Here is a 55,891-nt window from a genome sequence, read left to right on the forward strand (position 1 = left end):
GCCGTCGATCGGGCTATAGAAGGCGCTCGATCCCGGCGTCGGCGAGACATGATCGGCATCGAGATAGGTGTGAAGGGTCAGCCGGCCGGCCCGGGCGAGAGGATTGGATCTCTGCACCACGCAGGCAATGTCGCAATGCAGGAGTGTCGTCGATTTTAGGCTTTGCTGCGGTGCCGGCCAGTTGCCGATCACAAGGTCCACCCGGCCCGCGCCCAGTTCATCGATCAGGTCCATTTTTTCGGAAGGAGCGAAGAAATCGACCGAGATGCCGGGTGCCTTCTGGCGGATGCTGGCGGCGAGCGGCGGGATGAGAAAGGCGCCGAAGCAATTCACGGCGGCGACGCGCATGCGGCTCTGGACCGTGCCAGGATCGAACTGGCCGGTCCGGTTCAGCGTGTTCTTCAGTCCTTCCAGCATGAGGCCGACCGAAACCATCACCTCTTCTCCCCGTTCCGTCAGAACGAGTTTCTGGCCGCTGCGCACCAGCAGCGGATCAGCGAAGACCTCACGCGCTTTCTTCAACGATGCGCTGACACTCGGCTGGGTGAGGCCAAGCAGAACGGCAACCTTGGAAACGTTCCTCTCGGTGAGCAGGAGATAGGTTGTGTGGAGCAGTCGGACGTCGATCGACGGGTTGATATTCGCATACACGGCCGGTTCCTCTCGCAAGTGGATTGCGGGACGCGATGCAAGCGATGTGCCACCCAAAGAACTTGCGTTGCTCGGGATGGTGTGCCCCCCGATTTCATCGGACATTTCAGCTATTGAGTAATAATGCGCCTGGTATCCGCGCGACGTCTAACTGTCGAACGGGGGTATCACGTTGTTTGAGTTAAGGCGCGGAAGGCTACCGCTCCAGTTCTCAGGCGAATTGATGCGCTACCGTATTCCACTCAGCCATGGCCTTGCGACGATGGGTGCGGATTTGTGAATCGGATCGGTTTGCGCGGGGCGGGATGAAGAGGTTACGGACTGCGGAGAAGATTGACAGAAATTGCTGTAAGGGCCTGATGGATCGAAACCCTTGCCGCGTTCGCTCCCGTTTTCGAAACGCAGATGAGAATTTGATTCTGTTGCAAACCCATTCATTAGGATCGGCGTGGCATTGACCTCCGGTAATGTTCCGGAGATTGGCAATGTTTTAAAGGTCGTTATTTCGAGAGTCTGTGATCTTGCTGTGCGTGCGTTGGTATCTGACTTATGGCCTGAGCCTGCGCGACCTGAAGCCGGCTTCGTATTCGAGAGGTGGTTTTGCACCATCAGGCGATCGAGCATGGCGCGCCGAGAGGCTTCGATCTCGGCACTTTTGTCATGCTGAAGACTGTATCCGCAATCACTCAATACCGAACCAGCTATATATACGTGCGACGTTACCCGCCCGTGCCGCCGTTGAGAATGTCCATATATGCGCGATAAACGAACACCCGTCCGCGACGTCGCCCGGTCGCTTCCTCAACGATGCCGAGTTTCCGCAATTGGTCTAGTGCTGCGTTCACAGTCGGCATGGTGAGACCGCTTCGTTTCACCGCAGACGTCGCGGTCAGGTAAGGGCTCGTGCGCATGACGTCATGGATTTGGAGGACCGATCCGGTGCGTTCCGATTCCCGCACAATGCGTTCTCGGTCGTCGTCGAGGCAGCGCCCACGGCTCGTAAGCCTATTACGGCGAAGTCTGTCGACAGAGTATCCATTGTCGCCTTGGCTTCCTGCAGTGGCGAGCGTGCGCTCACCGCTGTCACTGCCTCAGGCAGATTTCCGCATGAAATGAAGTCCGGTGAGAGAGTCGGTAAATCCCCACTTCTCATAGAAGGGGACCATTTCTTCGAGGCAGTAGAGTTCCCGATGCTTGATGTTCACCAGTGCGGGATCGTTCATCACCGTCTCCATCAGCAACCCGCCCAAACCGGTATTGCGCCAGCTGTTTTTGACGATGATGTCGAAGATCATCGCCTTATAGACGCCGTCCGTCATCGCACGTGCGAATGCAACGAGCTCGTCGCTTGCCGGATCAATGAAGGCGAATACCGGCCCGCCTGACGCCAGGACTGTCACGACATCGGTCTTGGTCCGTCCCTTGGTCCACCATTCCGCCCTGAAACAGCTCCACCAACTGGTCGACCTGCGATGCGCTCAGTGAGCGATGAAACTGCAGCCGGTTCTTGTCACGCGTTACGTCGTTCATCTGTGCCTCTGGAGAAGTGCGCGCTGTTCAGTTGGCGGCAAGGGTTTTCAGTTCGAGGAGCTTGTCTTGTGAAAGAGGGATGCCGAAGAGATTGGCATTGCGGCGGTTCTCGTAACGCCGTGCCCCGGGCAAGCGCTCCTGGCCGGCGCCGATAAGACGATCGCAGAGCAGACCAACACGCTTGGCGAAATCATTGTGGCCGCCGCGCTGCGGGTCGATGACAATCAACAACTGTCCGGCCTTGGGAGTCTGGGCGCCGACACATTCGCCGAAGTCGTTCTCGAACGACAATTGTCCGCCGGTCAGAGCGCCTGCCATCAACTCAACCATGAGGGCAATGGAAGATCCTTTGTAGCTGCCAAAGGTGTTGAGCGCTCCGCCGGCCAGAATTGCATGAGGGTCTGTCGACGGACTGCCATTGCTATCGATCCCTGTACCCGCCGGCAGGGTCTTGTTTGTAAGCGCATGAAGTCTGACCTCGCCGTTGGCCATCACGCTGGTAGCCTGGTCCACCACAAGTGGATCGGCATCGGCAACTGGCGTTGCGAATGCAATCGGGTTGGTGCCATAGACCGGGCTTCGGCCTCCGTGAGGAACCACATTCGCCAGACCGTTCACGAAGTGATGGCCATCATGCCCTCTCGCGCGAAAGGCTCGACATCGGGCCAGAGAGCACTGAAGTGATGGGAATTGCGCGTCGCTACGACGGCGATCCCCGTAGAGTTGACGGCCTCGTCGATCGCCTCAGCCGCGAGGGCGAGTGCCGGCAGGGCAAATCCATTTCGGGCATCGATACGAATGAAGGAGGGGCTGACGATGGCGATTTCGGGCTCGGCTTTGCCGTCGACCCAGCCGGTGTTCAGGGATGCCAGGTAACCGGGGATGCGAAAAATACCATGGCTTATGGCGCCGTCCCGTTCGCAGCCAGCGCAGTTCCCTGCGAGAATTTCGGCGGTGAACTCCGAACTCCCATTTTTCAGAAAAATCTTCCTGAGCAGCGATTGCAATGTTTCGAATTCGACGCGTACGTCCGGGTGTTCACTTGTCATGGCTCTGGCTACCAATTGGAGGAATAGTATTTGGGCCGATGGAGCGTCGTCGGCTTTGTGGTTGTGGTTCCGAGAGGAATTTTCGTAGGCAGTTTTCCAGAAGCCGGGAGATGTTGTTGTCATAGTTGTTGTGGGAAAGACTGCCGCAAAAGGTGATTGAGCCGACTGAGAACAGGCCTCCACCATTGGCGTCGAGGCCGTAGACGATGTTGGAGCGCATGCCGCCATAGGGCCGCGGGCCGCCATCGAAGACGCCAGGTGTAAGCAGCTCTTCATAGGTGGTTTCAAAAGAGGGTCCGTGCCCTTCGGAGACAGCGACAACGGTCACGAAATCTGGCGTTCCCAGATCCGGGCACGCTTGGTCGATCTCGAAGCCGGCTGCCCCGCCTCCCGACAGACCCGCCTGGGCGGTAGAAAATAGATTCCATGCGATGGATTCCGGGAATTATCGCCGCCATGACAATGCAGGCGTGATCACGATCGAGATAAAGAGGATGTCATTCCTCCTCATCGATGAGAGGCAAGGATTGCAACCGCGCCTCATATCGCGGTTGTTCAAAGACATATCCCTCACAAGCGGGAGCGGCCGCTTGCAGGGTCTTCTTCTTGACCGCAATCCCAATCAGGTCGCCTCGCATGTAACATTGAAGAGATTGCACACTCGCTCGCAAGGCCAGCGCAATGGGAGGATTGCGCTCCTGCAGGTGCCCTGCGCAGCGCATTGTCGGCACTTGCCGACAGCCGCGGCGATAGCTGGGCCGGTGACTTGAATAATGTCATCACAACCATCATCTGAATCCGGATTTAAACCTGTCGAACTGACAGCCTCTCGCTTATTTTGCGGCCGCTGCCGGTCCTCAACGTGACGCATCCTGCGTCTGAGGAGTTTTTCATGGGCTTCATTGATCGCGACATCCAGCCGTCTTCAGACACCGGATTGCTGGATGCCTATTCCGTATCGGTGTCTTCCTCAGTCGATCTTGTCGGTCCCGCAGTCAGCCGAATCGAAAGAATCGGTGACCGTGCAGGTCATGGATCAGGCTTTGCAATTTCGCCAGATGGTCTTGTCGTCACCAACAACCATGTCGTGGGTGACACCAAGAACATCCTGATCACAACGCCGGAAGGAGCAGTCATCGAGGGCAGGGTGCTCGGGCGCGACGCTGACACGGACCTCGCTTTGATCCGCGCGAACGACTGGTCAGGTGTCTGGGCGAAATTGGGAGACTCAAAAAGTCTAAAGCGGGGTCATATCGCCATAGCAATCGGCAATCCTCTGGGCTTTGAATGGACGGTTACGGCAGGAATCATATCTGCGCTGGGCCGGTCAATGCGCGCTGCCAGTGGTCGTTTGATGGAGGACATCATCCAAACTGACGCGGCGCTCAATCCCGGTAATTCCGGCGGCCCTCTGGTATCGTCTGCGGGTGAGGTGATCGGCGTTAACACGGCCGTGATCCAGGGCGCGCAAAGCATCGCATTCGCAGTGGCGTCGAATACAGCAAAGCATGTAGTCTCTGAGCTTCTGCGTTTCGGTCATGTTCGCAGAGCCTATATTGGCATTGCCGCGGACACCGTCGAGCTCCATCGAAGGATAGCCTTGGAAGCGGGCATGGCACAGACTACGGCGGTCCGACTTCGCCGCGTGGAACCGGGAAGCCCCGCCGAGAAGGCGGGGCTGCAAGAGGGCGACTATCTCCTGTCGATCGACCACCTTCCGGTTTCCGGCATTGATGACGTCGTGAGATTGATGGATGGAGAGAGGATCGATACCGACAGTGATTTCCTGATCTTCTCGGTCGCAGGACGGATAGAAAGCCGTACGGTCAGACCGCAGCGCCGGCATGAATAGCGCGCAAGGCGGCGAGTTCTGGCCAAGTGAAGCGGAGTTCGATCTTCGCGATCTCCCGTGCTGGGCTGATCACGGCCGGCCGCAACTTGGCGAAATGAATCGTCATGGCAGCAGTTGCGGCTCTGTCGATACCGGAGCAGTGGAGAAAGCAGTAATCGCTCGATTACACGGCCGGGTGGACGCGGTCGAGGATATCGAAGGCCGGCGCCAAATGTTGGCGGTCGACCTGGCCAACCGTGAGAGGCACTCGAGTTGGAAGGACTTCCCGGCCAAGCTGAAGCAGCGCCATCTGCACGGCTGGAATTCGTCGTCTCGGACGGTCATGCCGGATTGAAGAATATGGTCCCGCAGCTTGCTCTGTGCTCGCTCGTCTACCCAGGCGGGCCATGAATTGAAGCGCAACAATTTTTTGCGCCAGCGCAGTCTCCGATTGTTGTTGATTTGGACCAGCAAATGGTCTAGATAGTTCCGCGATGTTGGACCTGTTAATGGTCCGGAATGGGAGGCGGGCGATGCAGGTATCGGTGACAGATGCGAAGGGGCAGTTGACGGAACTGGTTCGTCGCGCGGAGGCGGGAGATGAGATCATCTTAACGCGCCATGGTCACGCGGCCGTGCGCCTAGTGCCCGTCAGGGCCGCGCAGGACCCGAAATCTCGCCGAGCGCTACTCGAATCGGTGCGGTCCGCGGCGGCCGAAAAGGTGACGCCCGGACCGGATGCTGCGCGCAGCCAGGATTTCCTCTACGGTGCTGATGGACTTCCAGAATGATCGCCGTAGATACGTCGGCGCTGATGGCGATCGTGCTCGGTGAGTTAGAAGCGGATGCCTGTGTTCGAGCGCTTGAAGCCGAAGACGATCTTATAATCTCTGCAGGTACGGTGGCCGAGGCCTTGATCGTTTCCGCCAGGCGAAATGTCGGTGAGGAAATGGCGCGGATGATTCACGGGCTTGGCTTCGAAATCGTGAATGTGACCCCCGCGTCAGCGCGGCGCGTAGCAAGCGCTTACGAACACTGGGGAAAGGGTGTCCATCCGGCAGCGCTGAATTTTGGAGATTGCTTCGCCTATGAGGTGGCGAAGGAACATGCTTGCCGCCTGCTCTATGTCGGCGACGATTTTTCGAAGACCGACATTGAAAGAGTTCTGTGAAGGAAGAAACGACAGAAGAAGCAAGCAAGGTGCCGGAGGGATGGGTGATAACGACGGCAGCAAGTCCACTTGCACACCATCGTCGCGGACATTACGACCCAAGCTATCCGCCAGAAGTCTCCGAGGAGCTTCGCTTCAGCAGAAAGACTTGCTCGCCCTTTAGCAATACCAGCTCGGACGCCGGTTGATCATCGAAGCCTTCCTCGATTGCGGCCGTTTCGTCGTGGGTCAGGTTACCGCCAGCCGCAACGACTTTTCCTGATGAGTGCGCCGCAATTGCGGACGCGAAAGAGGTTCACTCAGTAAAGTGCCTGTTTCAGCTCAAGCGCCTTGAATTAACAGATCGGCGATTTCGCCTGAAAGAGTGCTTCCACTCCAGATCAATCGTAGCGTTCGCCGCGGCCGATCTGCTCCTTTGCCGCGTCGCGAACGGTGCCCGCTGCCGGATCAGGATCCTTTTCGTTGGCTTCCTTTAGAAAATGCGCGGCTTCGAACATCGCCACCGTAATCTCGTCAGTTCCCCATCCGGCTTCGTTGGCGGCGTCAATGACTTCTTCAAGCGCCTTGCGAGCGGCGGACTTGGCCTCTTCGAAGCGCAGCGACGGTTCCTCGGTTCGTGGTCGTGGGAAGTGCATGGGCTTTTCCTCTCTTTTGAAAACTGAAGAACGCGCGAGCGATCATAAAGATGCGTAAAGCGCCCGGTATAACGCGCGCCCTTTCGAACCCATGGACAAAGCGTCTTCCACCATCAGGACATATGGATGACGGCGGCCTTGGAGACATTATAGTGCCCTGGCTTAGACCCCGGTTGGCTTCGGCCATGGCGAGTTCAATGGTCGTGCGGTTGACGTGCTTGAAATAGCTCTCTCCGGTCGCCTCGAACCATTCGGACATATCGACCTTGAGCGCGCGGCCCAGCTGGTTTGCCTGCTCAACGCCCTTGCGGCGGTCGGTGAATTTCTTTTCCACCGGAAGGATCTCAATCGTCTTGATGCGCGCACCCAACGACAGCTCCGTTCGATTCTGATGGAATTCGAGCGGAAGCAGCAATGGCTGAAGGACAAGTATCCTTGCCCCGTATGCCAAGGCGAAGGTCTTCAGACCACCAGCCTCCATGATTCCGGGGGCAGTTCAATGAGAGAACATCATGAGCAAGCAGCCGACCAACAACCGGCAACTGGACTTGCGTTCCTGCAAAAGGTCGCCGCAGCAGGTGGGTTGGGTGAAGGCATCGGCCAAACTCTCGGACTGGCCATTGATGCCGTTGACGACGGACATGTCGCGCTAAGTGAGACGCCAGGGCCAGAGCACGCCAATCCCATGGGCTCCGTCCATGGCGGCTACCTAGCCACACTGTTGGATGGAGCGATGGCGTTGGCACTGCAAACGCGTCTCGACATGGGGACGCGCTACGCAACCACGGACCTTAACGTGTCATACCTGAAAGGCGTGGCGCCCAGCAGCGGCACAGTGCGTTGCGTTGGCAAGGTGATCCATCGCGGTCGGATGCTGGCGCTTGCGGAAGCACGTATTACAAGCGACGACGGCACGCTTTATGCGCACGCTACGGCGACCTTTGCATTTGTCGATCGACAAGCGTGACCTAACGCCCGGTTCAGAAGAATTTCAGTTTGAACGGGGTCGCGGCAGCACCCATCGCGGCGGCCTCCGGCTTGATCTCTGAAACAATCAACTTCGGACTGGCGCGCCAGACGCCATAGCCGGCTCCCAAACAGCTGCGTCCGGGCCATCATCATCTCCGCCAAGGCTGGCGGGATCTGCCCGCCGAATACGATCGCTTGAGGGTCGTACACAGCCCAGATCGCATTGATCAGACGGTTATAGGCTGGTGTCACTTCATCCAACCATTCCTGAACGCCCGGCCATTTCGGATCGAAGTGTTTTCGCAGATAGGTGATTGACGGCACGTCCACGCCACGGGGCCGCAAGCCGGGACGTAACAGGGATTTCATGAACGATCCAGCGATCATTGCCCGACGGCGACGAGCGCTCTCTGACCTCGATGCGGCGGAATGACTGGCTGCTCCAACTGTCAAAGCTAAAGCCAATGGGTGCCCTCCACCCGCCCCCTCCCTTCCCTTGCAACCCGGCCAAGCCGGTCCGGTCGGAGCTTGCCTCAGCGCAAGTGGAACATGCCGAGTGTCGCATTTCTAAACGGCTGAAGACGCCCAAAATGACATTTCTACTTTGCGCCGGAGCGGACATTCCAACCTTGCCGCCACATTGTCGCCCTAAATGCCATGGGCGCTCCCCGGCTTGAGTCTAACTTCGATGACAGGGACCACGACCTGGGGTCGGCGCACCGGCAGCGCGAATGTCAGTTCATCCTCACCGACGGGAAACTGGGTGTTCGCCCATAGCGTATTGGCGGACGGGCGCAGCCAGGTGACCTCGCTGGCATCATGAAGGAACTGCGCATATTCGACTTTCCCCGCCAGCGCATCGAAATGCAGGTGGCGGTAGGGCCAGTTGAAGAAGTGGATGTAGAGTCGATCGCCATTCTGGGTCAGGCGGCAGTCGGCCGGAGCGGCGAAATCCGACTGGGTGCAGCCGACGATGCTGTGCTCGTGCAGCGCCATCCACTCCTCATAAGCGGCGAGGGCCGCAATCGCGCGGTCGTCGAGCGTGCCGCGCGCCGTCGGCCCGACGTTCATCAGCAGATTGCCGCCCATGGCAACGGTACCGACCAGCATCTGAACCAATTGTTCCGTGCTTTTCCAGGTGTCCTCGTCGCGGTGATAGCCCCAGGAACCGCTGAGCGTGTGGCACGCTTCCCAGACGACGCGCTTACCATCGCGGAGCGGCCGGGCGCGCGGCGTATATTGCTCCGGCGTCACGATGTCGGGCTGCAAGCCGGCAAGGTCGAGCCGGTTGTTGATGATAATGTCGGGGGCAAGCTCGCGCACGAGGCGCACGAGTTTCTCGCTTTCCCAATCCTGGTGGCCCTTTCCAACCAGTTCTCCGAGCTTCCACTGCGGATAGCTGAAATCGAACCACATGATGTCGATCTGCCCGAACTCAGTCAGCAGTTCGCGGACCTGTTCGCGCATGAAGGCGGCATAGCGGTGCATATCCCTGCCTTCGTTGATTTTCAGCGCATCGGGATGATTGCGCTGCGGGTGGCGCGGATCGACCGTGAAGTCGGGATGATGCCAGTCGATCAGCGAATAGTAGAATCCGATCCTCAGGCCCTCTGCGCGGAAGGCGTCGACGAACGGACCCAGGAGATCTCGTCCATAAGGCGTGTTGGTCACCTTGAAGTCGGTCGCCTTGGTATCCCAGAGGCAGAAGCCTTCATGGTGCTTGGTGGTCAGCACGACATATTTCATGCCGGCCGCCTTTGCGCGTCTGGCCCATTCTCTGGGGTCGTAGAGATCGGGATCGAAGTGATCGAAATATTTCTGGTAGTCGGCGTCGTTCAGTTCTTCGCGGCTCTTGACCCATTCATGGCGTGCCGGCAGTGCGTAAAGCCCCCAATGCACGAACATGCCGAACCGGTCGTGGACGAACCAGGCCTTCTTCTCCTCGGGCAGGGCCAGTGACTGCAGATTGCTGATATCCATCGGATATTCCTCCTGTTGATCGGGAGTTCAGGTCGTTTCGCGGATGATGAGCTCGGGCACGATGACGATGCCGTGCTGACGGTTTCTGGTGGCGATGCGGCTGAGCAGCAGACGCACGGCTTCCTCCCCCATTTCGCGTTTTTGCACCCGCAGGGTGGTGAGCGCCGGAGACAGCAGTTCCGCAGTCGGAATATCGTCGAAACCGATCAGGGCGATTTGCCCGGGGATCGAAACGCCGGCGGCCCGGCAGGCCTTCATGGCGCCGATTGCGTTAAGGTCGTTGTAGCAGACAAGGGCATCGATGCCTGGCGTCTCCGCCAGCAATTGCGCGGCCGCCGTTTGCCCGCCTGCTGCCGTAGGGTCGCAATAAACGATGCCTTGTGCCTTGAGCCCGTGGGCCGACAGCGTCTTGCGAAATCCGACAAGACGGCTCTTGCCGCCAAACGAACTGCGCGGGCCGGCGATGATTGCGATCCTGCGGCGCCCGCGCTCGAACAGATGGTCGATGGCGCGTGACGCTCCCGTCTCGTAGTCGGTGACAATCGTGCCGGCGACCTCGTTGGGCGCCTCGCGGTTGATGAGCACCACGGCGCGGTGAGGCGCAAGCGCCTTGTGAAGCGCGGCGTCAGGCAGCCGCGGGCTGCAGACGATGATCCCGTCGACCCGGTGCCGCAGCAGCGTTTCGATGAGTTCCTCCTCCCGCTTGCTGTTTTCGACGACATTGGACAGGAGCAGGTTGTAGCCGGCAGCGCTCGCGGCATCCTCGGCTCCTCTGATAACTTCGGGAAAGAACGGATTGGTGATGTCGGGAACGAGAAGGCCGATGGCCCTCGATCGATCGGACCGCAATCCGCGCGCAAAGGGATTGGGCCGATAATTGAGCTCGCTCGCCGCCAAAATAATCCGTTGGCTTGTCTCCGCACTGGCTCCGCCCCGATCATTGAGCACGCGCGATACCGTCATCGGCGACACCCCTGCGGCGCGGGCGACATCGGCAATGGTTATTTTGGATTCTGGCTCTTTAGGGCGGTTCAACTGGATGGTCTCATCAAAAGGGGCAGGAACTTACGATAACGATAACTAACATAATTTCCGGGAAAGCCAAGGCGGATATGGGCAGAGATAGGGCGCCGAGAATCTCTTTGACAAGATTGAACGGTAACGATAACGTTCGCAAAAGAGGAGAACACGTTAACGATAACCTAGAGCAGAATATCGGGAGGAAGGAATGCAACACAGAAACTTAAGACGGCAGGTTGTCTCGACCGTTGCCGCGGCGATCCTCATGGGTGCCGGCTTGGCCGGTGCCGCATTCGGTTTTGAGGAGTCGCCGGAACTAAAGGCGTTGGTCGATGCCGGCAGGCTGCCGCCGGTCGAGAAGCGGCTGCCCAAGGAGCCGCTGGTGCTCACTCCGCTTGAATCGGTCGGCAGCTATGGCGGCACTTGGCGCACGGCCACCTTTGGCGGTGGCGACAGCGAGATCGAGCGTTCGATCGGCTATACAAGACTGGTCCGCTGGAATCCGGAATGGACCGAGGTGATTTCCCGATATCGCCAAGAGCGTCGAGGTCAATGCAAATGCCACCGAATATACGTTCACCTTGCGGGAAGGCACGCGCTGGTCGGACGGCGAGCCGTTTACCGCAGACGATCTTGTGTGGTGGAACGAGAACGTGCTTCGCAACACCAAGATCACCCCTGCGGCACCCAACTGGCTGACTGCGGGCGGAGAGACCGTCAAGGTCGAAAAGCTCGCCGACGACAAGGTCGTGTTCAAGTTCGTCGCGCCGAACGGCCTGTTCCTGATGAACATGGCCACCGTGCGCGGCTCCGATATTCTGGCGGCCGCACCGGCGCATTACCTCAAACAATTCCACAAGGATTTCAATGCCGGCGGCATCGACGCCCTGGTGAAGGCAGCCGGCGCAACCGACTGGGTCCAGCTCTTCAACAACAAGATCGGGTTTCCCGGCCGCTGGCGCGATCTCGGCCGTCCAACGCTCGATGCCTGGGTGTTGACCGCGCCCTATAACGGCACCACTCAGGTCGTCGCGGAACGCAATCCATACTATGCCAAGGTGGATACCGCAGGAAACCAGCTGCCTTATTTCGATCGGATCACCATCGATGTGATGCAGGATACCCAGGCCATCATTCTGAAGGCGATCAGCGGCGAAATCGACATGCAGAACCGCTTCGTCGAGACGACGGACGCCCGTACGGTGATCGTGCAGAACCAGGAGAAAGGCGGTTACGGCCTGTTCATCGCCCGGCCGGCGTGGTCGAACGCCCTGCTGATCACACTCAACCAGACCCACAAGAATCCGGCCTTGCGCGCTGTCTTTTCCAACAAGGATTTCCGCATCGGCCTCAGCTACGCCATCAACCGCGAAGAGCTTAACCAGCTGATCTATGCCGGACAGGCCAAGCCTTATCAGGCAGCGCCGCGTGAAGGCACTGCGCTCTACGACGAGAAGATGGCGACGCAGTATCTGGAGTATAATGTCGATCTCGCCAATCAGTATCTCGACAAGGCCGGCCTTACCAAACATGACGCCGAAGGCTATCGCCTCGGCCAGGACGGCAAGCGGATTACTTTTGCGATCGACGCCTTGACCGGAAGCCCGATCCAGGTGGACGCCCTCGAGATGATCCAGCGCTACTGGCGGGCTGTCGGCATCGACATGCAGCCCCGCCCAGCTGAACGTTCGCTGATCTTCTCCCGCCTGCAGAACAATGAGAATGACGGCCTTGGATGGGTCGGCGGCGGTGGCTACGACTTCCTCGGCCTGCTCGATCCAAAATGGTATTTCCCGCACGAATACGAATCGAGCTTCGCGACAGCCTGGGGCCTCTATTACCAGAATCCTAAAGATCCGAACGCGCAAGAACCGAGCCCCGCTGCCAAGAAGCAGATGGATTTCTACCGGCAGGTGAAGGAAGCGCCGACGCTCGAAAAGCAGTTGGCCGCGATGAAGGAACTGCTGGCGATCACCCGTGACGAATTCTACGTCATCGGCACAAACCTGGAGCCGGACCGCGTCGGAATCGTCAAGACCAATATGCGCAATGTCCCGAAGGTCATTCCCAGCACATCGTTCTACATGACGCCGGGACCGGCAAAGCCCGAGACCTTCTACTACCAGCAATAACGGAACGCGACCGACAGGGATGGCGTCTACGGGCGCCACCCCACCGACACCAGCCCAGTCCCAATCATCCAATCCGATCGGCGATCGCCGATTGAAGGAGCTTGACCATGGCCGGCTTCATCATCAGACGCCTGCTTTATATGATCCCGATGATGTTTGCGATCTCTGTCGTGACTTTCATCATCATCCAGTTGCCGCCCGGCGACTTCCTGACCGCGATGACCGCGCGTCTTGCCTCCCAGAACGAAACGATCGATCCTAGCGTCATCGCCGGCCTGCGTGAGCGTTATGGCCTCGATCAACCCTGGGCGGTGCAATACTGGAAATGGATCAGCGGCATCCTGCTGCGCGGCGATTTCGGCCAGTCCCTCGATTGGAACAAGCCGGTCAGCGAGCTGATCTGGGCCCGCATGGGCATGACCATGGTAGTCTCGGTCACCACGCTCCTCTTCGTATGGGCGGTGGCCTTTCCGATCGGCATCTATTCGGCCGTGCGGCAATATTCGGTGGGAGATTACTTCGCCACTTTCTTTGGCTTTCTCGGCCTTGCCATCCCGAACTTCCTGCTGGCGCTGGTGCTGATGTATGTTTCGGCACAGTATTTCGGCCAAAGTACCGGCGGGCTGTTTTCGCCCGCCTATATCAACGCCGTCTGGAGCTGGGCCAAGCTCGGCGATCTCATCTCGCATATGTGGATACCAGTCGTCGTGCTGGGCACGGGTGCCACCGCGGCGCTGATCCGGATCATGCGCGCCAACCTGCTCGACGAACTCAACAAGCCCTATGTCGATATGGCCCGCGCCCGGGGCTTGAGCGAAATCCGGCTGCTGTTGAAATATCCGGTGCGGGTGGCGCTCAACCCGTTCGTGTCGACCGTCGGCTGGGTGCTGCCGCACCTCGTCTCCGGCTCGGTGGTGGTCTCAATCGTCCTCAGCCTACCGATCACCGGGCCACTGCTGCTCAACGCCCTCTTTGCCCAGGACATGTATCTGGCCGGCACGTTCATCCTGCTGATGAGCATGTTGACGCTGATCGGCACCCTGATTTCGGACCTGCTGCTCGCCTGGCTCGATCCACGCATTCGCAACGGCTGAAGGACGACACCAATGACCGATCAAGCCATCGCGCTATCACCTGAACTGATCCAGAATTCCGACGCGGTCGCCGGGCAGTGGAAGCTGATCTGGCGGCGCTTCTGTCGCCATCGCTTGGCGCTGGCGGCCGGCGTCGTCATCTTCCTAATTTACCTGGTCGCCATGTTTGCCGAGGTTCTCGCCCCGGTTTCGTCGCAGACCTACGATTCCCGCTATACCTATGCGCCGCCGCAGCGGATCAAGTTCGCCGGCTACGACGCGGCCGGGCAGTTTCATCCCCTCTACGTCAACGATTATTCGATGAAGGTTGACCCGATCGCGCTCAGCCGCAATTACGTGCCCGATCCGGCCGTCGTTATCCCCCTCGGCTTCTTCGTCAAGGGCGAACCCTACCGGCTCTGGGGGCTGTTCGATTTCGACCGGCACCTGATCGGCCCAATCGAGATGGGCAAACCATTCTACCTGTTCGGCGCCGACCGGCTCGGTCGCGACGTCTTCAGCCGGACGGTCCACGGCACGCGCGTTTCGATGTCCGTGGGGCTGATCGGGGTGGCAATCAGCCTCATCCTCGGCATCATCCTGGGCGGCATCTCGGGCCTCTACGGCGGCTGGGTGGACGATGTGATCCAGCGCTCCATCGAACTCATCAACTCTATCCCGACCATCCCGCTGTGGATGGGCCTTGCGGCTGCCGTTCCGATCAGCGCCGATCCGATCCTGGTCTATCTCTGGATCACGATCATCCTGTCACTGATCGGCTGGACCGACCTGGCGCGGGTGGTGCGCGGGCGCTTCCTGTCGCTCAAGACGGAAGACTTCGTGATTGCCGCCCGTCTCGATGGCTGTTCGCAGATGCGCATCATCTGGCGGCACATGGTTCCGTCCTTCATGAGCCACATCATCGCCTCGGTGACGCTTGCCATCCCGACGATGATCCTCGCGGAAACTGCGCTCTCCTTCCTCGGCATCGGCCTGCGCCCGCCGGTGGTGAGCTGGGGCGTGCTGCTTCAGGAGGCGCAGAACATTCTCGCCGTCTCGAGCGCACCCTGGCTGTTTCTTCCCGGTCTCGCGGTGATCGTCACGGTGCTCGCCCTCAACTTCCTCGGTGATGGATTACGCGATGCTGCAGATCCCTATGAATACTGATCCCAATTTTGCCGCAGCCGGCGGCCGGCACGGGGATCGCGACCCGCTGATCGAGGTCGTTGATCTCAGGACGCATTTCTTCGGTGGTGCGGGCACGATCAAGGCGGTCGACGGCGTCTCCTTTTCCATCCCGCGCGGCAAGACGGTCTGCGTCGTCGGCGAATCCGGTTCGGGCAAGAGCATCACCGGTCGCTCGATCCTCAACCAGGTTCCGCGGGGAGGGCGGGTCGTCTCGGGGGCAATCCGCTACCGGCCGGATCCCGCAGCACCGTCGATCGATCTGGCGGCGCTCGATCCCCGCGGTCATGACATGCGGGCGATCCGCGGTGCCCAGATCGGCCTGATCAGCCAGGAACCGATGGCCGCACTTTCCCCCGTTCATACAATCGGCAACCAGATGGTCGAAGTGATCCGCCTGCATCTGAAGATGGGAAAGAAGGAGGCGCGCGAACATGCCATCGAGACCTTGGCTCTGGTCGGCATACCGCGGCCGGCCGAGCGTATGGAAAGCTATGCCTTCGAGTTTTCCGGCGGCATGCGCCAGCGCGTCTGCATCGCCCTGGCGCTCGCCTGCCGCCCCAGACTGCTGATCGCCGACGAACCGACTACGGCGCTCGATGTGACCACCCAGGCCAATATCCTCGATCTCCTGGCTTCGCTGCAGGCCGAATTCGGGCTCTCGGTGCTGTTCGTGACCCATGATCTCGGTGTGGTGGCCGAAATCGCCGACGAGGTCGTCGTCATGTATGTCGGCCGGGTCGTGGAGGCAGGCAATGTCGACACGATCTTCCACGCACCTATTCATCCGTACACCAAGGCGCTGCTGCAATCGGTGCCGCGCATGCATGGGCAACCCACCGAACGGCTCGCGATCATCGATGGCATGGTGCCCTCGCGGTTCAACCGGCCCCCAGGCTGCAGCTTTCATCCCCGATGCAAAGAGGCGAGGGCCGGCCTGTGCGACCAGAGGGATCCGCAGCCCGTCGTCATCAGCGACGGGCATGTCGCCAGCTGTCTGCTTTACGAAGGAAGACAATGATGGCCGATCCCATGACACAACCAAGCCCGCTGCTCGAACTGAACGATCTCAGGATGCATTTCCCCATTCGCAAGGGCGCATTCCGGCGTGTGGTCGGACACGTGAAGGCGGTCGACGGCGTTTCGCTTCGTGTCGAGGATGGCGAAACACTCGGCATTGTCGGGGAATCCGGCTGCGGCAAGTCCACGCTTGCCCGCACGGTGCTGCGCATCTATCAGCCGACAAGCGGCGAAATCCGTTATCGCAATCGCAGCGGCGGCACTGTCGATCTCGCGGCGTTGTCGGGTTCTGCGCTCGACGAAATCCATCGCGACCTGCGAATCGTGTTTCAGGATCCGCAATCCTCGCTCAATCCGCGCCTTCCCGTCATCGACATCATCGGCGAGGTGCTGAGCGCCAACGGCATTGCCAAGGGCCGGGAGCTCGAGCACCGGGTCGCCGAGCTGATGCAGAGCGTCGGCCTGCGGCCCGAATATATGCACCGCTATCCGCATGCGTTCTCCGGCGGCGAACGCCAGCGCATCGGCATCGCCCGGGCGCTGGCCTCCAATCCGCGCCTGGTGATCGCCGATGAGGCCGTTTCGGCGCTCGACGTCAGTGTGCAGGCACAAACCATCAACCTCCTGCAGGATCTGCAGGAACAGTTCGGTCTGACCTATCTCTTCGTCGCCCACGATCTCTCGGTCGTCCGGCACATCTCGGACAATATCGCCGTCATGTATGTCGGCCGGGTCGTCGAAAAGGCTCCGGCGGAGCAGATCTTCTCACGCCCGCTTCACCCCTACACCGAAGCGTTGCTCTCGGCGGTGCCGATCGCCGATCCGAGGATGCGCCGCCACGGCCAGCGCATCCGGCTGGCGGGCGAGGTTGCTGACCCCGCCCATCCGCCTCCCGGCTGCGCATTTCATCCGCGCTGCCGCTACGCCACCGAGCTTTGCAAGCAGGAGGTGCCGGGCTTACGCACCGTCACGGCCGATGGTCATGCAGTGGCCTGTCATTACGCCGAATCCCTGACGCTTAATCCCTTTGCCGACCGTATCGTTCCGGAGTTCAATTGATGCCCGAATTCATTCCCCGCTCCGAGCAGCGTCCTATCGTGGATACCTCCTCCGCGACGCTCGATCTCATTTACTTCGATCTTGTCACGCTTCCGGCCAACGGCCGGGACACGCGGCGGCTGCCCGTGCACGAAAGCCTCTACGTCGTGCTGTCGGGTCAGGTGGATATCGAGGTGGATGACATCAGGTTCGAAGCGGTGGGCCGGCGAGCCGATATCTGGGGAGGCGATGCTGACTCGGTCTATGCGCCGGTCGGTGCCAACGTCCGGATATCGGCTCGTGGCGCGGCAGCGGAAGTCGCCATCGCCGGCGGCATCTGCGACACGCGCTACACCCCGTTTCGCGTCACGCCTGATGAGGTCGACGCGGTCAATGTCGGCTCGTCGGACACGCATAGCCAGCGGCGGATCGTCCACCTGCTCGGCCAACGACAGAACGGACGCTGCGGCAACCTCCTGGTGAGTGAACTCTATGCCGGCGAAGGGTGCTGGTCCGGTTATCCCCCCCATAAGCACGATACGGAAGACGGCGACGTCGAGACCCGGCACGAAGAACTATATCACTACCGCTTCCAGCCCGAGACCGGCTTCGGCAGCCAGCTCACTTATGACGAAGATGGGCCGGTCAAGATCCTCATGACCCGCAACGGCGACACCTTCCTGCTCGACCGGGGTTACCACCCGACCGTCACCTCCCCGGGGCACCGGGGGTATATCTTCACCATCCTTGTCGGCAAGCACCGCCGGGGGCTGATCCAGCGCTTCGATCCCGCCCATCAGCATCTGACCAAAACCATCCCCGGCATCGACGCGATGCGCGACAAGTTCAAATAACCCGGCTCCGGGCCTCGTGTGCCGGCATTGCGGCGCACCGCCAAACTTCCGCTTAAGGAGAGACGACCATGCGTGAACGTACGCGAATAAACGTTGATGCCAGTGAAGCGGTGCGCCCGTTCAACCGGTTCTGGCGCGGCACCGGCTTTTCGCCGGCCGAGCTGCTGCTCGAGCCCGAGATGCGCCAGATGCTTGCCTATATCGGCGGCCTTCCGAACGAAGGCATCAGGTTCCTGCGTGTGCACTATCTCTACAATCTGCTGAACTCGACCGGCGGGGCCGGCTATGACTGGTCGCTGCTGGACCGCGCGCTCGACGTGATGATTGAACACCGGCTGAAGCCGTTCTTCGAGCTGATGGGAAACCCGTCGGGTGTCTTCACCGATTACGAGGACATGGATCAGGTCAAGCGCTGGCGGGACCTGGTGACGGCAACGGTCGACCGCTATGGCGCGCGCTACGGCATGGACGAATTGCGCACATGGTATTTCGAAACGACGAATGAAGCCGACTCCGGCTGGTGGACCTATGGGGTCAAGGGCTACACCAACTACTACGACGCCTGCGTCGCCGGGCTCGATGCCATCGACCCGGCCCTGCCCATGGGCGGGCCCGGCACCGCCCGCACGCTCTCGCCGATCTTTCGCGCCCTCGTTGCCCATTGCGACAGCGGCACGAGCTGCCTGACCGGTGATGGTCCGCCGCGCATCGACTATATCTCGATCCACGAGAAGGGCGTCAACGGCAGCAAGGAGGACCTGACGCCGAAGACGGGCGCCATCGTCGACCGCACGCTGCTCGTCGTCGACTATCTCAAGGAGCATCATCCGCGCCTCGCCGGCCTGCCCATCGTCAACGATGAATGCGATCCGCAACTCGGCTGGAGTGATTATCACAGCTGGCACGGCAAGGCCTATTACGCCGGTATCATCGCCCGCATCGTCGAACAGCACGACCGGCGCATCATCGCGCCAAAAACGGCGAATTTCTCCTTCCTCAGCAATGACCACGCCTTTATCGGCGGCTGGGGCCAGCGCACGATCTTTGCCTATTTCGGTTCGCGCAATTTCACCAAGGCGCAGTGGGAGCACAAGACCGATCTGAACACGCTGGTCACGGATATCGATCGCGCGCCGCCCTTCGACATCATCAAGAAGCCCGGCCTCACATCCATGGAATTGCTGGCAATGCTTGGCGATACCGTTTGCAAGGTGACGGCCGAACCGCCGCTTGCTCCCGACGCGGATGGGCTGGCGATCCTGCCGACACGGCTGCCGGGCGGCGGCGCTTCCATCACCCTCATCCATAGCGTCGATGCCATCAACCGTTCGGGCCGGACCGCCGTTCGTCTCGAGGTTAACGGGCTGGTTCCCGGCCGCCACGCGCTTTGCCTGCTGCGCATCGACGAGGAATTCACCAATCCGATGGAGGTCTGGGAGGCGCAGCGCGACGAAAGCAATCCACGCGGGCTGTTCGAGCCGGTCGGCGCGCCGCCCGCACCGACGGAGGCGCAGTTTGCCGAGCTGCGCCGCGCGCAGGAGCCCGCCTTGCTGCACCCGATCAGTATAGTCGAGTGCGACGGAGGCCGGATCAGTGTCGACCTGGACGTGCCGTTGCCTTCGCTGACGCAAGTGCTCGTCGTTCCCGATATCGGCACGCCCCCCGAGACGCCCACCGGCCTTGCCGTCGAACGTTACCTCGGTCTCGGCGATCGCGAAGAACGAACGCATGCTGTTCTGGGCTGCCGGCGATACCCGCCCGGCCATTTTTTACGATGTGCTGATCAGTGCCGATGGCAAGACTTTTGAACAGGTCAGTTCAGCCCCGCTGATCTCGACGGCATTCCTGCACATGTCGCCGCCCGAGGGCGTGCGTTATGCGGTGCGTGCCCGCGATGCATTTGGCCGCAGCAGCCAGCTCTGTGTTTCCTCGTCATGAACAACGCCGTCTTGCCGGGGATCTGATCCATGGACATTGCCTATTTCACCAAGACCCTGGAGGGCTTGCCGCTTGAGAAGGCGGCCGAGATCACCGCGGGCTTGGGGTTCGACTGCGCCGATCTTCTCGTTCGCGATGGCCATACCGTTTCCCCTGACAGGCCGGAAGGGATCGCCAACGCTATAAAGCTGTTTACTGCGGCTGGCGTGCGCACCCCGATGGCGACCATCGATTCCACGCGGCCCGACGATGCCACATCGCGGCTTCTGGGCTGTTGCGGCGATGCCGGCATCGGGCAGATCCGGCTTGGCTTTTGGCGCTACGATCCGTCGCGGCGCTGGAAGAGCCAGATCGATGAGGCGCGGCGTGAGCTGGAGGGCTTCGAGCGCCTTGCCGAACGGTTCGGCGTCAAGCTGACTGTCCAGCTTCACGGCGGGACCCTGCACAGCTCCGGCGCCCTGGCGGTGCAATTGCTGGCCGGGCGGGATCCCATCAGGATCGGCGCCTATCCCGACCCGGCCAATCAGATCGTTCGGGAGGGGAGCGAGGACTGGCGCATGACCCTCGACATTCTCGATCCGTGGTTCTGCTGCATGGGCGTCAAGAACAGCGGTTGGTTTCCCGGCGCTTATGGGGCCAATGGCCAGCGTGCATGGCATTCGGATTGGTTCGGGCTCGACGAGGGCATGGTGCCCTGGAACGAAATTGTCCCGCATCTGGTGGTCACCGGATTTGCCGGTGTGCTCTCGATGCATTCCCAATACCGGGTTCCCCGAGAACAGGCGCTCGACAAGGTCCGCGCCGATCTTGCCCATTTCCGGCGTCTGATCGCCGCAGCGAAAGAGTAGAACCATGAGCGAACAGGCTCCCGTTATCGCCGTCCTGATGACCGAAAAGACCCGCCGCATGATGCTGGACGATGCGGCCATCGCCCAGTTGAACGCCCTTGGTGAGGTGCGTTGGCCGAGCGGCGTCACAATCGACGTCGCCGATGTCGACCGCCTGTTGCAGGGCGCCGTTGCGTGCCTCACAGGATGGGGCACGCCGCCTTTTGATCCCGCCGCGCGTAAGCGTCATCCGCAGCTCGCCCTTGTCGCCCATTCGGCGGGCAGCATCCGCATGCTGGTCCCGGCGCGTCTGTTCGACGACGGCATTCGCGTCACATATGCCGCCTCGAAAATTGCCGCCTCGGTTGCCGAATTCGTCGTTGCCGAAGCATTGTTGGCCATGCGCGGCATTCATCGGCTGCATCATCAATTGCGCAACGGGGGTGAATGGCTGGACGTGCGCGCAGCCGTGCCGCAAAGGTTGCTTGGCGGCAGAACGGTCGGTATCGTCGGTGCCGGATATGTCGGCCGGGCGGTCATGCGGCTGCTCGTTCCATTCGGCTGCCGCGTGCTGGTCGTCGATCCGTTTCTTGATGACAGCGAAGCCGCTGCGCTCGGCGTTGTCAGTGCCGGGCTGAATGATATGCTTGTCCAAAGCGATGTGATTTCGCTGCATGCGCCTGTTCTTCCCGAAACGCGCCGCATGATCGGCGCCCGCGAACTTGCGTTGCTGCGCCCCGGCACGCTGTTCATCAACACGGCGCGTTCGCAGCTGGTCGACGAGGCGGCTCTGCTCGCTGAGATCCGATCCGGACGTATCGAGGCGGCATTGGACGTCTTTGACGACGAGCCGTTGCCTCCCGATAGCCCTTTCCGCGATCCCGCACTGGCCAATGTCACCATTTCGCCGCACGCCGCCGGTCATACCGAAGAGGCGCATTTCGCCCAGGGCCAAGCCATGGTGGACGAGATCGGCCGGCTTCTTTGCCGGGAACCGCTCCATCACGAAGTGTCCCGCGCCATGCTTGACCGGATGGCATGACCATGGACGGAAGCATTGGAGGTTCCGTGACGGCGCCGCGCATCAGAATCATCGAGATCCACGCCTTCGAGCGCGATATCAGCCTGCGCTTGCCGTTCCGCTTCGGTGCTGCAACCCTCGAAAGAGCGCCGCAGGCCTTCGTCAGGGTACGTGTCGAGGATGAAGAGGGGCGAACCGCCATTGGCGGTGCCGCCGAAATGATGGTGCCGAAATGGTTCGACAAGAACCCGACGCTGACGCCGGCACAAAATGTCGATCAATTGCGCGCCTCGATCCGCGCCGCCGCGGCTGCCTCGCTCGAAGCGTCCGCCCCGACGACATTGTTTGCCGCCGCCCGTCTGAACGAAGCCGAAACCGTGCGGCGCCTGCCTGGAAATCCCTTGGCCGCCTGTTTCGGTCCTTCGCTCATTGCCCGCGCCGTTCTTGATGCCTATTGCCGCCTTGCAGGTATTTCCTTCTTCGATGCGGTGCGCCGCAACCTGGTCGGAATCGGCGGCGCCATGCTGCCCGGCGATATCGGCGCGGATGCTGCGTCCGCGATGCTGGCCAGCCTCCGCCCTGCCGGCTCGATTTCGGCCCGGCATACGATCGGGCTCGTCGACCCGATCACTGACGGCGATATCGTCCATCCCGTCGATGACGGCCTGCCGCAGAACCTCGAGGCGGTGATTGCGCACTATGGCAACCACTGGTTCAAGATCAAGCTTTCAGGCGCGATCGATGCCGATATCGACCGCCTGACGCGGATCGCTGCGGTGCTGGATCGCGTGCCCGACTACCGGGTGACGGTCGACGGCAACGAACAGTTTGTCGCTGCCGAACAACTCGACGCGTTGCTGGCGCGGATCGGGGCAGCACCGCGGCTCGCCAGGCTGCGCGCGGCCATTGCCTTTGTCGAACAGCCGTTCTCGCGCGAGATCACGATGGAAACGCCGCTGGGCGGCCTGGCGGCGCAATTGCCCTTCCTGATCGATGAAAGCGACGATGGCGACGGAGCCTTCACCCGCGCCCGAAGGCTCGGCTATACCGGCGTCTCCTCGAAAACCTGCAAGGGTATTTACCGCTCGCTGCTCAAGGCGATCCGCATGAAAACCGGAACCGTGCCGGGGCTGTTCCTCTCGGGCGAGGACCTGACCTGTCAGGCTGGGCTTGCCGTGCAGCAGGATCTGGCCCTGGTCTCACTTCTCGGCCTATCCCATGTCGAACGCAACGGTCACCACTATGTCGCCGGCATGCAGGGCGCGCCGCAGGCGGAGAAGGCGCGCTTTGCCGCCGCCCATCCCGATCTTTACGAACAGGGCGGTGAAGGACCGCGCCTGGCGATCCGCGACGGCCGGATCGCCATGAGTTCGCTCGGGGCGGTTGGTTATGCAAGCGGCGCCTTACCCGATTTCGATGCGATGGAGCCGCTGTCATGACGTCCGCCAGTATTCAGCATGAGCGAGGGCACGCTGCCGCGCAGAAGGGTATTGAACTCTTCGATCTGTCCGGCAAACGTGCCCTGATCACCGGATCCAGCCAGGGCATCGGGTTTAGCCTGGCTCAGGGCCTGGCGGCAGCGGGTGCCGAAATCGTGCTCAATGGACGTGATTCCGGAAAGCTCGCCGCTGCGGCTGGGGTCATGAGCGCGGCCGGCACGACGCCGCAAACGCTGTTGTTCGACGCGACTGATGCCAACGCGGTGCGTGCCGCCATCGACGGGTTCGAGCAATCCACCGGGCCGATCGACATTCTGGTCAACAATGCCGGCATGCAGCATCGCGGCCCGCTGGAGGAGTTCGATCCTGAGATGTTCGAACTGCTGATGCGCACGAACGTCTCCAGCGCCTTCAATGTGGGGCAGGCCGTCGCTCGCCATATGATCGCCCGCGGACGCGGCAAGATCATCAACATCGCTTCGATCCAGACAGCGCTCGCCCGACCGGGAATTGCGCCCTATACCGCAAGCAAGGGCGCGCTCGGCAATCTTACCAAAGGTATGGCGACCGACTGGGCCCGCCATGGGCTGGCCGTCAATGCCATCGCCCCGGGATATTTCGATACGCCGCTCAACGCGGCGCTCGTCGCCGACGCCGAGTTTTCAAGCTGGATCGGGCGGCGCACGCCGGCCGGCCGCTGGGGCAGACTGGAGGAACTGACGGGCGCCTGTATTTTTCTCGCCTCGGACGCTTCAAGCCATGTCAATGGTCACATACTTTACGTGGATGGAGGCATGTCGGCATGTCTGTGAGAGCCAATAAGTCACCGGCGGAGCTACGGTCGGCGCGCTGGTTTGCATCCGAAGACCTGCGCGGCTTCGGTCATCGCTCGCGTCTTATGCAAATGGGCTACGACGCCAGCGATTGGGCCGGCAAGCCGCTGATCGGCATCCTGTCCACCTGGTCCGATCTCAATCCCTGCCACACCCATTTCAAGCATCGCGTTGAAGACGTGAAGCGCGGCGTGCTGCAGGCCGGCGGCTTTCCAGTGGAGATGCCGGCGCTGGCGCTATCGGAAAACTTCATGAAACCCACGACCATGCTCTATCGCAATCTTCTGGCGATGGAGACCGAAGAGCAGATCCGCGCCCATCCCGTCGATGGCGTGGTGCTGATGGGAGGCTGCGACAAGACCACGCCGGGTCTCATCATGGGCGCACTCAGCGCCGGAGTGCCGATGATCTACCTGCCGGCGGGGCCGATGCTGCGCGGCAATTATGCCGGCCAGCAGCTCGGGTCCGGTTCGGACGCCTGGAAATATTGGGACGAGCGGCGCGCTGGAACGATATCGGACAAGCAATGGGCCGGCATCGAGGCCGGCATTGCGCGCTCCTACGGCCATTGCATGACGATGGGTACCGCCTCCACCATGACCGCGATCGCCGATGCGATGGGTTTGACGCTGACGGGGGCCTCATCCATTCCCGCGCCCGATGCCAACCACATCCGCATGTCGGCCCAGACCGGGCGGCGGATCGTGGAAATGGTCTGGGAGAAGCTGACGCCAGACCGGATCGTGACCCCGGCCGCCGTGCGCAATGCGGCGACCGTGGCCATGGCAACCGGCTGTTCAACCAATGCGGTCATCCATCTGGTGGCCATGGCGCGGCGGGGAGGGGTCGCGTTGACGCTCGACGATCTCGACGCGCTCGGCCGCGCCACGCCGGTCGTGGCCAATATCCGCCCTTCCGGGAAGATCTATCTGATGGAAGATTTCTACTATGCCGGTGGCTTGGTGGCGTTGATGTCGCAGATTCGCGAGCGCCTGGATCTTGGCGTGATGACGGTTTCAGGCGAAACCCTGGGCGCGGCGCTGACCGATGCGAAGGTCTACAATGACGATGTGATCCGGCCGCTTTCCAACCCGATCTACCCGGAGGGATCGTTTGCCGTGCTCAAGGGCAATCTGGCGCCCGATGGCGCGGTGATCAAGCCGGCGGCCTGCGATCCGCGCTTCCATGTCCATCAGGGTCCCGCTCTGGTCTTCGACAGCTACCCGGAAATGAAGGCGGCAGTCGAGGACGAGACGCTGGAGGTGACGCCGGATCATGTGATGGTGCTGCGCAATGCCGGGCCTCTCGGCGGCCCCGGCATGCCAGAGTGGGGTATGCTGCCAATGCCCAAAGCATTGCTGAAGCAGGGCCATCGCGACATGTTGCGGCTGTCGGACGCGCGCATGAGCGGTACCAGCTATGGCGCCTGCGTGCTGCATGTGGCGCCCGAAGCCCATGTCGGCGGCCCGCTCGCTTTGTTGCACAATGGGGACGTTGTCAGGATCGACATTCCCAACCGGCAGCTGGACATGCTGGTTGACGAGGCGGAGCTAACCCGGCGCCGTCTCGCCTGGGTCAAGCCGGCAGACCGCTTCGGTCGTGGTTATGGCTGGATGTACGCCTCCCACGTCAGCCAGGCCGACAAGGGCTGCGATTTCGACTATCTGGTGCCGGAATTCGGTCCGGCAGCGGGGGAACCAGACATTTTCTAGGAGGCATACAAGGATGACCACATTTTCGGACAATACGCGCGACAAACTGATGCAGGTCAGCGTCGCCACCATCAGCACAGCGCTGTTCAAGCGCGGCCTGCGCAACCAGACCATTCAGGATGTGCAGCCGGTCGGCCAGAAAGGCCGGAACATGGTCGGTCCGGCCTATACGCTGCGCTATATTCCGGCGCGCGAAGACCTGAACAAGCTCGAGGTTTTCCGCAATCCGGAGCACCCGCAGCGCGCTTGCGTCGAAAGCTGCGCTCCCGGGGCCGTACTGGTGATGGACAGCCGCAAGAATCCGCGCGCGGCATCCGCCGGCTCGATCCTGGTCTCGCGTCTGATGATGCGGGGCGTGGCGGGCGTCGTCACCGATGGCGGATTTCGCGACAGCCCCGAAATCGCCGGGCTGGCGATACCCGCCTATCACAACCGCCCATCGGCACCGACCAATCTGACGCTGCATCAGGCGCTCGACATCAATGTTCCCATTGGTTGCGGCGATGTGGCGGTCTGGCCCGGCGACATCATGGTGGGCGATGATGAAGCGGTGATCGTCATTCCGGCCGAACTGGCGGACGAAATTGCCGACGAGGCCGTGGAAATGACGGCCTACGAGGATTTCGTGACCGAACAGGTGCTGGCCGGCCAATCCATCATCGGGCTCTATCCGGCGACACAGCCGCGCAATGTCGAGCAATTCGCCCTGTGGCGCGCCAAGCATGGCCGCTAGATCCGGATCCAAATCAAATTAGAGGATGATGTCGTTTGAAAGCCGTTCACACTTTGCGGCATCATGCTGTAGAGCGCCGCGCATCCTGAAGAGCACTTTGATTTCGGTGGTCCTTTTCTTGTTTCGAATTAAATACTGAAGTTCCATAATAGCGGCTTATGCCAAAAGAGTTTCAAACAAAGCCAGCGGCTTAGCTAAACGAGGCCAGGATGTCGACGGTTCTGATCCCTTCAAGGCGGACAAGCAGTGGTTCGAATTTGCCTGAAGCCGCGACGGCCGGCCCGCCCCGTTTGCGCTTCGTTGCGGGCTCGGATGCATCGTGCCATTCGGCAATTTCACCCGTTCAGACGCTCCTTGCAGATCGTCTCAACGAGCCCCTGCAGGTTCTTCACGTGCGTGACAAGCCACTGCAGCTCTTCATTGCTGATCGTGTATTTCGAGGAATAGCGCGCCTCGATATAGGCCCGCGACAACAGCTCGAAAGTGCGGCGGGCAAAGCGGGTGTCGCGCGGCCAGGCGGCGACCAGCCGGGCATCGGCACTTTCGGCTTGTGAGCGCAGCACCTTGATTCGGTGAGACTTCGGACTGTAGAGGGTCGAGACCAAAAGTACACAGTGGTAAAAGTGTTCCGTTGCCTGGTGCATCATGAAGGACGCGTGGTTGTCGTCTTGTTGTGCAAGGTAAAACTCTGCGCCCTTTAAAAATTTCGTGCCGCTTGCGAACCACTGATCGAAATACCGCTGTGCCTCAGCCCTTGCCTCCTCCGCTGTCAGCGCCTTCGGCTGGGCGAGGGGATGGCCGGGCTCCTCGTAGAGCACGATGCCATCTCTGGCGATGTCGGTAAAGAACGGCCGGCCGCGTGCCAGCTGATCGTTGACGTCTGCCAGGCAGTGTACGATCGGGATCACCGGCGTTTCGATCCGGTGGCTGATCTGCTCCTGCAGCAATCGTTCCTCCAGCGCCTCCCACAGCTCATGCTCCTCGGCAAAGCTCTTGGTGTTGACGACGATGAGAAGATCATAATCGGAGCAGCCGCTTGAGCGATCCTCGACCCAGTCGCCGCGGGAAAACGAGCCGTAGAGCACCACCTTGAGCACCTTGCCGGCCGCCTTCTTGCCGGACAGCTTCGTGGCGCGGAACTGCTCGACCTCGAAAAACAGGATCTGCAGAACCCGGGCAAGCTCGCGGCGCTTCTTGTCGGGCAGGTGGTCGAGATGGTCTGTCAGGGTCACTGCCGCGTCAAAGCCTTCGGTGGGAATCGTATCCATCGTAGCGGCTCATCGGTTGTTGCGCATATAAACTCTTTACGCGTGTAGTTCGTGGACTGCAACCGGAATATGTCGAAAAAATACCGGAGACTCCATCACCTTCTCGGTCCTAGGTGGGTAAGCGAGACGGGTGATGAGGATTGCTTGTAATGACCGGCCGCCGCTGAGCTGCGCGAGAGACGGCGCAAGAAATCACGAGCTCTCTTTCGTCGGGCGGTCGAGTAGTTCCCGCTGCGCGGGTAACTCATAACCACTCATTCTGGATAGCCGCAATCTTTCTAGTCCAAGAATCGAATGGAGCTAGCGTCGAACGCTGGCTGCGGAAGGCTGCCGGGCTTCGCTGATCTTATACATGGTTTGGGGCATTGCGACCTCCGGTCGTTTCTGGCGCGCGAAGCACTACAGCATGGCTCCCGCATCTGTATCCCTGCCTTGTACGCTTCACTTCCGATAATTGATAATTATCGGAAGTGAGAGAGGGCCACCAAACGCTGTATGACTGCGCCACATATGGCCGAATAAATTGCGCTGAACCGCGACGCCCCAGAAGCGGGCCATATTCGGCGATGGTTCCGTGTGGGTGAGATAAATAGTCATCTGATAATCCTTGAAAACGACAGAAATATAATCGCATCGCTGATTTTCAAGACACAGATAATCCGTCCGCGACCGGCGGGCGAGGAGACGGCCGCAGCGCGATTTTCATTGACAGGTGTTGATAAATATATCAACATGGACCATATGCCAGACAATGTCCGTGCAGTATCGTGGATCAAGGCCGCCCGGAAAGACTTTGAGGATTTTCCGCCCGGCGCACAGATCGAAATGGCGCGGGCGTTGAATGTGGTGGCCGCGGGCGGCCATCCCGATATCGCAAAGCCGCTGACGGGCCTCGGATCGGGCGTGCTTGAGCTGGCATTGAAGCACCGGGGCGACGCTTTCCGCGTCGTCTACGTGCTGCAGATCGATACGGACATATGGGTTGTCCATGCGTTTCAGAAAAAATCGAAGTCGGGCATTGCGACGCCAAAAGCCGAAAACGATCTGATCCGCGAACGACTAAAACGACTGAAGGAGGCTTTACGATGAGCGATGATTTTGAACTGGTCCGGGGCAGCGACAACATCTTCCGCGACTTCAATATGCCAAACCCGGAGCTGGAGCATCTTCGGGCGACTCTGGCGGCGCAGATTATCAAGACGCTCGACAAGCGAAAGCTGTCGGTGCGTGAAGCCGGAACGCTGACCGGAATCAACTACACCGAATTCTCCCGCATCCGCCGCGTCAAGCTGGGCGGCTTCACGGTCGATCGCATGTGGAAGATGCTCGACCTTCTCGGCCAGACGGTGGACGTGAAGGTCAAAGTCCATCCGGCCGCAAAGCCGCCGCGGGCTGTGCACGCCCATGCGTAAGATCCGCAGCCGCTGAAAGGGCTGCTCCGGGTGACATCCCAATCTCCCTGATTCGAAGGCAGGGAATCACGGCAAACAGCGTTCAACGGACCTGCTCTAGTGCGGGCGTCAACCGCGGTTTGCTGAATGTCTGGCACCGCGAAGCCGCGATGACCTCTCAACGAGCCGCGAAAGCTGGCGCGCAGCAGGCGATGTTCGTGCCGGTGACGGTGGTTGGCGATCGAGCGGATTACCAGGTAGCCAATACGCTGTTGATGGCGGGTTGACGCTGCCATGAAACTTCGCAGCTTCTGTTCGTTCATTTTTCTGCTGCCATTGCTCCCAACAGCTTTGGAAGATCACCGAAGCGGGCGATCAAGCCGAATATGAGGGCAGCTGTCGCGACGAAGAGGATCGTGACAGACGCCATGGTCGGCGTGTAGCCGTAACGCAGCGCGTTGAAGATCTTGATCGGCAAGGTCTCCAGCGTGAAGCCGACTGTCATGTAGGCGACGATGTACTCGTTCAGCGAAAGAACGAAGGCAAAGGCGTAGCCCGAAACCAGATAGGGCCGGATCAGCGGCAAGACGATTGTTGTGAAGATCGTGCGATCATTTGCACCCATGGTCGCCGCTGCTTCGACGAAGGAGCGGTCGATCGACGTGAAGCCGAGCGACAGCGTCACCAGCGGTAATGTGACGAAGAAGATTGCGTGGCTGATTACGGCCGTCCACGGCGCACCGTAAAAGCCGGTGGTCGCCCAGAATGTCAACAGCCCGAGCGCGGTGATGACGGGAGGCAGGGTGAAGGGCGCGATGCCCAAGAGCTGGAAGATATTCGCCCATGGGGCAATTCGCCGCCATAGAAACCAGGCAAGCGGCAAGGCGATGAGTACTGCAAGTGCTGCGGACAGAATGGCAAGCGTCAGCGAGGCGAAAAGTGCGTTCCGCCATTCGGGATTGGTGAAGATCTCACCGTACCAGCCGAGCGAAAAGCCCTGGGGTGGGAAGGTCAGGCTCTGCTTCGCGTTCACCGAGACGCCGGCAACGACGATGATCGGTGCTGCCAGGAAAAGGCCGATTAGAGAGAAATACAAGCGGTGGAGAAAGGTGTTCATGCCGTTTCTCCCTTGCGGCCGACCAGCACTGTCAGTCCGACCATGGCGAGGGTCACCAGTACGAGAAATACGGCCATCGCGGCGGCAAAAGGCATGTTCGATTGGTAGACGGCCTGGTCGGTGATGAGCACCGAAAGGGTCCAGTGCGATGGACGGCCGAGAATCTGCGGCAGCAGGTAGGAGCCGAGTGCGAAGATGAAGACCATGATGAGCGTCGCGATGATGGTGTTGCGCAACGCAGGCACGACGATCGTGAAAAATGCCTTGACTGGCGAAGCGCCGAGAGTACGTGCCGCTTCCGTCAGGGTCGGATCAAGCCGGACGAGGGCGGGATAGAGGATCAGGATCGTGTAAGGCAGGGCCTGATAGACCATGCCGGCCAGAACGGCGCTGAAACTCGGCGTCAGCGCCACGGCCTGCTGCATGACGCCCGCCATGACAAGCAGATTGGTGATGCCGGCGGTGCGCGAAAACAGCGTCGACCAGGCAAAGCCGATGATGACTTCAGAAAGCGAAAGGATCGACAGCAGCGCGACCAGCCAAACGACCTGAGCCTTCCGTCCCATGCGCGTCAGCAGATAGGTGAATGGAATGCCAAGCACGATGCAGCAGATCGCAACAGCGATTGCAAGGAACAGTGAAAAGCCGAGTACCTTGCCGAAGAACAGGCTGACGAAGCGGGCGTAATTGTCGAACACGAAGGCGGGTGTGTAGAAGCCGCCCTGCTGCCGCTGGAAAAAGCTCACGGCAATCATCGTTGTAAAGGGAATGACGAAAAAGACCGTCAGCATTCCGGCCGGGAAGGCGAGTGGCCAGTAATCGGCAATCTTGTGCGGTGCTTCGCGCCTCATTTCTGCAGCACCACGCAGACATCGGGCGAGAGCTTGACGCCGACCTCATCGCCGACGTTGACGAGCGGCCGTTCGCGCGGCGTCGAAACGGCGACGACCTGCGTCCCGGAAAGATCGAGGAACGTCTCGATCGTGCCGCCGAGATCGCGGATGAAGGTTACCTTGCCGCCAATGGTGTTGCTGCCTGGCACTGTCAGATGCACGTCCTCCGGCCGCACCGATATCGTTGCCTTGCTAAGGCCGGGCGGAAGCAAAACACCTTCGATCACCTTGCCGAGGACGGTTGCCCGGCCGGCGCTGTCGGCCTCGACGTTGAGCAGATTGGTCGAACCGATGAAGTCGGCGACGAAGCGGTCGGCGGGACGACGGTAGATCTCGATCGGGCTGGCCGCCTGGCGGATCTCTCCGCTGTTCATGACGACGACGGTATCGGCCATCGTCATCGCTTCGCGCTGATCGTGGGTCACGACGATTGTCGTGATGCCGAGCTTCTGCTGAAGCTGGCGAAGCTCAACCTGCATCGCCTCCCGCAGTTTTGCGTCGAGTGCCGAAAGCGGTTCGTCGAGGAGGAAGAGCTTAGGCGAAATCGTCAGCGCACGCGCGATCGCGACACGCTGGCGCTGGCCGCCGGAAAGCTTGTTCACGGGACGGTCGGCATATCCGGGGAGATGGATCAGCGTCAGCAATTCGTCGACGCGCTTCTTTTGCGCCTCCTTCGTCGTACCGCGGATGCGCAGCGGATAAGCGATATTTTCGCCGACGCTCAGGTGGGGGAAAAGCGCAAGCGACTGAAACACCATCCCCAAGTCGCGCTTGTGGGTCGGGATGGCCGTAATGTCGCTGCCGTCGAGCACGATGGCGCCGCTCGTCGGCATGTCGAGACCAGCGATCATGCGCAGCAAAGTTGTCTTGCCGCAGCCGGAGGGGCCGAGCAGGCAGACGAACGTGCCATGCGGAACGCTGAGCTGTACATTGTCGACGGCGGTGAAGGTGCCGAATTGTTTGGTGACGTTGTTGAGTGCCAGTCCGGACATGGATCCCCCGCGTGAGCCGCGTGCGTATGAAGAATGCCCCGCATGCGCCTTGCCGTCAAAGCCGGAAGGCGCATGCCGATCATTGGGGAGCATTCAGGCTTCGAAACTCAGCCGACGATGAGTTCCGTCCATTTCTGGTTCAGCCAATCGGACTTGCTCTGGTAGAGATCGTAGCGCGGCGTGATCGGCTCGATGTCGGAGGAGACGGCTGCGAACTCCTTGTCGGTCAAGTCGAGCAATTCGCGCTTGATGGTCGGTGCTATGCCCACTTTGCGCGACATCAGCGCCTGGATGGCCGGCTGGCACATGTAGTCGATGAAGATATGTGCCTCTTCCGCCTTCTTGGAAGTGCGCGACAGCGCCCAGCAGCCGGAATCCTGGATGCCGCCTTCCTTTGGGAAGGTCGAGCGGACCGGGAAGCCGTCGGCGGCGGCCAGCCCGGTGACATCGTGGTAATACTGGCCCATCGGGATTTCACCGGACTTCAGCGCCTGCTCGAACTGCGCCTCGTCGCGATACCAGAGGCGGACATTCGGCTTCACCTCAGCAAGCTTGTCGAACGCCTTCAGGATGCCTTCCTCGGTGTCGAGCGCATTCGTACCGCCGAAATGCGTCTTGGCCGTCACTTCGAGTAGGAATGAGTTGGAGACGAGGGCAAGCAGGCCGAGCTTGTCGGCATTTGCCGGATCCCACAGCGCGTTCCAGGAGGTCGGAGCTTCCTTGTAGACATCCGTGTTTGTGACGAGCGTGATGTACCACGCCACGGCACCGACACCGGCAACCCGGCCGTCCGGATATTTGTTGACGAAGCGGTCGATGAGGCCGGAGGCGTTCTTGAGCTTTGCCATGTCGATCGGCGTCCAGAGCTCGGTTGCCTGGCCCTTTAACATCGCGACCTGCGACATCATCGAAAGGTCGGCAGGCGCCTGGCCGGCCTTGGCGGCCTGTTCCAGCTGCACCAGCCAGGCCTCGCCTGTCGGTTCGGCCACCGACTCGATGGCAATGCCGGTTGCCTTGGTGAATTCCGGAAAGACGTTCTTGTCGAACGAATCCTTGAAGTAGCCGCCATAGACGCCGACCTTCAGCGACTTGTCCTGCGCGCGCAGAACGGCAGGCATGGCGAGCATGCTAGTGGCGGCGAGGCCGGTTGCCAGCACGTTTCGGCGGCTGACCGCCTTGTCGAGAATGGTTTTCATGGCTTTGTTCCCTTTTTTGTTTGGTCTGTCATGACGTTGCAGATTCGGTCGTTGCCGGGTTCAATCGCGCTTGCTGCCGATGGATGGGCTGAAGACCATCAGGCTCAGGATTTCGAACAGGACCTGGGCACCGGCGTGGGCGGTATTGGTCGTGGCGTCATATTGCGGGGCGACCTCGACAACATCTCCGCCGACAAGATTGATCCCTTTCAGGCCGCGGATCAATTCCAGAACCTCCCGCGTCGTCAAGCCGCCGACTTCCGGTGTGCCGGTACCGGGCGCAAAGCTCGGATCGAGGCTGTCGATGTCGAATGACAGATAGGTGGGAGCTCCGCCGACGATCGCCTTTGCCCTTTCGATGATCGCCGGAATCCCCACGCCCGTCACCTCCTCAGCATGGATCACCGTCATTCCAGATTCGTAGGAGAACTCCCAGAGATATTCGGCCGAACCGCGGATGCCGATCTGCACAGTACGGGTCGGATCGAGCACGCCGTCGAGAACGGCATTGCGGAACGGACCGCCGTGGTGGAACTTTGTCTGGTCGAACGCGCCCCCCGTATCGCAATGCGCATCGATGTGGATCAAGCCGACCGGTTGCTTCTTGCCGACGGCCTTGAGGATCGGGTGCGTTATCGAGTGATCGCCGCCGACGGAAAGCGGTACGACGCCCGCATCGACGATCTGATTGATGCGCTTTTCAATGTCGTCATGACTGAGCTCCAGCCGGTAACGGCTCTGGAAGGGGACGTCGCCGATATCGGCGACGCGCAAATCAAACAGCGGCGCCGTGCCCAGCACATGATTATAAGGACCAATGCGCTCGATGGCGCGCAGTGCGCGCGGTCCGAAGCGCGATCCCGGACGGTTGGTGACGCCGAGATCCATCGGGATACCGGTGATTGCGACCTGCAGATTGCCGAAATCCGGCTCATCGGCGGCGACCGGCATGTAAGGGGCGCTCAGGAATGTCGGAATGCCGGCGTAAGGAGCAAGGCGCGTGCCGGTTTTTGAAAAGATCTTATCGGCCACCTTGCGGAAGTCGGGATCGAATATCTGGCCGCCGTGGCTCTCGGCGAATTTCGCACGTAGTTCTTCGAGCTTCGTCTGATCCCAGGCCATTCCGGTTCACCTCTTGTCGCAAACGGTAGGGAAGCGGAACTGCATTGCAGTTTTACGGTCATTCCCCTTGCTGTCTTTTATTTTTTGCATTACCCGACAAAAATGTTGAAAACGCAATTCACATTGTAATAGCAATTAGCGTGAGATTTTTTCACATTAGGTTGCCATGTTCAACCGACTGCCGCCGCTGAATGCATTGCGTGCCTTCGAGGCCGCCGCTCGCCGCGGCTCGGTCTCGGCGGCTGCGCGCGAGCTCAATGTTACCCATGGGGCCATCAGCCATCAGATCAAGGCGCTGGAAGCGGTCTTCGGCACGCCGCTTTTCGAGCGCAACGGCAAGCGGCTGAAGCTCACGCCGCAAGCTGCTCTGCTTTTGCCGGCTCTAACAACTGCATTCGAGACGATCGCAGCGGCAACGGCGCTGGTGACCCGGCCATCGACCAGCGGTAGCCTTAGGATTTCATGCGTGCCGGCTTTGCTCTCCTTCTGGCTGATCCCGCGCATGCACCAGTTCAGCGAACAGTTCCCGGATATCAGCCTGACGCTCGTCGCCTCCAACGATCCCGACCGGCTTTACTCGCCGGATATCGATGTCTGCATTCTTTATGGCGACGGGACCTGGCTGGACTGCTGGGCGCGCCTTTGGAGCAACCTGCAACTTTTCCCCGTCGTCAGCCCGACCCTGATGAACAGCCGCGCGTTGCGCTCTGTGCGCGATCTGCGTGATCACGTCCTGCTCCACGGCGACGATGGACGCGAATGGAATACTTGGCTTGCTGCAGCCGACGCGTTGGACATGCCGCGCGGCAGGCAGCACTTCATGAGCGATGCGCGGCTATCCACGGAGGCGGCCTTGAGCGGGCAGGGGGTTGCGCTCGGCGATGCGATTACGGCCGGCAGCCTGATCGCTCAGGGCGAACTCGTCGTACCCTTTGATCTCTCCGTTCCGGCCAATGATGCCTTTTATGTCGCCTGCCGAAACGAAGTGCGAGCCGCGCCGATCGTTAGGGTCTTTATCGACTGGTTCTTCTCCGCCCTCGAAAGAGACCGCGGGGCAGAGCCGCAGGCGTCGGCCCGGCGTGTGATCCGCGGGCGCGGGCGAATTGACGCTCCGGCGGCTACAGCCGAAAGCTTCACGCCTGTCTCGCGCGCTCGCGCCGCCGCCCAACGGCCTGTCAAGCGCCGCCTGAAACCGTAATCGATCTCTCAAGGAAAGCCCGGAATGCCGCTTGCCCATCCAAATCCGCTCGTCTCTCGTCTGTCGCCGCCACCCATCCCTTCGGTGGTTGCCTGGGCGCGTGACTATGATGGCGGCAAAGGACCGCTGATCGACCTGTCCCAAGCCGTGCCCGGCTATCCCGCTCACCCAGAGATGCTGCGGCTTCTCGGCGAGGCGGCCGCCTCTCCAGCTATGACCGGCTATGGCGCCATCGAAGGGGAGGAGGCGCTCAGGAAGGCTTATGCGGCGCATATGTCGGACGTCTATGGCACGAGCGTTGCTGCCGCCAACGTCCATATCACCTCCGGCTGCAATCAGGCCTTCATGTGCAGCACCATCGCGCTTGCCAAATCGGGCGAGACGATCGCGCTCACCAATCCCTTCTATTTCAATCACGAAACCACGCTTTCCATGCTGGGCATCGGACGTGTTCTCGTCGATTGCGATGCTGCGAAAGGCTTCCTGCCGAGCTTGGCATCAGCAGAAAAGGCCTTGTTGTCGGGCGTGCGTGCCCTTGCGGTCGTCACACCGAACAATCCGACCGGCGCAGTCTATCCGCCGGCGCTGCTTCGCGAACTCTTCCACCTCTGCCGGAAATATGGAGCCTGGCTGATCCTGGACGAGACCTATCGGGACTTTCTGCCGGCCGATGCCGGAGCGCCGCATGATCTGCTCTCCATCGAGGGCTGGGATGAGACGCTTGTCCTACTCTACAGCTTCTCCAAATCCTTCTGCATTCCCGGACACCGGCTGGGTGCGATAACAGCCGGTCCGCGCATCGTCGGCGAGATCGCCAAGATCATGGATAACATGCAGATCTGTGCGCCGCGGGCGGCTCAGGCCGCCGTGGCAACGGCCCTTCCGATCCTGGCGGACTGGCGCGCTGCAAACCGGCTGGAAATTTCGCGCCGCGCTGAGGCGCTGAAAGCGGTTATGGCAGAAACGAACGGCTGGTCGATCGCCGCAATCGGCGCCTACTTCGCCTTCGTCCGGCATCCTTGTGGGGATCTGCCTTCCGCCACGGTGGCGGAAAGGCTCGCCAAGGAAGCCGGAGTGATTTGTATCCCTGGAAGCTATTTCGGCGAGGGCCAAGACGGTTATCTCCGGCTTGCCTTCGCCAATGCCGATGTCGGCGTGATCGGGCAGTTGCGCGAGCGCCTGCGATAGGCGGTTTCTGCGCAAATTTTGTGATAGTGTCAGCGCGACGATCCGATGGAGTTTGGAGAGGGCACCAATGAGGCACTCCATGGGGAAGGCCGCCGGAAGACTTGCGCCGATCGCAGGTGCGTTCATCGCTGTCTTTCTTGCCAGCCACCCCGCCGGTTCCCAGCCTGAGGGTAGTGCCGCGCCACCGCCATGTCTTTACTCTCTGCAGGCTTCTTCCGGCGGGCCGGCCCTTTGCGTCCGAAAGGACAGTTTCAGCACGGACATCTGCACGGCCATCGATCATTTCGCACGCGCCAACCAACTTCCCCCTGATTATTTTGCGCGGCTCATCTGGAAGGAAAGCCATTTTCGCCCCGATGCACTCAGTCCGAAGGGTGCGGAGGGGATCGCGCAGTTCATGCCGGGCACCGCGAAACTGCGCGGTCTTAAAAACAGCTATGATGCGCTGAGCGCACTGCAGGCATCGGCGGCCTATCTCAATGAGTTGCGCAACCGCTTCGGCAATCTGGGGCTTGCGGCAGCAGCCTATAATGCCGGCGAAAATGGTCTTTCGGCTTTTCTGGAAGCCGGTTCCCTGCCTTTCGAGACACGAAGCTATGTCACGGCGATAACGGCGCACACCGTCGAAGAGTGGAAAAACAGCCCACCCGACAAAGCAGCACTTGAACTCGATAAGGACAAGGCCTTCCTGGAGGCTTGCATCGCTCTTGCCGAAAGCCGCCGTTTCAAGTCTTCTCCTTGGCAGCCCGAAGGCGAGTGGGCGCCTTGGGGCGCACAACTCGCCGCGCACTTCGACCCCGCAGCGGCACGCAGTCTTTTCCTGGAAGACATTCGCAAGCTGCCGGTGCCCCTGAACGCCGAAAGGCCTCTCATTTTGCGCCAGCGCGACCGCAGCTTCGGTTACCGGCCGCGCTATGTCGCCCGCGTTGCGCGTCAAACGAGGGGCGAGGCAAATCAGGTCTGTGCGGCCGTGCGCAAAGCTGGCGGCGTATGCCTGGTGTTCAAGAACGACTGATTAGCTTTCTTATCCGGCTGCGGAGCTCGATCGTGCCGCCCGATCGGGATGAGCCGCAGCAAAGGCAGGCAGCCCTTCGCATTGTTCTGCAATCGCCGTAGCGCGCGGATAGGCGGAAAGATCGACACTCCACCGCCGGGCATTATAGATCTGCGGCACGAGGCAGAGGTCAGCCATGGTGGGCTGGTCTTTATGGCAGAATTCGCCGGTTTCCGGCCGGTCCAGCATTAGCTCGAAAGCGTTAAGACCGTCCCGGATGAACTTGCCCATCCATGCCAGCCGGGCGGCGTCCGGATTGTCCGATTGCTGCGTGATGTGGGAAACGACGCTCAGATTGCAGATGGGATGTATGTCCATTGCGATGGCGTAGGAAAGGGCCCTGACACGTTGGCGGCCCAGCGCGTCTGGGGGCAGAAGCCCGGTATTCGGCCGTGTTTCCGAAAGATATTCGATGATCGCGAGCGACTGGGTCAGTGTCTCGCCATCGATAAGGAGTACAGGAACCAGTCCCTGCGGGTTTCGCGCGAGATGAGCCGGCTGCCTGTGCTCCCTGGCCAGAAGATCGATGGCAACGGTCCGATAGGGGATCGTCAGCATGTTGAGCGCGATCCGGACACGGTAGCTTGCAGAAGAGCGCCAGTAGTCGAACAGAACCGTATCACTCACCATGTCGGCCCTCACTGCTTTTCGTATTTCGCAACGGTCTGCTCGATTGCTCCGAAGATCGAGTGCCCGTCCGCATCCTTCATCTCGATGCGGACAGTATCGCCGAACCTCATGAAGGGTGTTGCGGCAGCGCCGGTCTCGATCGTTTCGATCATCCGGATTTCGGCGATGCAGGAATAGCCGGCGCCGCCTTGGGAAATCGGCTTGCCCGGCCCGCCGTCCAGCTTGTTGGAGACCGTCCCCGAGCCGATGATGGTGCCGGCGGAAAGCGGCCGGGTCTTCGCGGCATGGACGATGAGCTCACCGAAATTAAACGTCATGTCGATGCCGGCATTGGCGCGCCCGAAGGGTTTGCCGTTAAGGTCGACAATGAGCGGCAGGTGCAGTTTGCCGCCGTCCCAGGCGTCGCCAAGCTCATCGGGCGTTACCGCAACCGGCGAGAATGTCGAGGAGGGCTTCGACTGAAAGAAACCGAAGCCCTTTGCGAGTTCCGACGGGATCAGCCCACGCAGGGAAACATCGTTGACGAGCATTAAGAGCCGGATGGCGCTACGCGCTTCGTCGATCGCGGCGCCCATTGGCACGTCGTCGACGATGACGGCGATCTCGGCCTCCATATCGATGCCATAGGATATGTCCGCCGCCAGGATGGGGTCGCGCGGCCCAAGAAAGCTGTCGGAACCGCCCTGATACATCAATGGCTCGGTCCAGAAGGTGGCTGGCATCTCGGCTTTGCGTGCCCTGCGGACCAGTTCGACGTGGTTGACGTAGGCCGAACCATCCGCCCATTGATAGGCGCGCGGCAGCGGCGATGCGGCGTCGTGCTCGTGAAACCGCATGGACGGCTGCGCGCCGGTTTCCAGACCCTCCGCAACGGCGGCAAGACGTGGTGCGATGTGAGCCCAGTCGTCAAGGGCAGCCTGCAGCGTCCGGGCGATATGGTGGACTTCGGAGCACCGGCTGAGGTCCTTGGAAACGACCACTAGGCGGCCGTCACGGGTGGCGTCTTTGAGCGTGGCAAGTTTCATGCTCTTTGAATTCCAGTTCTTGAATGACGAGTGAACTGTATCACTTGATACCGGCTGTTCCGTCGAATTTGCGTTCTAGACCATCCCAGCATTCGAGGTAGTCGTCCTGCAGCGTCTCAAGCTCGGCTGCGTATCGTGTCAGCTGCTGCGGATAGCGGGTCTCGAACATGAAGGCCATCGTATGGTCGAGCTTCACGGGTTTCAGCTCGACGTTGGACGCGTTTTCAAAGCCCGTCGAATCCGGCCCATGCGGCAGCATCATGTTGTGCAGGCTCATCCCGCCCGGGACGAAACCCTCCGCCTTGGCGTCGTACTGACCATGGATGAGCCCCATGAACTCGCTCATGATGTTGCGGTGATACCAGGGCGGGCGAAATGTGTGTTCGGCCACCAGCCAGCGCGGCGGAAAGATGACAAAGTCGACATTGGCGGTCCCTTCTTCGCCCGAAGGCGCCGTTAGCACCGTGAAGATCGACGGATCCGGATGGTCGAAGAGGATTGCGCCGACCGGCGCGAAAGTCTGCAGATCGTATTTGAACGGCGCATAGTTGCCGTGCCAGGCCACGACGTCGAGCGGCGAATGGCCGATCTCGGTCACATAGAACTTGCCGCACCATTTGACGTGCAGGCGGCACGGCGTTTCCTTGTCTTCGTAGACGGCGACCGGCGTCTTGAAGTCGCGCGGATTGGCAAGGCAATTGGCGCCGATCGGCCCGCGATCCGGCAACGTGAACTTGGCGCCGTAGTTCTCGCAGATATAGCCACGCCATTCGGATCCGTCGCCGAGGCGGGATACCTTGAACATCATGCCGCGCGGAATGAGGCAAATCTCCAAGGGCTCGACATCGATGATGCCCATTTCGGTGAAGACGCGGATGGCGCCGAGCTGCGGAACGACCAGCAGTTCCCCGTCTGCATTGAAGAAATAATCATCGATCATGTCGGCGTTGAAGACATAGGCATGGGCCGCCATGCCGGTCTGGGTCATGACATCGCCGGCCGCCGTCATCGTGCGGATGCCGGCGAGGAAGTTGAGCTCTTCCGCAGGCGCCGGGATCGGGCTCCAGCGCAGCTGGCCGAGCGGCAACGTATGATCGTCGAGACACGGCGACGATTTCCAGAGGGGATAACTGGCGTTGGAAAAGCGGCCCGTGTGACGCACGCTCGGGCGAATGCGGTAGAGCCAGGAGCGTTCGTTGGTGCCGCGCGGTGCGGTAAAGGGCGAGCCTGACAGTTGTTCGGCATAAAGCCCGTAATTGCATTTCTGCGGGCTGTTCTGGCCCTGCGGCAGAGCGCCGGGCAAGGACTCCGTCTCGAAATCATTGCCAAAGCCCGGCATGTATTGCGGGTTATTTACGACCGCATCGGCAGCCGTGCTCCTCGTCTTCTCCAGCATGCCTTGCACCTCCTCTTTCAATATGGTTACAAACGTAACTGTCTATTTTGTAACTATCAAGGAAGCCATGGATACCGGCCAATTCGATCTCGAGCAGTTCCTGCCCTTTCGCCTAAACCGCGCCGCGGAATTCATCGCGCTGCGCTTTGCGGCCGCCTATAAGGCCAAATATGGCCTGACGCGGCCGGAATGGCGCACGCTCGCAGCACTCGGCAGCTCCGGGCGCATGACGGCGAAGGAGGTGGGTGTTCATTCGACCATGCACAAGACCAAGGTCAGTCGCGCGGTTTTTTCGCTTGAGAAACGCCGCTGGCTAAAGCGGGCGCAGCATGAGGATGACCGCCGTGTCGAACATCTGGAACTGACGGCTGCGGGGCGAAATACCTATCGCGAACTGACCATGCTTGCCTGCAGCTATTCGGCGGAAGTGGCGTCGCTTCTCGGACAAGACGGCCTGCAGGCGCTTTCCTCCGGCCTCACCGCCGTTGAGGCCGCCATGGGGACACCGCGTCATTAGCTCGTCTTATCCATGACGGGTCGATCTCGGTGCCGTGGATGAGGACGAGCGCTGATGGAAAAAAGAGCCGCTATCCTTGGCGTCCATCTTCTCGATCATGCGCGTGTCACCAAAGGTTAATCCGCCTCGCATAGCCCCGCGCGGCCCGCCTCGCGGCGATACCGAAAACAGCTATTTGAATGAGAAGTGACTGATAATTTTTTCTGCGAAAGCTTTGCAGCGAAAGATCGGCGCCTTCGGCAACCTCCACCTCTCGCTGATCCAGACGGCCGGCGGTTAATGGAAGGACCGCCGGGCGATGATTGTGGTGTCGACATCGGTCTGCTCGCAACGAATGCGCGACAAATAGATCCTGGCCTAGACGCGATTGCACCTTCGATCAGGGCGTCCCTCTCCCACCGGACGCCGACAATTTTTCGCCTCCCGAAGGCGGCGGCAGTCCTGCCATCAGACGAGGCCCGGCAAGACAAAGACCGACCAGGCAACGATCGGCCCGATGATGGCGATCAGCGCGCTATAGACCAGCAACTGCCGTAGAACCTGCTCGCGCTTGTCGTCCGGGGCGTTGGCGACGACGAGGGCGCCATTGGTCGAGAACGGGCTGGTATCGACGATTGTTGTCGAGATCGCGATTGCCGCAACCACGCCGACGGCACTGATGTGGCCTTGCAGCAGGAACGGAACAGCCAGCGGGATGATGGCGCCAAGTAGCGCGGTCGAAGAGGCAAAGGCCGAGACGATGGCGCCTGTGAAGCAGAGCAACAGCGCGACCAGGAGCGGCATGCCGAGGCTCGATATGCCGTTGGCGACATAGTCGACGGTGCCCGCCTTCTCCATGACGCCGACATAGGTGATGATGCCGGCAATCAGAAGTACGGTCGACCAGCTTACCTTGTCGATTGCCGCCTTCTGGGTCTTCGGCGAGATGAGGGCGAGCGCGACGGCGACGGTGATCGCGACCAGACCTACATTGAACTTGAAGGCCAGAGCGCCGACGCCGAGCGCCGTCAGCCCTATCAAGGTGAAGATCTTTTCCGGAGTCAGGCGCAAATTCTGAGCGGTGTCCGCCGCCGTACCGTAGACATGCTCCCTGATCGGCCTGGCCGGCGTGCCGCCGTGGCCCCGGATCGCCGCCGATACACCCTCGGGATGCAGTTCGGGCAGGGGACCGGTAGCAGCCGGTATCTGCTTCATCACGCGAGCGCCACCGAAGACGAAGAAGACCAGCACGGCGATCGCCAGATTGAAGAAGAAGCTTGAAAGGAACAGCGATGTCGGGGCGAAGGGCAGGCCGGCCTTGGCGACGATCTGGTTGGTGATGCCGCCATAGACGCTAATCGGCGAGAAGCCGCCCGCCTGCGCGCCGTGGATGACCATCAGTCCCATCATCGCGGGGCGGATCCGGTATTGCACGGCAAAGCTCAACGCGACCGGGGCGAGGATCGCCACCGCCGCCGGCCCGAGCGCACCGAAACCGGTGATGATCGCGGCAACGACGAACATCACCCAGGGAATCCAGACGACATGACCGCGCACCAGCCGCACGGCGCATTCGACGAGCCAGTCGATGGTGCCGTTGATCTGCGCGATGGCGAAGAGATAGGTGACGGCGACCAGCGTCAGGAATAGGTCGCTGGGGAAGCCCGCGAAAATGTCGCTGGCCTTCATGCCGATGATAAGCGATCCGAGCAGGAAGGTGCAGCCGAAGGCCAGCGCACCCATGTTGATCGGCTGGATGGTCGCGATGACGAACATGGCGACAAGCAGCAGTATGGATAGGATTTCGATGCTCATGATTCCCCTCCCTCCGACGCCTCCAGCGCCGGTAGCTAATGTTCTTCGAGATCGGAAATAACCGTGCGCCTTCCTCCCAGAGGGCGCGCGGTTGGCTCACGTCGTGATGTAAAGATCGGCGTATTGCTGCCGCAGGACATTCTTCTGGACCTTGCCCATGGTGTTGCGCGGCAAGTCCTCGGCGAAAATGATGCGCTTCGGCTGCTTATAGCGCGCGAGCCGGTCCTGGAGCGCGCCAAGGATCGCCTTTTCATCGAGCGCCGTGTCGGGCTTGCAAACGACGATGGCGGTGACGCCTTCGCCGAAATCGGGATGCGGAACCCCGATGACCGCGCTCTCTGAGACACCCTCGAGTTGGTCGATCTCGCCCTCGACCTCTTTCGGATAGATGTTGTATCCGCCGGAGATCACGAGGTCCTTGCTGCGCCCGACGATGTGGAGATAACCATCCTTGTCGATCTTGCCGAGGTCGCCGCTGATGAAGAAGCCGTCGGCCGTGAATTCCGCGGCGGTCTTTTCCGGCATGCGCCAATAGCCTTTGAAGACGTTCGGTCCCTTGATCTCGATCATGCCGGTTTCCTCGGGCGCAAGCTCGGCGCCGGTCGCGGGATCGGTGATGCGCACCGTCACGCCGGGGAGGGGCAGGCCGACCGTTCCGGCGATCCGCTCCCTGTCATAGGGATTGGACGTGTTCATATTGGTTTCGGTCATGCCGTAGCGCTCAAGGATTGCATGCCCGGTACGGTTCTTGAACTCGATATGCGTCTCGGCGAGCAGCGGCGCCGAACCGGAAATGAAGAGGCGCATGTTCGCGACAGCCTGCCGGTCGAAGCGGGGGTTCTGCAGCAGGCGCACGTAAAAGGTCGGCACGCCCATCAGGAGCGTCGCCTGCGGCATCAGCGACATCACCCCGTCCGGGTCGAATTTCGGCAGCAGGAACATCGAGGCGCCGGCAAGCAGCGTGACGTTCGTAGCGACGAACAGCCCATGCGTGTGGAAGAGAGGCAAGGCATGGATTAGCCGATCATCGGCGGTGACGCGCCAGCAGTCGCGCAAGGTCATGGCATTCGAGAGCAGGTTGCCATGCGTGAGCATCGCTCCCTTGGAGCGCCCGGTCGTTCCCGAGGTATAAAGGATCGCTGCCAGGTCGTCGGCCGTGCGCGAGGCATCGACGAAGTCGGCCTGTTCGTCTCCTGCGAGATCGAGAAGCGAGCCCGTACCGTCGGCGTTAAGCGTTTCGACGATTGCGCCGTGCGGCTTTGCGATCCTCTCGACACTCTCGCGGGCGACCGACGGGACGATGACCAGCCTAGGTTCGGCATCGCCGATGAAATAGTCGAGCTCGGCGAGCGTATAGGCGGTATTCAGCGGCAGGTAGACGGCGCCCGAGCGAAGGCAGGCAAGGTAGAGGATCAGTGCCTCGGCACTTTTTTCGACCTGCACGGCCACTCGGTCGCCGGGGCGAATGCCGAGCGTATCGATCGCGCTCGCGATGCGGCTCGAAAGGTCCAATGCGTCATCATAGGCCCATATGTGACCGCCATTCATCCGGATGAACGGCGCGTTGTCGCGGGCCGCCGCCCGTATGGCGTCGAAAAGATGGTTGCTCATTCTTGCCTCCTCCAATCCTTCTCGTTTACGACCTGCGCACCCGGCCGCGAAACCCGGCGACGTTAGCTGTCGCGCCGGCTTCGCCGTTCCGGTTCATCAGGTTCTTGACAGGCGGCGATGCAACAACCTCCCCGCGCTGCGCCAACGCCTCGTGATTGGTCACGATGTCCTCGAGCTTGTAGAGGTAGTTGACCATCAGGCCGTGTGCCTGCTGCATGGCCTTGGCCGAGCGATCGCCGAGAAAATTCAGTCTTTCCAGCCGGGCGCCGTTGCCGAGATGGAAGCGGGCGACTGGATCGACCGGGCGGCCGTCGGCGGTCCGTTCGATCAGGAAATAATGCGCCGCGAGCCGCAGCAGGACGCGCTCTACCTCGGCCGCCCTGTTTTCGTCGTCGGCCCACGCCGGGTCATCCAGCAGCGTCAGCGCCTTGCGATCCGCATCCGACAGCAGCGGTTCGCTCGCCGAAGCACGCGCCTTGGCGAGCCAGCGCGCAAAGCCCGGAACGGGCGACAGCGTGACGAAATTTTTGAGGCCCGGCAGATCCCTGTGGAGGTCGTCCACGACCTGCTTGATCAGGAAATTGCCGAACGAGATTCCGCGCAGGCCGTCCTGGCAGTTGGAGATCGAATAGAAGACGGCCGTCGTTGCCTCGTCGGCGGCAATTTGCGCCCTGCCTTCGTTGAGCACGTCGGCGATGGAGTTCGGCACGGATCGCGTGAGCGCCACCTCGACGAACACAAGCGGCTCGTCGGCCAGCCGAGGATGGAAAAAGGCAAAGCATCGGCGATCAGCCGGCGCAAGACGACGACGCAGTTCATCCCAGCCGGCGATCTCGTGCACGGCCTCGTATTTGATGATCTTTTCCAGGATGTGCGCCGGCGTCGACCAGTCGATCGGGCGCAAAGTCAAGAAACCGCGGTTGAACCAGGAGCCGAACAGATGCGTAAAGTCGGCGTCAAGGGCTTGAAAGCCAGTCGTTTGCTCTTTCGAGGCAAGAAGCTGCTGACGTATCCGGACGAGCTTTGCCGTACCGCTCGGCGCGTGATTCAATCGGCGCAGCAGCTCCTGCCGCCGCGGTTCTGCCGCCTGGTGGAGAGCAATGATTGAAGTTGAGCTCTTGTCGGTGCGGTAGTTTTCAATCGCGCGGTCGAGCTTCGCCGTGTCGGGTCCGAATTTGTCGGAGAGCACGTGAAAGAAGTGCTGCACCCTTTCTGCATCGAGTGCGCTCCAGCGGTCGAGTATCTCGGCGGCAATGGCCATGCCCGAAGCTTCGCCGCGGCTCGACAGCAGCATTTCGCAGAGGGTTTCGAGATCCGCCTCGGCGGCGACCTCAGAGACACGTGAGCTGGAAAACAAGAGCTTACGTCCGCGATCGGTGATGCTCTGCAGCATGTCCGTGAAAAAAGAGGTCTCAGGCATGCCCATTCTCCCCTTCTCAAATCGACTGGTTGCGCCGCGAGTGCGGCTTACTTCCCATCGCATGGTTTCGCCGGTAGTATGTAATCTGTCACAACACGTACACGAGGTCAAGCATCGTGTATACAAGAATTGTGCTCATGTATAAGGGAATCGCAACAAATGTCCGAGAATGTCGGCCGATGGCTCCGGGATGAGATTGAAAATGCAATTCTTTCCAATGAGTTCTCCCCGGGCGAGCGGCTGGACGAAACGGTGCTCGCCAGTCGGTTCGGAGTCTCAAGGACTCCGGTGCGCGAGGCGCTGATGCAGCTCAACGCCATCGGCCTGATCGAAATACGGCCCCGCAGAGGGGCCGTCGTAATCGATCCGGGACCGCACCGCGTCTATGAGATGTTCGAGGTGATGGCGGAACTGGAGGGGCTCGCCGGGGCGCTGGCCGCCCGTAGGCTCGACGATGAGGACCGCGCAGCGATCGCGGCAGCGCACAGGCGCTGCGAGCTTTCGGCCGAGGCGGGCGACAGCGATGCCTATTATTACGACAACGAGGCATTCCACAGGGCGATCTACGCCGCGAGCCGGAGCGACTTCCTCGAGGAACAGTGCACCCAATTGCACCGGCGCCTGCGCCCCTATCGGCGGCTGCAACTGCGCGTGCGCAATCGCCTGGCGACGTCCTTCTTGGAGCACTGTGCGATCGTCAACGCGATCTTTGCAGGGGATGGGGAGGACGCGCGGCGCCTGCTCAGGGCGCATGTCGGGATACAGGGCGAGAGGTTCAGCGATCTGGTTGCAAGCATGGCAAGCAGATGACGTGCACGGCGGTCGGGGCGGGGCTGTTGGGCAAGAATTTCGTCCCGGACTATTCTGGCCGTCGTCGCGGAACTCGCCAAGCCAGAGCGATGTGTAGCATCCGGGCTACACGGTTGTGACCAGTGGCAGGTCAAGGGCAATGCGACCTTCAGGACGGCGCCGATTTATCATTGGTGCGACTCGCTATCCGGAGGGCTCGCCGTTCGATTCCTGGCATATCGTGAGGTGAGATAATATCCGGTTCGGCAGATGGCCAAGATGACAACACTGAAGTGTTCGATAAACGGATGATGAGGCGTCTTTCAAACGCCTCATCATCCGCGTTCACGGCGCGCTTGGTCAACGATGGATCGGATCGATCCAGCGGACCTCTTCCGGCTTTTCGACCGGTTCGATATCGAGATTGACGACCACCGGTTCCTGGCCCGAGCGGACGAGGACGCATTCCAGCGTTTCGTCGCGGCTGGCGTTGATCTCCTGGTGCGGCACATAGGGTGGCACGTAGATGAAATCACCCGGACCGGCTTCGGCGGTGTACTGGAGGTTTTCGCCCCAGCGCATGCGGGCCTTGCCTTTTACCACATAGATGATGCTTTCGAGATCGCCGTGGTGGTGAGCGCCGGTCTTGGCGTTGGCATGGATCGTCACCGTTCCGGCCCAGATCTTTTCCGCACCGGCGCGCGCCTTGCTGATGGCCGTCGCCCGGTTCATGCCGGGCGTCTGGGCGGTATTCGGATCGAGCGAATTGCCGGGAATGACCTTCACCCCGTTGTCGCGCCAATGGTCGGCATGGTGATGATCATCATTGTGGTCATGATCGTGGTCATGATCGTGATGGCTGCGGTCGTGGGTCACTTTGTTCTCGTTTGCTTGAGGCGTCTCTAGGTTCGGATCGGGCGGCGGCGCGCTTGGCAAGCTTGCGGACCGCGTCGATGACCTCTCCGGGTTCGGTGCGGACCGGCCAGTCTGGGCTGACATCGGCAAAGCGCACATGGCCGCTTTTATCGATGACGATCGTCGCCGGCATCGGCAGTTCCCACGTGCCGGTACCCGTCACTTCACCGATTGGCGCACTACCGGCGATCGACGACTGCTTCGAAGGTTCGTCGAAAGTGTAGAGGATACCGAAGCGGCGACCAAGGGCATTGTCCTTGTCGCTGGCAACCAGGAAATCGAGCTTGTGTCGCTCCGTGATCGCGACTAGCCGTTCCGGCACCTGCGGGCTGATGCCGACCAGCGTTGATCGGCGGCACTGTCGGCGTTTCGCTCGCCGTACTTTCCGGCCTCCTCCGGCTCGGCGAGGATATGATCGATGCCACCGTGCAGATGCTGCGCACCGTGCCGAAATGTGGCGCTCATTCCGCTGCTTATCACCCTCGGTCAGAGCTTGCCCTTCCAGGGCACGAGGAACGCCTCCAGAAAGCGAATGGCGGCCGAGAAGGTGAACGCGCAGATTGCGATGATGCCGATGCCGACAAAGACGACGTCGGTCGCCAGGAACTGTGAGGCCGACATGATCATGAAACCGATCCCGCGCGTGGAAGCGATCAATTCAGCTGCAACCAGCGTGCCCCAGCCGACACCGAGCGCAATTCGAACACCGGTGAGGATCTCGGGCAGGGCGGATGGCAGGACGATGTCCAGGAAGAGCTGCAGCCGGTTCGCGCCCAGCGAACGCGCGGCATTGACGCGTTCGATCGGGAGCGAGCGAACGCCGGCCTGTGCCGAGAGGCAGATCGGTGCGAACATCGCCAACACCAGCAGTGTGATCTTCGACGTCTCGCCGATGCCGAGCCAGATGATCATCAGTGGCAGGTAGGAGAGCGGCGGAAGCGGCCAGTAGAACTCGATTGGCGCGTCGAGCACCCCTTTTGCCCAGCGGTTCAGGCCCATGAGCAATCCGAGCGGAATGCCTGCGGAGATGGCGATGAGGGCTGCGACTACGATGCGAAACAAACTTGCGGAGACATGCTCGGACAGCGACGCCCCGGCGTAGCCGTCGCGATAGATGACGCCGATCTGCGTCAGCACCTCGTCCGGACGCGGCAGGAACAGGTGTGGAACGACACCGAGTGCGGATACAAACCACCACAGCAGCAGTATGGCCAGCGCGGTGGTAGCGCTGATGGCCGCTGTCGATTTTTCGCCGGCTCCGAAGCTTGCCATTTTCACCAGCTTGACCTGATGGTTCTGTATATGTGCCGCAATCGGCGGGGCCTGAACTATATCGCTCATGCGGCACTCCTGAGATCTTCGGTGCTGTGCAGAATGGCGCGTATCTCCTCGCGCAGCTCGGCAAATTGCGGCGACGCCTTGATCGGCCGGGCGTCGCCGGTTTCGGCGAAGTGGCGAACGAAATCCAGATCGAAGCGTGCCACGACGCGCCCTGGTCGAGGTGACATGACCAGGACTTGCGTGCCTAGGAACAAAGCCTCTTCGATCGAGTGCGTGATGAAGAAAACCTTCCTTGCGGTTTTATCCCAGATGGAAACCAGCAGTTCCTGCATCTGCTCGCGCGTCAGGCTGTCGAGCGCGCCGAATGGCTCGTCCATCAGCAGGATGTCGGGACTTGTTGCCAGAGCCCGCGCGATGCCGACACGCTGCCGCATGCCGCCCGACAGCTCGTAGGGAAAAGCGCCCGCGAATTCGTCGAGGCCGACGAGCCGGAGCAATTCCAGGGCGCGCGTTTCGCGCTCCTTCCGCTTTACCCCGGCGAATTTCAAACCGAGCGCGACATTGTCGACGACGGATTTCCAAGGCAGCAGCGCGTCTTTCTGAAAAACGACACCACGATCCGCGCCGGGTCGTTCGACCAAGCGACCATCGAGTGTTATCCGGCCATCCGAAAGCGGAAGGAAACCCGCAATCGCGTTGAGAAGGGTTGATTTGCCGCATCCCGACGCCCCGAGCGCGACGACGAAGCCCCGTTCGGCAATATCGAAAGAAACGCGATCGAGCGCGTGAACGGTCCGCCCGTCGCGGGCTGCGAAGAAGACGCTGGCGTGATCGACTTTAAGCATGTTGCTGCTCGCAAGTTCGACGCCGGCGCAGGGATGGCGCCAGCGTCAGGGAGGATCAGTTGCTGACGCCGGTGAGCGCGTCTGCGGTTACGAAGGCCCCGTAATTCGCCAGCACGTCGGAAACCTTGCCCTGTTCTTTCAGAAACGACGCCGTGTCCTTGAGGATCTTGGCAGCACCCGCCTTTTCGCCGCCGCCGAGCCAGGCATCCGATGCCTGGACCTCAGGCGTCAACAGGGTGAGGTTCTTCAAGGCCGACGCCTGCTGATCGGGCGTTCCGCCAATGAGTTTGGCAAGCGACTTGGCATTGTCGCTGTCGGGCCCCCAGGCGGATTTGTCCGACGCGAAGGATGCGTAGTATTTGTTGACGACCGAAGCGAAAGCCTTCAGAAATTCCGGGTTGTCGGCGGCAAACTTCGAGGTCGCGACCCATGCCGAGAACGTTGGCGCACCCTTGTCTGCCACGTCTTTGGAGGTCACGAGGACCTTCCCGTTCTTCTTGAGTTCGGTGAGCGCCGGATCCCAGACGAAGCCGCCATCGATGTCGCCGCGGTTAATAGCTCGCGACGATTTCGGGCTGAGGGATTGCGAAGACCTGAACGTCCTTTTCGGTCAGGCCCCGCGATTTGATGAGCGCCAGGAGTTGATAGTGGTCCGTGGACACCGGCGCGGCAGCAAGTTTCTTCCCCTTCAGATCATTCAGGCTTTCGATGCCGGAGCCATTACGGACGATGAGAGCCTCGTCGATGCCTGAGATGGACGCAAGGTAGAAGGCCTTGACCTCGAGCCCGCGTGATACCGCGGCCGCAAACGGGCTGGAGCCGACATAGCCGACCTGGACATCGCCGGATGCAATCGCCGCAAAGATTTCGGCGCCTGAATTGAACCTGCGGAAGTCGATGTCGTATCCCGTCTCCTTGGCGAATTGGCCATTGGCGATCGCCACGGAAGACGGCAAGGCGTCGGTTTGGTAGGCGACGACGACCGTCTTGTCCGCCGCTTGGGCGACGATCGCCGTTGCAAGAGTGCCAACACCGACTGCGATCGCGGCAACTAAGTTCCTGAAATTCATCTTGAGCCCCTTTGTTCAGGGGCCCGCACGGCCCTTGATCTCACCCTCAAAAGCGTAACGGTTCAGAAGGGGCTAGCGAGAGAAATAACAAACTATATTTATAGACAATAGAGATAATTGTTTTCGTGATTGCGCCGGTTGCGCGATCCGCTGGTCCGGCGCGCGGCGTCGGGTTTGAAAGAAGAATTGTCTCAATGACGTTGCGGAGCTTCAGGGAGAATGTGTTGATGTATGATGTTATCGTGGTCGGTTCCGGTTTCTCAGCGATAGCTGTTACCTGCAATCTCATCGAACAGCTTCCCGCCTCGGCGAAGATCGCCGTCATTGGCGATGATCCCGGCTTCGGCCGCGGGACGGCCTACCGGACGGAGCTCTATCTTCATCGCCTCAACGTTCCCGCAGGCCGCATGAGCCTGCTGCCGCATCATCCCGACGACTTTGTCGACTGGCTGAAAAGCCATGGACGCCGGTTGCAAGCAGGGGATTTTGCTTCGCGCAGCGATTACGGTCTTTATGTCCGCGATACGCTTGCACGGCTGCTTCGAAAGCGGGACGGCCGTTGCCGGGTCGATTTTATCAAGGCCAAGGCGGCGGGATGCGTGGACCGTTACAGCAGCACGCTGGGCTTCCATCTTGGTAATGGCGACGAGATTGCCGGGAAGAACGTAGTGCTCTGCCTCGGTGTCGGGAACGCGACCCTTCCGGTCGATCCAGACGGAGTCCCGGCATCGGCGCGATCGCGGATCATCGAGAACCCGTGGCGGCTCTCGTGGCTGAGGCGCGTCGCACCGTCCGATGCGGTCTGCATCCTCGGCTCCGGCCTGACGATGATCGATCAGGTTCTTGCTCTTCGCGCCCATGGCCACAGTGGCCGGATCGACGTGCTTTCGCGTCGCGGGCTCGCACCGCTCGGACACGCTAGCAAGCCGCAGGTGCCGCTGCCGATCGACGTTCAGATGCTTCCGGATACGATCAGCGGCATATTGAAGATCTTGCGGGCGAAGAGCAGGGCGGCCGCCGACTGGCGAGGCGTGATGGACGGTCTGAGACCCGCAACGCAGGCTCTCTGGCAACGGCTTTCGGGCGAGGAGAGGGCACGTTTCCTGCGGCACGCGCTTCCCTGGTGGAACATCCACCGTCACCGGATCGCGCCCGACGTGTTCGACAGGTTCGAGAAGCTGGTCACGGAAGGAACCGTTCGTTTCCACGCGGGCTTCTTGAAATCGCTCGGGGCCGAGGAGGGCAGGCTCGCTGCCAGCTACAGGGTCAGAGCGACGCGCGGGATCGCCGAGATCAGGGCGGACTGGCTCGTCAACTGCACGGGAATGGAGCGCGCCGGGATCAGTCATTCACCGCTTTTGAAGGAAATGAGCCGGTTTCAGTTGATCGCCCCTGATCCTCTCGGCCTCGGCATCCAGGTGAATGCCGCTTCCGAAGTGGTAGCACCATCCCGGATTTCACCTGCTCGACTGTTCGCAGTCGGCGCCTTGACGGCGGGACAATTCTGGGAAATCACGGCCGTCCCGGATATCCGGGTGCAGGCCAAGGCCGTGGTTGAAGAGATCGCCGCGAACGGCTGACTCCCACGCATGACGATGAGAATGCGGTTGTTTCTATTCGATTTGGCATTTGAATCTGAGAACACGAGCGGCTCGGGTTCTCAGATTAATTGCAACGTTCCGCGCCAGCCTTGACAGCCCGGTTCACGGCCCGCCAAAGCTTCAAGGAAGTAGATAAGGCTTGGTGGGAGCGCAGGCGCTCCGTATCGGACGGTGGAGCAAGCGGAGGCGTCGCGGTCCTTGGCCGGTTGCAATCGAAAGCCTCTTGCAGAAATGCTGTCTCGCGATTATTGTAGGCAATCTAACTACTTCATGGAAAATCTTCATGGAAGAAGCTGTTTCGGCAGCGGATGCAAACCGCAAATTCTCCCTCATTCTGCGCAGCGTCAGAAACGGGAATAGCTATGTCGTCACAAGTCATGGACGACCCGTGGCGCGGATTGTTCCTGCGGACAGGCACGAGAACGTTGTGGTTGGTGCTCGCAACGCTCTTTTGTCCCGCCTTGAGCAGCAGCCCGTTGTAAATGCCGAACGATGGACACGCGATGAACTTTATGAGGATGATCGGTGAAGGTCGCGCTCGATACCAATCTTCTGGCCTACGCGGAAGGTGTAAATGGAGCGGATCGGAGGGATATCGCCCTTAACCTTCTAAGGCGCTTACCGGCGGATGCTGCGGTTATTCCGGTTCAAGTGCTCGGGGAGCTTTTCAACGTCCTTGTGCGTAAGGCGGGCAGGACAAGGGACGAGGCGCGTGAAGCCTTGCTCGGCTGGCGTGATGCATTCTCCATAGTCGAGACATCCGCAGAAGTCATGCAAACGGCCGATGATCTGGCGACGGATCACAGGTTCGGCATCTGGGACGCAGTCATCTTATCGGCCGCTTCACGAGCCGGGTGTCGTCTGCTCCTTTCGGAAGACATGCAGGAAGGTTTCACCTGGGGAGGAGTAACGGTTGTCAATCCATTCGCGGCAGTTCGGCATATGTTGCTGCATGCCTTGCTGGACGATTCAGACAGGTAAGAGCTATTCGGATCAGGAATCTCTCCGATTTGTCGAAGAGTGAACGGGTTTAGGCGAAATCTCCGAGCTTCATGTCGGGCTGAAGGGACGATGAATGCCCTGTTCCTGAAAGATCGGCCATCCTTGGCGAGATTTGCCGCGTCGCGACCGGGCCGCTTAAATCGCGACCCTGTCAAAGGCGAGGCTACTACTTTATTCTCGTTTGCATCCGCTGGGTCGCATTGGGAATGGACGAGGTTGCGCGCGGAGTTGCTTTCGAGTGGGCGGACAAGGAAGCCAAATATGAGATCCCGCTACGCATCACATGTCGACTGAAATGAAGGCCTGCATCGACAACTGCCTGGCCTGCTACGGCGAATGCCTGTCGACGGCGATGGGCCATTGCCTGGAACTGGGCGGGGAGCACACGAAGCCCCCGCACTTCAAGCTGATGATGACCTGCGCGGAGATCTGCCGGACCTCGGCGCATTTCATGCTGATGGGCTCGAAGCACCACAAGCACGTCTGCCGCGAATGTGCCGAAATCTGCGCCCAGTGCGCCGAGGACTGCGAACGGGTCGGCGACATGCAAAGCTGCGTCGACGCCTGCCGCCGTTGCGCCGAGAGCTGCGGGAAGATGGCCGCGTAACGGGGAGGTTACGCAAACAAGTTCGGACTGCTTGCCGTCATGGCCGCGGTCCTGATATCAGCGGCCCCGTCTCCGGCCGCCGAAGACGTCGTTGTCCTGCGGCGGGCGGATATGAAGGCTATGGCCGCCGCGGCGAAGATGATCTTTAGCATATTCAAGGATCCGGCGCGCTACAAGGCGGCCGAATTCGGGTGGGCCGCCGACACCATCCGCGACAAATCGGGGTCGTTCTGTCCGGCCACTTCGCGTCCGAGGCCGCCAGCTCGCAGTCGAAGGCCAAGCCGAACATCCTCGAGGAGCGTGACCGGTTCGACCGCATCGCGAACGATCTGCGCGACTATGCTGTCGCGCTGGACGCCGCAGCGGAGAAAAACCCCGGAGCGATGCCCGCCAGTATGCGCATGAAGCCTGGAGAGGCCATGGGCGGCGGCCCGCTCGGCACCCATGTCCGCAACGGGCAGGAGCTGTCGTCGATGCCTGCGGAACATGCATTCCACCTCATGCTGCAGACCTGCACGACCTGCCACGCCAGATTCAGGACGGAATGACGGCGTCCTCGGACTGGGAATTGTTCGCCTTGTTCAAGCTTCCTTTAACAAGGGCGGTCTGGACGTTGACTTGTGAAAGGTTGGATCGAGCCGACTAGCGCCCGCCATGCTCCGTCTTCAGCCCGTTGAGGCCGAAGCGGGCGTTGATCGCGGGCGGCGACGCATCACCGCCCAAATTGGTGAACCGGCCGGCATTCCGTGGTCTGTCGGTATTTTTTAGATGGCCTTCGCCAGAGTGCGGAACCGGCAATCAGCCCTATCGAAATACCGCGATCAGCAAGAACGAGCCCACCAGGATTGTTGAAAGGGATATCCCTAGGTCGCGCGATAGGCGAGGGAAGGGCGGACTGGCAAACCTTGAAAGTCCTTCAATGTCTGAAGTACGATGGACGTCTTGACATGCTGAACGCTGTCATGCGGCAGGAGCACGTCGTTGACGAACCGCGACAGTCCCGCGAGATCGGGTGTCACGACCTTGAGGTGGTAGTCCATTTCGCCAGTCAGTGCGTAACATTCCAGCACCTCCGGCAGGTCGGCGATCAGCGCGGCGAAACGTTTGGCGTTGTCGCGGTTGTGGGTGGCGAGGGTAACGGCGATGACGACCATGAGGTCGAGTCCCAGCCTGCCGCGATTGAGCACGGCGCGATAGCCGTGGATAAAGCCCTCCGTCTCAAGCCGCGCCCGCCGGCGCGAGCACTGCGATGGCGAAAGGGCGATCAACTCTGAGAGCTCATTGTTGGTCAGGCGGCCGTCGCTTTGCAGCTCGGCCAGGATTTTGAG

At 60.7% G+C, this 55,891-nt stretch carries 48 protein-coding genes and 11 pseudogenes (2 of these 59 cut by a window edge); 32 read left to right on the forward strand and 27 right to left on the reverse strand.

Going from position 1 to position 55,891, the window contains the following annotated elements; all coding sequences use genetic code 11:
* Nucleotides 1-651: the 5' portion of a LysR family transcriptional regulator gene (locus ACZ9BX_RS27165; RefSeq protein WP_476221258.1), read on the reverse strand. It extends 333 nt beyond the left edge of the window; only the first 651 of its 984 coding nucleotides appear in the window; the start codon lies at nt 649-651; its stop codon lies off the left edge, out of view.
* A gap of 489 nt (nt 652-1,140) precedes the next feature.
* Between ACZ9BX_RS27165 and ACZ9BX_RS27170 the strand changes: the two are divergent.
* Nucleotides 1,141-1,247 (forward strand): annotated as a pseudogene (locus ACZ9BX_RS27170) (IS6 family transposase); the annotation flags it as partial.
* 123 nt (nt 1,248-1,370) lie between these two features.
* Here the strand turns inward: ACZ9BX_RS27170 and ACZ9BX_RS27175 are convergent.
* The 4 genes and pseudogenes from ACZ9BX_RS27175 to ACZ9BX_RS27190 all read right to left on the reverse strand — a co-directional run.
* Nucleotides 1,371-1,640 (reverse strand): annotated as a pseudogene (locus ACZ9BX_RS27175) (Fic family protein); the annotation flags it as partial.
* 102 nt (nt 1,641-1,742) lie between these two features.
* A complete protein-coding gene (locus tag ACZ9BX_RS27180) occupies nt 1,743-2,051 on the reverse strand; it encodes a GNAT family N-acetyltransferase (protein WP_476221259.1) in 309 nt (102 codons plus the stop codon).
* 157 nt (nt 2,052-2,208) lie between these two features.
* A pseudogene (locus tag ACZ9BX_RS27185) lies at nt 2,209-3,230 on the reverse strand (Ldh family oxidoreductase).
* Nucleotides 3,220-3,663, reverse strand: coding sequence for a N,N-dimethylformamidase beta subunit family domain-containing protein (locus ACZ9BX_RS27190; protein WP_476223059.1), 444 nt, complete (start codon nt 3,661-3,663; stop codon nt 3,220-3,222). The pseudogene ACZ9BX_RS27185 and the gene ACZ9BX_RS27190 overlap by 11 nt, the downstream one beginning before the upstream one ends.
* Between ACZ9BX_RS27190 and ACZ9BX_RS27195 the strand changes: the two are divergent.
* The 5 genes and pseudogenes from ACZ9BX_RS27195 to ACZ9BX_RS27215 form a co-directional block, all read left to right on the forward strand.
* Nucleotides 3,662-3,853, forward strand: a pseudogene (locus ACZ9BX_RS27195) (hypothetical protein); the annotation flags it as partial. The gene ACZ9BX_RS27190 and the pseudogene ACZ9BX_RS27195 sit on opposite strands and share 2 nt — an antisense overlap.
* A gap of 269 nt (nt 3,854-4,122) precedes the next feature.
* The gene (locus ACZ9BX_RS27200; protein ID WP_476221260.1) at nt 4,123-5,082 is read left to right on the forward strand and encodes a S1C family serine protease; all 960 of its coding nucleotides are present in this window, start codon (nt 4,123-4,125) and stop codon (nt 5,080-5,082) included.
* A 190-nt stretch (nt 5,083-5,272) separates the two neighbouring features.
* A pseudogene (locus ACZ9BX_RS27205) lies at nt 5,273-5,436 on the forward strand (transposase); the annotation flags it as partial.
* A gap of 158 nt (nt 5,437-5,594) precedes the next feature.
* A complete protein-coding gene (locus tag ACZ9BX_RS27210) occupies nt 5,595-5,852 on the forward strand; it encodes a type II toxin-antitoxin system Phd/YefM family antitoxin (RefSeq protein ID WP_476221261.1) in 258 nt (85 codons plus the stop codon).
* On the forward strand, nt 5,849-6,232 hold the full coding sequence (locus ACZ9BX_RS27215; protein ID WP_476221262.1) for a type II toxin-antitoxin system VapC family toxin: 384 nt from the start codon (nt 5,849-5,851) through the stop codon (nt 6,230-6,232). Before ACZ9BX_RS27210 ends, ACZ9BX_RS27215 begins: the two co-directional genes overlap by 4 nt.
* Nucleotides 6,233-6,612: 380 nt before the next feature.
* On the opposite strand, the gene ACZ9BX_RS27220 is transcribed toward ACZ9BX_RS27215, so the two are convergent.
* Complete coding sequence (locus tag ACZ9BX_RS27220) at nt 6,613-6,867, reverse strand: hypothetical protein (RefSeq protein ID WP_476221263.1); 255 nt, start codon at nt 6,865-6,867, stop codon at nt 6,613-6,615.
* A gap of 214 nt (nt 6,868-7,081) precedes the next feature.
* Between ACZ9BX_RS27220 and ACZ9BX_RS27225 the strand changes: the two genes are divergently transcribed.
* Nucleotides 7,082-7,834 (forward strand): PaaI family thioesterase, encoded by a 753-nt coding sequence (locus ACZ9BX_RS27225; protein ID WP_476221264.1) that lies wholly within the window; start codon nt 7,082-7,084, stop codon nt 7,832-7,834.
* Between the two features lie 650 nt (nt 7,835-8,484).
* Here ACZ9BX_RS27225 and ACZ9BX_RS27230 read toward each other — a convergent pair.
* A pseudogene (locus ACZ9BX_RS27230) lies at nt 8,485-9,822 on the reverse strand (alpha-L-fucosidase); the annotation flags it as partial.
* Nucleotides 9,823-9,843: 21 nt separating this feature from the next.
* Complete coding sequence (locus ACZ9BX_RS27235) at nt 9,844-10,851, reverse strand: LacI family DNA-binding transcriptional regulator (protein WP_476221265.1); 1,008 nt, start codon at nt 10,849-10,851, stop codon at nt 9,844-9,846.
* Between the two features lie 193 nt (nt 10,852-11,044).
* Here ACZ9BX_RS27235 and ACZ9BX_RS27240 point away from each other — a divergent pair.
* From ACZ9BX_RS27240 to ACZ9BX_RS27300, 13 genes and pseudogenes are all read left to right on the forward strand, one after another.
* Nucleotides 11,045-12,968: pseudogene (locus ACZ9BX_RS27240) on the forward strand (ABC transporter substrate-binding protein).
* Nucleotides 12,969-13,075: 107 nt separating this feature from the next.
* Nucleotides 13,076-14,062, forward strand: coding sequence for an ABC transporter permease (locus ACZ9BX_RS27245; protein ID WP_476221267.1), 987 nt, complete (start codon nt 13,076-13,078; stop codon nt 14,060-14,062).
* A gap of 12 nt (nt 14,063-14,074) precedes the next feature.
* Nucleotides 14,075-15,208, forward strand: a complete 1,134-nt coding sequence (locus ACZ9BX_RS27250) for an ABC transporter permease (RefSeq protein WP_476221269.1) — start codon at nt 14,075-14,077, stop codon at nt 15,206-15,208.
* Entirely contained in the window at nt 15,198-16,247 is a 1,050-nt protein-coding gene (locus tag ACZ9BX_RS27255) for an ABC transporter ATP-binding protein (RefSeq protein WP_476221271.1), read from the forward strand. Before ACZ9BX_RS27250 ends, ACZ9BX_RS27255 begins: the two co-directional genes overlap by 11 nt.
* Entirely contained in the window at nt 16,247-17,305 is a 1,059-nt protein-coding gene (locus ACZ9BX_RS27260; protein WP_476223060.1) for an ABC transporter ATP-binding protein, read from the forward strand. The genes ACZ9BX_RS27255 and ACZ9BX_RS27260 overlap by 1 nt, the downstream gene beginning before the upstream one ends.
* Nucleotides 17,305-18,138: a 5-deoxy-glucuronate isomerase gene (locus ACZ9BX_RS27265; protein ID WP_476221273.1), complete on the forward strand. Its 834-nt coding sequence runs from the start codon at nt 17,305-17,307 to the stop codon at nt 18,136-18,138. Before ACZ9BX_RS27260 ends, ACZ9BX_RS27265 begins: the two co-directional genes overlap by 1 nt.
* Before the next feature lie 68 nt (nt 18,139-18,206).
* A pseudogene (locus ACZ9BX_RS27270) lies at nt 18,207-20,076 on the forward strand (GH39 family glycosyl hydrolase).
* A gap of 29 nt (nt 20,077-20,105) precedes the next feature.
* Nucleotides 20,106-20,924: a sugar phosphate isomerase/epimerase family protein gene (locus ACZ9BX_RS27275; protein ID WP_476221275.1), complete on the forward strand. Its 819-nt coding sequence runs from the start codon at nt 20,106-20,108 to the stop codon at nt 20,922-20,924.
* A 4-nt stretch (nt 20,925-20,928) separates the two neighbouring features.
* On the forward strand, nt 20,929-21,945 hold the full coding sequence (locus ACZ9BX_RS27280; RefSeq protein ID WP_476221277.1) for a hydroxyacid dehydrogenase: 1,017 nt from the start codon (nt 20,929-20,931) through the stop codon (nt 21,943-21,945).
* Entirely contained in the window at nt 21,942-23,363 is a 1,422-nt protein-coding gene (locus ACZ9BX_RS27285; protein ID WP_476221279.1) for an enolase-like domain-containing protein, read from the forward strand. Before ACZ9BX_RS27280 ends, ACZ9BX_RS27285 begins: the two co-directional genes overlap by 4 nt.
* A complete protein-coding gene (locus ACZ9BX_RS27290) occupies nt 23,360-24,175 on the forward strand; it encodes an SDR family oxidoreductase (protein WP_476221281.1) in 816 nt (271 codons plus the stop codon). The genes ACZ9BX_RS27285 and ACZ9BX_RS27290 overlap by 4 nt, the downstream gene beginning before the upstream one ends.
* A complete protein-coding gene (gene araD, locus ACZ9BX_RS27295; RefSeq protein WP_476221283.1) occupies nt 24,166-25,908 on the forward strand; it encodes an L-arabinonate dehydratase in 1,743 nt (580 codons plus the stop codon). The genes ACZ9BX_RS27290 and araD overlap by 10 nt, the downstream gene beginning before the upstream one ends.
* Before the next feature lie 13 nt (nt 25,909-25,921).
* On the forward strand, nt 25,922-26,641 hold the full coding sequence (locus ACZ9BX_RS27300) for a ribonuclease activity regulator RraA (protein WP_476221285.1): 720 nt from the start codon (nt 25,922-25,924) through the stop codon (nt 26,639-26,641).
* A 335-nt stretch (nt 26,642-26,976) separates the two neighbouring features.
* Here ACZ9BX_RS27300 and ACZ9BX_RS27305 read toward each other — a convergent pair whose 3' ends face one another.
* Entirely contained in the window at nt 26,977-27,909 is a 933-nt protein-coding gene (locus tag ACZ9BX_RS27305; protein ID WP_476221286.1) for a HEPN domain-containing protein, read from the reverse strand.
* A 732-nt stretch (nt 27,910-28,641) separates the two neighbouring features.
* Here ACZ9BX_RS27305 and ACZ9BX_RS27310 point away from each other — a divergent pair.
* Entirely contained in the window at nt 28,642-28,998 is a 357-nt protein-coding gene (locus ACZ9BX_RS27310; protein ID WP_476221288.1) for a type II toxin-antitoxin system RelE/ParE family toxin, read from the forward strand.
* Nucleotides 28,995-29,321: a helix-turn-helix domain-containing protein gene (locus tag ACZ9BX_RS27315; protein ID WP_476221290.1), complete on the forward strand. Its 327-nt coding sequence runs from the start codon at nt 28,995-28,997 to the stop codon at nt 29,319-29,321. The genes ACZ9BX_RS27310 and ACZ9BX_RS27315 overlap by 4 nt, the downstream gene beginning before the upstream one ends.
* 298 nt (nt 29,322-29,619) lie before the next feature.
* Here ACZ9BX_RS27315 and ACZ9BX_RS27320 read toward each other — a convergent pair whose 3' ends face one another.
* The 5 genes from ACZ9BX_RS27320 to speB all read right to left on the reverse strand — a co-directional run bounded on the left by ACZ9BX_RS27320 (nt 29,620) and on the right by speB (nt 34,620).
* Nucleotides 29,620-30,417, reverse strand: coding sequence for an ABC transporter permease (locus tag ACZ9BX_RS27320; RefSeq protein WP_476221292.1), 798 nt, complete (start codon nt 30,415-30,417; stop codon nt 29,620-29,622).
* A complete protein-coding gene (locus ACZ9BX_RS27325; protein WP_476221294.1) occupies nt 30,414-31,268 on the reverse strand; it encodes an ABC transporter permease in 855 nt (284 codons plus the stop codon). The genes ACZ9BX_RS27320 and ACZ9BX_RS27325 overlap by 4 nt, the downstream gene beginning before the upstream one ends.
* Nucleotides 31,265-32,302: an ABC transporter ATP-binding protein gene (locus ACZ9BX_RS27330; protein WP_476221296.1), complete on the reverse strand. Its 1,038-nt coding sequence runs from the start codon at nt 32,300-32,302 to the stop codon at nt 31,265-31,267. The genes ACZ9BX_RS27325 and ACZ9BX_RS27330 overlap by 4 nt, the downstream gene beginning before the upstream one ends.
* A 107-nt stretch (nt 32,303-32,409) precedes the next feature.
* Nucleotides 32,410-33,498 (reverse strand): ABC transporter substrate-binding protein, encoded by a 1,089-nt coding sequence (locus ACZ9BX_RS27335; RefSeq protein WP_476221298.1) that lies wholly within the window; start codon nt 33,496-33,498, stop codon nt 32,410-32,412.
* 60 nt (nt 33,499-33,558) lie between these two features.
* Nucleotides 33,559-34,620, reverse strand: coding sequence for an agmatinase (speB, locus tag ACZ9BX_RS27340; RefSeq protein WP_476221299.1), 1,062 nt, complete (start codon nt 34,618-34,620; stop codon nt 33,559-33,561).
* A 166-nt stretch (nt 34,621-34,786) separates the two neighbouring features.
* On the opposite strand from speB, the gene ACZ9BX_RS27345 reads away from it, so the two are divergent.
* From ACZ9BX_RS27345 to ACZ9BX_RS27355, 3 genes are all read left to right on the forward strand, one after another.
* Nucleotides 34,787-35,818 carry a LysR substrate-binding domain-containing protein gene (locus ACZ9BX_RS27345; protein ID WP_027511070.1) on the forward strand — a complete coding sequence of 344 codons (1,032 nt, stop codon included), beginning with the start codon at nt 34,787-34,789 and terminating at the stop codon, nt 35,816-35,818.
* 24 nt (nt 35,819-35,842) lie between these two features.
* A complete protein-coding gene (locus ACZ9BX_RS27350) occupies nt 35,843-37,006 on the forward strand; it encodes an aminotransferase (RefSeq protein WP_476221301.1) in 1,164 nt (387 codons plus the stop codon).
* Nucleotides 37,007-37,073: 67 nt separating this feature from the next.
* Nucleotides 37,074-38,021, forward strand: coding sequence for a lytic transglycosylase domain-containing protein (locus ACZ9BX_RS27355; protein ID WP_476221303.1), 948 nt, complete (start codon nt 37,074-37,076; stop codon nt 38,019-38,021).
* A gap of 9 nt (nt 38,022-38,030) precedes the next feature.
* Here ACZ9BX_RS27355 and maiA read toward each other — a convergent pair whose 3' ends face one another.
* The 3 genes from maiA to hmgA are packed head-to-tail and all read right to left on the reverse strand — an operon-like array spanning nt 38,031 to nt 41,111.
* On the reverse strand, nt 38,031-38,690 hold the full coding sequence (gene maiA, locus ACZ9BX_RS27360; protein WP_476221305.1) for a maleylacetoacetate isomerase: 660 nt from the start codon (nt 38,688-38,690) through the stop codon (nt 38,031-38,033).
* Between the two features lie 8 nt (nt 38,691-38,698).
* Nucleotides 38,699-39,715: a fumarylacetoacetate hydrolase family protein gene (locus tag ACZ9BX_RS27365; protein ID WP_476221306.1), complete on the reverse strand. Its 1,017-nt coding sequence runs from the start codon at nt 39,713-39,715 to the stop codon at nt 38,699-38,701.
* Nucleotides 39,716-39,755: 40 nt separating this feature from the next.
* Complete coding sequence (gene hmgA, locus ACZ9BX_RS27370; RefSeq protein WP_476221307.1) at nt 39,756-41,111, reverse strand: homogentisate 1,2-dioxygenase; 1,356 nt, start codon at nt 41,109-41,111, stop codon at nt 39,756-39,758.
* A 67-nt stretch (nt 41,112-41,178) separates the two neighbouring features.
* Here hmgA and ACZ9BX_RS27375 point away from each other — a divergent pair, with 67 nt between their 5' ends.
* Complete coding sequence (locus tag ACZ9BX_RS27375; RefSeq protein WP_476221308.1) at nt 41,179-41,628, forward strand: MarR family winged helix-turn-helix transcriptional regulator; 450 nt, start codon at nt 41,179-41,181, stop codon at nt 41,626-41,628.
* Nucleotides 41,629-42,075: 447 nt separating this feature from the next.
* On the opposite strand, the gene ACZ9BX_RS27380 is transcribed toward ACZ9BX_RS27375, so the two are convergent.
* The 3 genes and pseudogenes from ACZ9BX_RS27380 to ACZ9BX_RS27390 all read right to left on the reverse strand — a co-directional run.
* A complete protein-coding gene (locus ACZ9BX_RS27380; protein ID WP_476221309.1) occupies nt 42,076-43,422 on the reverse strand; it encodes an SLC13 family permease in 1,347 nt (448 codons plus the stop codon).
* Nucleotides 43,423-43,518: 96 nt separating this feature from the next.
* Nucleotides 43,519-45,033: a malonate--CoA ligase gene (locus tag ACZ9BX_RS27385; protein WP_476221311.1), complete on the reverse strand. Its 1,515-nt coding sequence runs from the start codon at nt 45,031-45,033 to the stop codon at nt 43,519-43,521.
* Nucleotides 45,032-46,453 (reverse strand): annotated as a pseudogene (locus ACZ9BX_RS27390) (malonyl-CoA decarboxylase); the annotation flags it as partial. The gene ACZ9BX_RS27385 and the pseudogene ACZ9BX_RS27390, both read right to left, overlap by 2 nt.
* A gap of 159 nt (nt 46,454-46,612) precedes the next feature.
* Between ACZ9BX_RS27390 and ACZ9BX_RS27395 the strand changes: the two are divergent.
* Nucleotides 46,613-47,263: a GntR family transcriptional regulator gene (locus tag ACZ9BX_RS27395; protein WP_476221313.1), complete on the forward strand. Its 651-nt coding sequence runs from the start codon at nt 46,613-46,615 to the stop codon at nt 47,261-47,263.
* A gap of 339 nt (nt 47,264-47,602) precedes the next feature.
* Here the strand turns inward: ACZ9BX_RS27395 and ACZ9BX_RS27400 are convergent, their stop codons facing one another.
* From ACZ9BX_RS27400 to tauA, 6 genes and pseudogenes are all read right to left on the reverse strand, one after another.
* Nucleotides 47,603-48,118: a cupin domain-containing protein gene (locus tag ACZ9BX_RS27400; protein ID WP_476221314.1), complete on the reverse strand. Its 516-nt coding sequence runs from the start codon at nt 48,116-48,118 to the stop codon at nt 47,603-47,605.
* Nucleotides 48,087-48,479 (reverse strand): thioredoxin domain-containing protein, encoded by a 393-nt coding sequence (locus tag ACZ9BX_RS27405; protein ID WP_476221316.1) that lies wholly within the window; start codon nt 48,477-48,479, stop codon nt 48,087-48,089. The genes ACZ9BX_RS27400 and ACZ9BX_RS27405 overlap by 32 nt, the downstream gene beginning before the upstream one ends.
* Nucleotides 48,464-48,622 carry a hypothetical protein gene (locus tag ACZ9BX_RS27410; protein ID WP_476221317.1) on the reverse strand — a complete coding sequence of 53 codons (159 nt, stop codon included), beginning with the start codon at nt 48,620-48,622 and terminating at the stop codon, nt 48,464-48,466. Before ACZ9BX_RS27410 ends, ACZ9BX_RS27405 begins: the two co-directional genes overlap by 16 nt.
* Nucleotides 48,623-48,643: 21 nt before the next feature.
* Nucleotides 48,644-49,498 (reverse strand): ABC transporter permease subunit, encoded by an 855-nt coding sequence (locus tag ACZ9BX_RS27415; RefSeq protein ID WP_476221318.1) that lies wholly within the window; start codon nt 49,496-49,498, stop codon nt 48,644-48,646.
* Entirely contained in the window at nt 49,495-50,283 is a 789-nt protein-coding gene (locus tag ACZ9BX_RS27420) for a taurine ABC transporter ATP-binding protein (protein ID WP_476221319.1), read from the reverse strand. The genes ACZ9BX_RS27415 and ACZ9BX_RS27420 overlap by 4 nt, the downstream gene beginning before the upstream one ends.
* A 55-nt stretch (nt 50,284-50,338) precedes the next feature.
* Nucleotides 50,339-51,353, reverse strand: a pseudogene (gene tauA, locus ACZ9BX_RS27425) (taurine ABC transporter substrate-binding protein).
* A gap of 227 nt (nt 51,354-51,580) precedes the next feature.
* On the opposite strand from tauA, the gene ACZ9BX_RS27430 reads away from it, so the two are divergent.
* The 5 genes and pseudogenes from ACZ9BX_RS27430 (at nt 51,581) to ACZ9BX_RS27450 (ending at nt 55,111) form a co-directional block, all read left to right on the forward strand.
* Nucleotides 51,581-52,933, forward strand: coding sequence for an FAD/NAD(P)-binding protein (locus tag ACZ9BX_RS27430; protein WP_476221321.1), 1,353 nt, complete (start codon nt 51,581-51,583; stop codon nt 52,931-52,933).
* Between the two features lie 304 nt (nt 52,934-53,237).
* Nucleotides 53,238-53,483 carry a type II toxin-antitoxin system Phd/YefM family antitoxin gene (locus ACZ9BX_RS27435; protein ID WP_476221322.1) on the forward strand — a complete coding sequence of 82 codons (246 nt, stop codon included), beginning with the start codon at nt 53,238-53,240 and terminating at the stop codon, nt 53,481-53,483.
* Complete coding sequence (locus ACZ9BX_RS27440) at nt 53,480-53,935, forward strand: PIN domain-containing protein (RefSeq protein ID WP_476221323.1); 456 nt, start codon at nt 53,480-53,482, stop codon at nt 53,933-53,935. Before ACZ9BX_RS27435 ends, ACZ9BX_RS27440 begins: the two co-directional genes overlap by 4 nt.
* 304 nt (nt 53,936-54,239) lie before the next feature.
* The gene (locus ACZ9BX_RS27445) at nt 54,240-54,563 is read left to right on the forward strand and encodes a four-helix bundle copper-binding protein (RefSeq protein ID WP_476221324.1); all 324 of its coding nucleotides are present in this window, start codon (nt 54,240-54,242) and stop codon (nt 54,561-54,563) included.
* A 39-nt stretch (nt 54,564-54,602) separates the two neighbouring features.
* Nucleotides 54,603-55,111 (forward strand): annotated as a pseudogene (locus ACZ9BX_RS27450) (cytochrome c).
* Nucleotides 55,112-55,426: 315 nt separating this feature from the next.
* On the opposite strand, the gene ACZ9BX_RS27455 reads toward ACZ9BX_RS27450, so the two are convergent.
* Nucleotides 55,427-55,891 carry the 3' portion of an Lrp/AsnC family transcriptional regulator gene (locus tag ACZ9BX_RS27455; protein WP_476221325.1) on the reverse strand. Its footprint extends 24 nt past the window's final position, so only the last 465 of its 489 coding nucleotides appear in the window; the start codon falls outside the window, past its right edge — the gene reads right to left on this strand; its stop codon occupies nt 55,427-55,429.

The organism is Rhizobium sp. USDA 3886 (assembly GCF_056279785.1).

Excerpts from the sequence above, each read along its gene's own strand:
- ACZ9BX_RS27200 (WP_476221260.1), top strand. The coding sequence starts at position 4,123 with ATGGGCTTCATTGATCGCGACATCCAGCCGTCTTCAGACACCGGATTG.
- ACZ9BX_RS27210 (WP_476221261.1), top strand. The coding sequence starts at position 5,595 with ATGCAGGTATCGGTGACAGATGCGAAGGGGCAGTTGACGGAACTGGTT.
- ACZ9BX_RS27215 (WP_476221262.1), top strand. The coding sequence starts at position 5,849 with ATGATCGCCGTAGATACGTCGGCGCTGATGGCGATCGTGCTCGGTGAG.
- ACZ9BX_RS27220 (WP_476221263.1), bottom strand. The coding sequence starts at position 6,867 with ATGCACTTCCCACGACCACGAACCGAGGAACCGTCGCTGCGCTTCGAA.
- ACZ9BX_RS27245 (WP_476221267.1), top strand. The coding sequence starts at position 13,076 with ATGGCCGGCTTCATCATCAGACGCCTGCTTTATATGATCCCGATGATG.
- ACZ9BX_RS27250 (WP_476221269.1), top strand. The coding sequence starts at position 14,075 with ATGACCGATCAAGCCATCGCGCTATCACCTGAACTGATCCAGAATTCC.
- ACZ9BX_RS27255 (WP_476221271.1), top strand. The coding sequence starts at position 15,198 with ATGAATACTGATCCCAATTTTGCCGCAGCCGGCGGCCGGCACGGGGAT.
- ACZ9BX_RS27260 (WP_476223060.1), top strand. The coding sequence starts at position 16,247 with ATGGCCGATCCCATGACACAACCAAGCCCGCTGCTCGAACTGAACGAT.
- ACZ9BX_RS27265 (WP_476221273.1), top strand. The coding sequence starts at position 17,305 with ATGCCCGAATTCATTCCCCGCTCCGAGCAGCGTCCTATCGTGGATACC.
- ACZ9BX_RS27275 (WP_476221275.1), top strand. The coding sequence starts at position 20,106 with ATGGACATTGCCTATTTCACCAAGACCCTGGAGGGCTTGCCGCTTGAG.
- ACZ9BX_RS27280 (WP_476221277.1), top strand. The coding sequence starts at position 20,929 with ATGAGCGAACAGGCTCCCGTTATCGCCGTCCTGATGACCGAAAAGACC.
- ACZ9BX_RS27285 (WP_476221279.1), top strand. The coding sequence starts at position 21,942 with ATGACCATGGACGGAAGCATTGGAGGTTCCGTGACGGCGCCGCGCATC.
- ACZ9BX_RS27290 (WP_476221281.1), top strand. The coding sequence starts at position 23,360 with ATGACGTCCGCCAGTATTCAGCATGAGCGAGGGCACGCTGCCGCGCAG.
- araD (WP_476221283.1), top strand. The coding sequence starts at position 24,166 with ATGTCTGTGAGAGCCAATAAGTCACCGGCGGAGCTACGGTCGGCGCGC.
- ACZ9BX_RS27300 (WP_476221285.1), top strand. The coding sequence starts at position 25,922 with ATGACCACATTTTCGGACAATACGCGCGACAAACTGATGCAGGTCAGC.
- ACZ9BX_RS27305 (WP_476221286.1), bottom strand. The coding sequence starts at position 27,909 with ATGGATACGATTCCCACCGAAGGCTTTGACGCGGCAGTGACCCTGACA.
- ACZ9BX_RS27310 (WP_476221288.1), top strand. The coding sequence starts at position 28,642 with ATGGACCATATGCCAGACAATGTCCGTGCAGTATCGTGGATCAAGGCC.
- ACZ9BX_RS27315 (WP_476221290.1), top strand. The coding sequence starts at position 28,995 with ATGAGCGATGATTTTGAACTGGTCCGGGGCAGCGACAACATCTTCCGC.
- ACZ9BX_RS27320 (WP_476221292.1), bottom strand. The coding sequence starts at position 30,417 with ATGAACACCTTTCTCCACCGCTTGTATTTCTCTCTAATCGGCCTTTTC.
- ACZ9BX_RS27325 (WP_476221294.1), bottom strand. The coding sequence starts at position 31,268 with ATGAGGCGCGAAGCACCGCACAAGATTGCCGATTACTGGCCACTCGCC.
- ACZ9BX_RS27330 (WP_476221296.1), bottom strand. The coding sequence starts at position 32,302 with ATGTCCGGACTGGCACTCAACAACGTCACCAAACAATTCGGCACCTTC.
- ACZ9BX_RS27335 (WP_476221298.1), bottom strand. The coding sequence starts at position 33,498 with ATGAAAACCATTCTCGACAAGGCGGTCAGCCGCCGAAACGTGCTGGCA.
- speB (WP_476221299.1), bottom strand. The coding sequence starts at position 34,620 with ATGGCCTGGGATCAGACGAAGCTCGAAGAACTACGTGCGAAATTCGCC.
- ACZ9BX_RS27345 (WP_027511070.1), top strand. The coding sequence starts at position 34,787 with ATGTTCAACCGACTGCCGCCGCTGAATGCATTGCGTGCCTTCGAGGCC.
- ACZ9BX_RS27350 (WP_476221301.1), top strand. The coding sequence starts at position 35,843 with ATGCCGCTTGCCCATCCAAATCCGCTCGTCTCTCGTCTGTCGCCGCCA.
- ACZ9BX_RS27355 (WP_476221303.1), top strand. The coding sequence starts at position 37,074 with ATGAGGCACTCCATGGGGAAGGCCGCCGGAAGACTTGCGCCGATCGCA.
- maiA (WP_476221305.1), bottom strand. The coding sequence starts at position 38,690 with ATGGTGAGTGATACGGTTCTGTTCGACTACTGGCGCTCTTCTGCAAGC.
- ACZ9BX_RS27365 (WP_476221306.1), bottom strand. The coding sequence starts at position 39,715 with ATGAAACTTGCCACGCTCAAAGACGCCACCCGTGACGGCCGCCTAGTG.
- hmgA (WP_476221307.1), bottom strand. The coding sequence starts at position 41,111 with ATGCTGGAGAAGACGAGGAGCACGGCTGCCGATGCGGTCGTAAATAAC.
- ACZ9BX_RS27375 (WP_476221308.1), top strand. The coding sequence starts at position 41,179 with ATGGATACCGGCCAATTCGATCTCGAGCAGTTCCTGCCCTTTCGCCTA.
- ACZ9BX_RS27380 (WP_476221309.1), bottom strand. The coding sequence starts at position 43,422 with ATGAGCATCGAAATCCTATCCATACTGCTGCTTGTCGCCATGTTCGTC.
- ACZ9BX_RS27385 (WP_476221311.1), bottom strand. The coding sequence starts at position 45,033 with ATGAGCAACCATCTTTTCGACGCCATACGGGCGGCGGCCCGCGACAAC.
- ACZ9BX_RS27395 (WP_476221313.1), top strand. The coding sequence starts at position 46,613 with ATGTCCGAGAATGTCGGCCGATGGCTCCGGGATGAGATTGAAAATGCA.
- ACZ9BX_RS27410 (WP_476221317.1), bottom strand. The coding sequence starts at position 48,622 with ATGAGCGCCACATTTCGGCACGGTGCGCAGCATCTGCACGGTGGCATC.
- ACZ9BX_RS27415 (WP_476221318.1), bottom strand. The coding sequence starts at position 49,498 with ATGAGCGATATAGTTCAGGCCCCGCCGATTGCGGCACATATACAGAAC.
- ACZ9BX_RS27420 (WP_476221319.1), bottom strand. The coding sequence starts at position 50,283 with ATGCTTAAAGTCGATCACGCCAGCGTCTTCTTCGCAGCCCGCGACGGG.
- ACZ9BX_RS27430 (WP_476221321.1), top strand. The coding sequence starts at position 51,581 with ATGTATGATGTTATCGTGGTCGGTTCCGGTTTCTCAGCGATAGCTGTT.
- ACZ9BX_RS27435 (WP_476221322.1), top strand. The coding sequence starts at position 53,238 with ATGGAAGAAGCTGTTTCGGCAGCGGATGCAAACCGCAAATTCTCCCTC.
- ACZ9BX_RS27445 (WP_476221324.1), top strand. The coding sequence starts at position 54,240 with ATGTCGACTGAAATGAAGGCCTGCATCGACAACTGCCTGGCCTGCTAC.